We start from the raw sequence: 57,671 nt of genomic DNA, 5'->3' as shown, positions 1-57,671 counted from the left end.
TGGATCATCTACAAAGAGTAATGGTACACCTTGAGGTGGATTCGGTTCATCTTTCTGCCAAAGAGAAGCTCCTGCTCCTTTTTCAATAGCCTGCAGAACGAATTTATGACCATTGGCCTTTTCACCACGAAATGGAACAAACAAGTCCCCTTGTTGAATTGTTCTAGTATCAATGGAAATTCCTGATACGACCGTGTCACCAAAAGCTGGTACTTCTTCATTTAACCATGTAGCTAACTGCTTTAATGTTTTTTTCACAATAATCCCACTCAGTCTATTTTATAGTGAAGCTGTTGTTTTTCTTCAAAACGCTCAATTGCTAGAGTAATCAGACGATCAATAAGCTCTGGATAACTTACATTTGTATGTTGCCAAAGAAGCGGATACATACTTACAGGTGTAAAACCTGGCATTGTATTTACTTCGTTAATATAAATGCTGTTATCGGCCGTCACAAAAAAGTCCGCACGAACTAAACCGCTTCCATCAATAGCTTTGAACGCACGTTTAGCTAGCTCCTGTAAATTAGATACTGTATCCTCAGTAAGCTCTGCTGGAATAATAAGGACCGTTGAGCCATCTTTATATTTAGAGTCATAATCATAAAATTCAGTGACTGGTTTAATTTCACCAGGTACAGAAACTTCCGGGAAGTCATTTCCTAGCACAGCAAGTTCAATTTCACGAGCGATTATACCTTGCTCAATTACAATTTTACGATCATACTGTAAGGCTATTTCGATAGCCTTCACTAATTCATCGCGATTTGTTGCCTTGCTAATTCCAACACTTGACCCTAAGTTTGCAGGTTTAACAAACATCGGCCAATCCAGTTTTTCTTCGCAACGAGCAAGGATAGCCTCCTGTTCATTAGCCCATTCACTACGAATGAAATACGTATATGGAACTTGTGGTAAGCCGGCAATTTCAAATAATTGTTTCATAACTACTTTATCCATGCCAGTTGCTGATGCTAACACACCATTTCCTACATACGGTAGATTTAGAACTTCAAGTAAACCTTGGACAGTACCATCTTCACCATTAGTACCATGAAGCAATGGGAAAATTGCGTCAAATTGTACGGATTTACCATCTTTATCAATTAAGAAATCTGTAATATTATTTTCTAAAATAGTGGCATTATCACCAAATTGTAATTCTTCAATTGTACTTGCAGGTTTTTTTAGACGCTCACCGCGGCGCCACTCCCCTTCAAGGGTAATGAAAATCGGATATACTTCATACTCCTCGAAATTCAAAGCTCCCGTGACTGCACATGCTGTCGATAATGACACCTCATGCTCGGCTGACTTTCCACCGTATAATAAACCGATTCTTTTTTTCATTTTTGTGCCCTCCACATACTTCTTGAGTACTATTAGTTTATCATGAAACGTCTTTATAAATGACATCAATTTCGCCTTGCCGTAATTGTAGCTGACGCTTTGCTTTCGCTACATAAAACATTTGTAGCTGTCGCTACGTAAAACATCAAAACAATTACTGAATGACGTTAAAAATCTCACCGTAATTTTGACGGTGAGATTTAGTGTATATTCATTCTACGTACAAATGAATAGATCAATTATGCCTAGGCATAATTGCGTCAGGAATCAGCTTTGTGCTTCGGCCTGCGTGACGCAGGTCAGTTAGTCGCTGAAAGAAGTTAAATAATATAAATCAATTCATCGTGCTCATTTTTCAAAATTGTACTTTTTAAATCATCCCATACCTCATCTGGATAGGAATACTCTGACAGATTGCGAATTTCGATACCATAAGCTACTTTAGGCTTTTCAATTCTATACAATGATAACAGTGCCCCATCTTTAGTAAAAGAACGATAAGCACGCAAAAATTCCGGTGAAATAGCAGGAATACTCGATTTCACCTTCCGTCGCCAAAAACCAGTGCTACGTTCCTTTTCACGAATCAAACTGTTCAAAACATTAGCAATGAGTAAATCGAAATCACTTAAATGGCGAAAATAAATTTTAGTCATTTTCTCTAAATCTGAAGAATAATAGACAAATCGATTTTGTAATTTATTAAAAAATGGCGAAGTAATCGGTTCCTTTTTATGACTTATGTAAAGCAGCTCTCCTTGTTCCATCGGTGTTAGTTGGTCTAGCCTCTTCTCATCCATAAAGTCTATCCAACATAATTCTTTGGATTCTGTAGCTTTTTTTACAAACTGAGGTACTTCCTCTTCTGATATATAATCGAACTGTGTATGCATATTAAAGGAACCATCTTCATAGGAATGTTTCAATAACAGTAAGTGATGCAGTGGTTCAAGTGCAGCCACAAATTGCGGGAATTTAAGCCCGCTAAAAACAACAAATTTATCGACCTCATTCATATGAACATAAATATGATACATAAAATCGTCAGCTGACTTCAATTTTTTAGCCACAACCATCACCCCATTCTTCACTATATTATAAAACTAAACTTGAATTTTTTGAAACATTTTATGTTAATAATCGTCATAACAATATTCACAGGCGTAAAAGTGTTTTTTACGTTATAATATGAATGTTAAAGATGCTATTGCATATGTTTTTTAACTACTCGGAATGAGCACATTTAGAACGAATATAATTCTATTCATTTCTTACAAATATTTGAGAGGATTCATCATATATATATTTGGTAGTATATTGAATCGGAATTAATTTAAATCAAATTTACTCATTAAGAGATACTATTTTGATATAGGTGGCTTGTATGGAAAATAAACGAAATTTCGCGAATCGTTTTGACTGGACGCTCGCTTTTATACTACTTTGCTTTCTAGTCATAAGTTTGTTAGCCATTTCGTCGGCGCAAACATCAGGTCAGTACGGCATTAACTATGTTCCTTTACAATTGCGATGGTACGTCATTTGCTCAGTAATTATTGGAATAGTTATGTTTTTTGAACCTGACCAATATAAAAAATTGTCTTGGTATATGTACGGTGGAGGTATCTTCTTATTAGTACTGCTTATTTTCATGCCAGAAGGGCCAGGACAAATCGGTGAAAAAATTAATGGTGCAAAAAGCTGGTTTAAAACACCTCTAGGAAATATTCAACCTTCTGAGTTTATGAAAACCTTTTACATTTTAGCACTTGCTCGACTTATTAGTAAGCATCACGAAGTTTATTCTTTTAAATCCTTAAAAACGGATTTCATATTGCTAGGTAAAATCATTGCTACACTATTACTACCTTTAGCTCTTATTCTGAAGCAGCCTGACCTTGGTTCAGCCTTAGTATTCTTCGCCATTACGGCTGCTGTTGTCATTGTAGCAGGTGTATCATGGAAAATTATTTTACCAACTTTTTTAGGTGGCGCTATAGTAGGTGGTTCTTTTTTATGGATGGCACTCTATATGCAAAGTTTTTTAGAGAACACATTCGGCTTAAGACCATATCAGTTTGCTCGAATCTATTCTTGGTTAGATCCGTATTCATATTCTTCTAGTGATGGATACCATTTAATTACTTCCTTGAATGCCATTGGTTCAGGTGAGATTTTCGGTAAAGGTTACCGCGGTCGTGAAGTTTACGTTGCCGAAAATCATACCGATTTTATTTTTACAGTTATCGGAGAAGAATGGGGTTTTATTGGTGCTAGTATCGTTATTTGTTTATTCTTTTTATTAATCTATCATTTAACAAAAACTACACTATTATTGAAAGATCCATTCTCAACATATGTATGTGCTGGTATTATTGCAATGATTACATTCCACGTACTTGAAAATATCGGTATGACTGTTCAGTTATTACCTATTACAGGTATTCCCCTACCGTTTATCAGTTATGGGGGAAGTTCATTGATGGGGAACGCTCTAGCCATCGGTCTTGTTTTCAGTATGCGTTTCCACTATCGTACTTACATGTTTACCACTCACGATGATGACGATTAATTGTGAATAAAAAAATGGGTAGCCTCATTAAGAGACTACCCATTTTTATTTGTAAAACGAGTTAAGCTTGAACTTGCGGTGTTTGCGTTGGTGGTGTGAGCACTTTTAAAAGTTCAAGTCGAGACTTTGTTACAGTGGCTGTTACACCCAACTTAGATAAATTCGAAACAATCTTTTTCAAATCTACTTCTTTTGTCATACATTCCACCTCAATCTTTCCTCGAATTTATATAACGTTTTATTTCCAAAAAAGTTTCATTTTTGCAAAGCGTATGATGTCTGACGAGTTAATCTCTTTCTATCATACCATTTAAATTTGCTTTAAAATTTTTCATTTTTGTTACAATGTAAATTTTTCCTCTTTTCAAACCATTTACCACTAAATAACAAAATTCAAACGCAATAAAATAAAATACCGATATACCCTCTAGTAGTATACCCTAGAAATAATTTAATACTCTATGCGACATTCGATACAAAAAATTAAAAATGGAATGAGTCCATTTAGTTACTTACGTTAGCTCGTCATTCTTTTTTTGTGTCAATATAATTCCATTGTTAACAGTTTGTCATTTTTTATACAGTGTTCAGCCTCTTTTCTCTACTGCACTCGCTCCTATTTTACAGCTGCCCTTAAGAAGTTGCCCAGCCTTCGCTATATAAAACCTTAGTATACACGTTAACAAAATATCCCCCCCCTACTTTAGTAATGATCAAAGAAGTATTTAAGCTGTTTTATTCTTCCGCCTTCTTGTAATAACAATAATAAGAGAGGTAGAATATACATACTAAAATATTGTATGAAAGCAGGGGACTGTATGAAAAAGGCAATTTTATTATTAATGTCTGTCCAATTCCTCGTCTACCTTGGGTTTGGAATTATTATACCTGTCTTACCTGAGGTTATAGTTCAGCAAAGTTGGGATAATATACATGTAGGTGGCTTACTTACAGTGTATTCGCTCGCCAGTTTTTTCACTGCTCCTCTTTGGGGTATGCTGTCCGATAAGGTAGGTCGTAAGCAACTTATATTAATAGGTCTTGTAGGTTTTAGCTTAAGCTTTGTTATTTTTTCATTATTTATTAATAATTTAGTAATGTTATACATCTCACGCGTTGTTGGTGGTTTGTTCTCAGGAGCACTATATACAGCTGTAACAGGCTTTGTAGGAGATATGTCGAGTGAGGAGGATCGCAATAAATATATGGGTCTCATGGGCATGTCCATCGGGCTCGGTTTTATTTTTGGTCCAGCAATAGGTGGTATGCTCGGACACTATAGCTTGCAACTACCCTTTATCGCTTCAGCAACACTAATCGCACTATTATTTATTTATGCAAGTTTCGTTTTAAAAGAACCTATAAAACGAAAAGATACAAATAAACGTGCCATTGTGCCAAAGGGTGCTACAAAAATGTTGCAGTACCGTGTACGTTATTTATTTATGTTCTCATTTTTAGTGACTTTTATGCTGGCAGGAGTGGAAGCGACTTTCCAGTTGTTCCAAATTGATCGAATTCAAATTACACCATTACAAATTGGTTATTTGTTCATGTTTAGTGGCTTTGTAGATGCAGCTATTCAAGGCGGTGTGGTTAGACGAATTAAAAACGGAAGCGAGACAAATTGGCTAATAGGTGCACAAATTGTCACAGCAATGGGTATGCTTTTATTCACTTTAACAGCTAACTTATTTATGGCCGGTTTAGCCCTCTGTGTTTTCACAGCAGGAAATGCACTCGCAAGAACATGCGTTGTATCTCTTTCAACTAAAGAATCTGGTGGTCAATACGGCACTGCCGCAGGTCTTTCCTATTCGATGGATAACCTAGGGCGCATTCTAGGTCCACTATTCTTCACTTGGCTATTTACTATGCATTCTAGTTTAGGCTATTATACTTCAGCAGCAATAGCCGTCGTTTCAATAAGTTTAATATTTATTTTTAAAGCATCAAATAAATCTTTACGACTTGAATAATTTGTTGATAAAAAGCCGTAACTTACTAGTAATTCAAAGCGTGTAAAACACATCAAGGAATATTGGAGCGGACTATCGGAGGGCTCTGCATGAACAAAACAACAAATTTTTTTCTTCCAAAAGAGCTGGAATCGTTTCGTTTTGAAATTGAAGAAACACTGATTTCAGCAATGATTATCACACCCTATAAGCGATCAACTACATTAACGGAAAGTAAATTTGCTGGAGAACCTTATTTACCATATTACCAGACGTATCCGAAAGATATTGCAGGTGAGCCTATGCGACTATTAGCTCAAATTAACTTTGCAGAAATGCCACCTCTAAAGGATTTCCCATCTCAGGGTATTCTGCAATTTTTTATTTCATCTAATATTTTCGTGAATGCTGATCATTATCACGAAGATATTTTTCAGCAATTTTATAAAATACGTTTTTATCCTACCGTAAATTTTGAAGCAATACCCCCTAGTCAGGAGTTTTTAGCACAAGCAGCAGACGATCAGTTCCCTATTCGTCAGGAATTAGCATTACAATTTCAACCGATTCAAGAACCTGTTTCTGCTTTAGATTATCGAGCTTTACATTATTTACCTGACTTAATTCCTTCATCAGAAGATGTTGATTTACGGGAAATTTATTTACAACACTTCTTAGGGGCTGGAGCTAAAATTGGCGGTTACGCCTATTTTATAGAGGAAGATATCCGTCACGAATCACAGCTTCTTAAACGATATGATGTATTGTTACTCCAAATCGACTCTAATGATGAAATCGGTATTATGTGGGCAGATAGTGGTGTTGGAAAATTCTTCATTAACCAAGAAAAGCTCCTCCAAAAGGATTTCTCTGATATTTTATTTCAATGGGAGCATTACTAATCAGTTATCTTCATGCAGCAACAATTGTTTTTCTGTGCGAAAGCAACGATACAAAACTATTTCAATACAATAAGGCAAAATGGATTTTGGATTACCTCGTTCTTGTTTGGAGGTAATCCTTTTCCATGCTTACTAACCAAATTTCATCTCTTCTTTCCACTTATAAAGTAAGTTATACTAAGTGTATTGCACAAATATAGTAAAGGCAGGTGTAGGAATGAGTATTTTTACCGATGTTGGATATCTAGTACCTTTAATTATGTTTGTTAATATTTTGGCAGCAATGGTCATAATTTTTTTAGAGCGTAAAGATGCCACTTCTACATGGGCATGGATTCTCGTACTGTTTTTCATTCCATTAGGTGGGTTTATTTTATACTTGATGTTCGGGCGACAACTACGAAAAAAACATTTATTCCGTTGGGAAGGACGCAAGGATATCGGTATCGATAACCTCATTAGCTATCAGACAGAAGCGATTCGAGATAATACGTTCGAGTTTCGGATCGAAAATGCGGAAAATTATAAAGAAATGATTTACATGCATCTTAAAACAAATAATGCTGTATTAACGCAGGATAACCACATTGATATTTTTGAGGATGGCGCAAACAAATTTGAGCAGTTGCTTGCAGATATTGATGCAGCAAAAGATCATATTCACATTCAATATTATATTTTCCGTTTAGATGACCTAGGTACACGCATTGTTAATGCACTTATTAAAAAGGCAAAGCAAGGAGTTAAGGTAAGAATCTTATATGATGAAATGGGCTCACGCAATGTTAAAAAACGTCATTTCAAAGAATTGCTTGCTGCAGGTGGAGAAGTCGAAGTATTTTTCCCATCCATTTTGCCACTTATAAACCCTCGTTTAAATTTTAGAAATCACCGAAAAATTGTTGTGATTGATGGTCGTATTGGTTATATTGGTGGTTTTAATGTTGGAGATGAGTACCTCGGTCTACAAAAAAAGTTTGGCTATTGGAGAGATACACATTTACGTATCGAAGGTAGTTCCGTCCATCCATTACAAACTCGCTTTTTACTTGATTGGAACCAAGCTTCCGCACAACAGAAAATGGGCTATTCAGATCGTTACTTCCCTGCTATTCCGAAAAAAGGCAATGTGGGCTTACAAATCGTGTCTAGTGGACCTGACTCTGACTGGGAACATATTAAAATAGGCTACTTAAAGCTTATTAATATGGCGAAAAAGTATATATATATCCAAACGCCATATTTCATCCCTGATGTTAGTTTTTTAGAGGCTATTAAAATTGCGACACTTTCAGGCATTGATGTAAGGATCATGATTCCAAATAAGCCTGATCATATGTTTGTTTATTGGGCTACATATTCATACGTAGGACAATTATTGCGTGCAGGAGCAAAAGTTTATATTTATGAAAAGGGCTTTATTCATGCTAAAGCAATTATTATTGACGATGAAGCATCTACTATCGGTACTGCAAACCTTGATGTACGCAGTTTCAGTTTGAATTTCGAAGTAAATGCCTTCATTTATGACTCAACGATTTCACATCAGCTTGCTGAGCTGTTTGAAAAGGATATTTTTGATTGCACTGAATTAACTTGGGAAATGTACCAAAATCGTTCCGCGTTAATTAAATTTAAAGAATCCATTTCACGCTTATTAACACCGATCTTGTAGAATATAGAAAAGGAAGAGAGCTAGTTCGTATCATTACGAACAACTCTCTTCCCTTTTTTATTTCACACCTAGATATTCTTCTAGCGTTATATTTTGTTTTTTTATGTCTTTTGCTATGTCTACACCCACATAACGGTAGTGCCATGACTCATACATATAACCTGTGATGCCCTCTTTATTTTGGGGGAATCGTAAAATAAAACCATAGTCTTGAGCATGTGTAAATAACCATTGGCCTGCTGGTGTTTCACCGAATTCTTCAGTTAACCATAATTTATCTTTACCTACTTCCCCTATATCAAAAGCCAAACCGGTCTGATGTTCTGAATAACCAGGGCGAGCACTATAGCGATCAGCGGCAGCTTGCCCATCACGGTTTACATAGTTATTATATAATGTTGTTTGATATTCAAAAGATCGATAGCCACTAAAAGCTACTAAATCAAAACCTTGTTGTTTTGCAGCAGCAAGCATTTTATTTAGAGCTTGACGAGCCTCTGGACTTTCTTCAGGCGCAAAGGTAGATGGTAGCGGATATATTTTATTCGCTAATAAAATACCTTTAATATATGTCGGCTCAGTTGGTAATGTTTGATTTGGTATATAGCCATTTTCATCTACCTTCTGCTCAGGCTTCACCGGATTATCCGCTGTATTTTTCGGCTCTTCTTTTACAGGTGAATCTTTTTTAGTTGGTTCTGCTGCTTGTTGTTCATTTTCATCTGATGCATTACTTATCTGTTTATTTTTATAGTTATAAACTACGAAAATAGATGCGATAAGCGCCACCGAGATTAAAGCACCCAGGATGAGTGGAAAACGTTTCTTTTTCACTATTTTTTTACCCCTTTTAAAGTTATCCAGTACCACATGGTAGTATTCTCTTTCAAAGAATTTAGAAAGAACAGTCCTAGTAAGTACCGATACTATTTTGTACTATATTGGTATAGTCTTATTTTAGCACTGTTCACAATTTAGGGTGTAGATTTTCACCAATGATTTTCAAACTTCTTTCAGAGGGTGCCAAAACACCTGTACCTGTCGCTACTCTTTCGATACAAAAAACATTTGCTGAAAGAAGTTTAAGCCTCCGGCCGATCCCAGACACATTTATGCCGAGGCATAATTGATAAATTAGTCAGTGAGAATAATAATAAACACTACTATAGAAGCAATTGAGAAAAAGATTGCCATGTACTTCATCCATTTTGCTTCTTTTATATAACCTTGCTCTTTAAAACTTTTTGCTCTAAATCCATTCGATACGGCAAACATAATAGTCATTGCACATACCGCAAAGTTAAAATTACCTATGATAATAAATACGATAGCCGCGATACTAAAAATCGCGACTAGAATAGATGATAGCCACTTTGTATTCATCTTACTGTCCTCCTAAAAAAATCGAGGCTACATAGGCGCCTCGACAAATAATTTTATGAGTTTACTTTTTCCGGATGTTCCGAATAAAATTTTCGACCGATATATGTTTGAATAATCAATAATGCACCGCTGACCGACCAGTAAAGTGGTAGGGCTGCCATAGATGACATTGAGATAAAGACAATCATAATTGGTGAAATATAAATAAACATTTTCATTTGTGCTTTTTGTTGCTCTGGTACTGTCCATAATGATACACGTGCTTGAACTAAATAAACAATACCTGCGACAATTGTCATAGCGATATCAGGTGAACCTAAGCTAAACCATAAAAATTCATGTGTTTTCACATCTGTAGAATATAAGATAGAGAAATAAAGACCCATGATAATAGGCATTTGAATTAACATTGGTAAACAGCCCATGTTAAGTGGATTGATGCCATGTTTTTGATATAATGCCATCATTTCTTGCTGATGCTGCATTTGCTCTTCTTTTGTCTTAGCTTCCTTCATCTTTTTCTGAACAACTTCCATTTCAGGCTTAAACGCATCCATTTTCGTTTTCATCTTTTGTTGCTGACGGTAATTCTTTAACATAATCGGCATTAAAACTAAACGAATAAGAACCGTAATAGCGATAATTGCTAAACCATAGCTACCTGAAAAAATAGTGTTACCGAAAAATTCCAATAAAAATTCCATAGGTTTTACAAAGATACTATAGAAAAAACCTTCTTTGTTTTGCACAGCTTGACAGCCACTAAGAACAAAAACGGCAAGTCCAAGCATTGTAAACAGCTTCAAATTCCTCATTTTTTTCCACCTACTATTATTTATCAACTAAAATGAAGTATACATTATTGGGTCCATTATTATCAAATAGCAAGCATAAAAAAGATGCGAGCTTTAGCATCGCTAATACGTCCGCATCTATTTATTAATCTTTTTATGACTTTAAACGTTTTGAAGCTCTGATTCCGCCATCTCAAAACGATAAAACTCATGGTGTAGCTCGTCTCGGAAATGTTTAGGCGTTACCCCAGTATATTTTTTAAAGATGCGGGTAAAATAGCTTTGATTACAGAAATGGAATTGATCCGAAATAGAAGTTATACTTTTATTAGTGTGTCTAAGGTAGTACTGTGATTCCTCTACTCGACGAACATTTAGATATTCAACAAGTGTAATACCAACATGTTCTCTAAATATACGTGATAAGTGACTCGTACTTATATGAAAATTATTTGCGATGCTTTCCACTGTTAAGTCATTTTCCAATTCATCATTTATATACATTATTACTTTATTAACGGTCTGGTGACGAAAAGTCGGTTGCTTGCGATCTGCGATGAAGTAGACAAAAAAAATCAATTAAATCATCAGCGAATTGTAAAAATTCTGCGTCTTTCATTTGATTTTCAATCATATCATTACAAGCAATGTTAAAAGCAAAAGCTTTTTTCGAAGGAACTTGATTGTCTAGCAATTTACGTGCAACAATTGACGACAAAACAGAAAAATAACTTCGAACAATTTTAATGACTTGTTTGCCAAAACGTATGGAAAGAATATCAATTAATTTATGCAAAGATTTCTTAGCCTTCGCAGATTCTAAATGGTAAATTTCAAATACTAATTTCGACTCAATATTAAAAAATTCTTCTACACCGATGTATTGGTTAATACTATCGATTTCCTGAAAGTATCTTTTGGATATCGTTTCTGACATAGAATGTTGATGTAATTGCATAATCTTCCCCATCTTTCCTCAGATTGCACGAATTGCTGTTACAATTCTTGACACCAATCTACTTATTTCAAAATAAGAAAATAGTATTTCCTTATCAATTGTACGAATTGAGTCATATTTCATATATTATATAATAAAAATAACCCAACTATACCATCAGTCACAAAAAAAAATAGACTATACAGTGAATTTTACCATATTCTGCGATTTCCTTTCAACCACATTTTGTCTTTCACTCTAGTTCTAATTTATCATATATGCATAGTAGAAACCTCGTAAACTTATGTCGCACAATTAAATTTTACCATATATATATCAAGCTGAATTAGTAATTTTTTAAAATTTGTTACAAATTATGTAATGTTGTTTTACACCTAAATTTTTCATCAATCGACATTTCTCTTTTTTATTCCGAAATCTTCTCTATATAATTTATATGAATATGTAGTAAAATAGATGATAATACTATTTTTAAAAGTTTAGACGAGGTGTTAATAGTGGATCCAAAACAAATAGAAGAAATTATGGAGATTATTAAAGAGTTCTTTCCCGAGAATACTTCTATCGCAATCTCCGATACAAACGAATACTTGTACTACCAAGCAAGCAAAAAAGTGGATTTAAAGATCAAGCCTGGCGACCCAATTAAAGAAGGTTCAGCAGCTCATAAAGCGCTAAACTACGGACAAAAGATTAGCTCTTACATTGAGCCTGATGTATTTGGAGTAGCATATTACGGCATGAGTATTCCTTTAATGGAGGAAGGCGAAACTAAGGGTGCTATCACTGCAATCTTCCCACAAAAGCCATCAGCATTTTTAACGAACTACATTACTATTAAAATTGATGACTGCTGGTACCCAATCAAACATGATCAAGTTATTTATCTTGAAACACAGCTTCGAAAAACATTTGTTAAGACGATGAGTCGTGAAGGCTACCACCGCTTGAACCTAAGTGATCTTGAGCTATTTTTAGCACCTGACTCATTTATACGTTGTCACCGCTCTTATATCGTTAACATTGACTACATTGATGAAATTCAACCAGATTCTCATTCAACGTTTTTATTAATTATGAAAGACGGTACTCGTATTCCAGTTAGCCAACGCTACGCAAGTTACTTCCGTCGTTCTTTAGGCTTCTAATTTTTTATAAGTACAGCGAGCATTTTAATTGTTCGCTGTACTTTTTTTCTTACTGAAATTAAATGCTCTTCACCAACCAGTCGGAACGGAAATCAACCCCACATTATATTACTGAATTTTCAAAAGTAAAATCATCTAAAAACAATACACCTCTACATTAAAACGTTTTCTCTGTCGAAAATTCGTTTTTATGCTCATTTTTCCTGTTTTTACTCAATTTAATGCTATTTCTAAAGTAATTGTGACAATTTGGTGATAGTATTATTCAAATGGTTGGTGTCATACTACAACTAAATAAACAGAAAATTCTTACACGTTTTTTCTAGTTTTGTAATCGGTTTCCATAAAACTTTTTAGGGGAGGACTTTTTAATGGATGCAATTATTCAAAAACGCATAGGCTTAAAAGAACTTGAAAGTAAAATCGTTACTGCTGATGAAGCTGCAGCACTTATCTCAAACGGTGATGTAGTTGGTATGAGTGGATTCACTCGTGCGGGGGACGCAAAAGTTGTTCCTATGGCTTTAGTAGAGCGCGCTAAAAACGAAAAATTCAAAATTGATGTATATACAGGGGCTTCTTTAGGACCTGAAGTTGATAAATACTTAGCTGAAGCTGGTGTTATCCGCAAACGTGGACCATTCCAAGGAGATGCAGGTATTCGTAACTTAATTAACTCTGGGGATGTACTATATGTAGATGCTCACCTTTCACATAATGCTGAATTAGTTCGCCAAGGAATTATCGGACCAATTAAACATTTAATCCTTGAAGCTGTTGCTATTACAGAAGATGGCTTCATCATCCCAACAAATTCAGTTGGTAACTCACCTATCTTTGCTGAATACGCTGAGAATATTATTATCGAGTTAAATATCTCTCACCCAGAGGCTTTAGTAGGTATCCACGATATCTATGTACCAGCTGAGCAAGGTAAACGTGAAGCGATTCCAATGACTGATGCTATGCAACGCATTGGTGATATCGGTATCAAAGTTGATCCAGCTAAAATTAAAGCGATTGTTATTTCTGAAGAGCCTGATGCTCCTTCATTAATCGTACCACCAGATGAAGAAACACAAACAATGGCTAACATTTTATTAGACTTCTTCCGTGATGAAATTAAAGCGGGTCGCTTAACAAAACAATTAATGCCATTACAATCTGGTGTTGGTTCTGTTGCAAACGCTGTACTTGACGGCTTCGCTGATTCAGAATTTGAAGATTTAGTTGTTGCTTCTGAAGTACTTCAAGATGCTGTATTCAACTTAATTGATGCTGGTAAAGTTAAATTTGCTGCAGCTACTTCAATTACGCTGACTGAAGAATTACAGAAAAAAGTATACGGCAATTTAGAAAAATACGCTGATAAAATTTGCCTACGTACACAAGAAATTTCTAACCACCCAGAGCTTATCCGTCGTTTGGGTCTAATTTCAATCAACACTGCTCTAGAATTAGATATCTACGGTAACGTAAACTCAACTCACGTATCAGGTACTCGTATGATGAATGGTATCGGTGGTTCAGGTGACTTTGCACGTAACGCACGTCTAGGTATTTTTGTTACTAAATCATACGCAAAAGGCGGCGCTATCTCTTCAATCGTGCCAATGGTTTCTCACGTAGACCACACTGAACATGATGTTGATGTAATCGTAACTGAGCAAGGTATTGCTGACTTACGTGGTCTTGCACCACAAGAGCGTGTACCTTTAATTATCGAAAACTGTGCACACCCAGATTACAAAGAACAACTTTGGGATTACTATAACCGTGCTCTAGAAGCAACTGGCGGCCATCAAACACCTCATATTTTAGAGGAAGCACTTTCTTGGCACGTAAACCTTGCTAAAAACAAGACAATGAAAAAAGAAGTTTCTAAAGCTTAATTTTCATAATTCAGGAACGCCTCATTAAGTCAAAAAACTTATGAGGCGTTCTTTTTTTGTCGAAAATGGTATAATAAGAGTGATATTCATTCTCATTAACATATAATTTTGTATCGGAGGAGCTATGAAGAAACTTATTTATTTGATTATATTCTTTTCGTTTTTCGACCTATTTACTCAACTTCCTGTCATGAGTACATATGCAGAATCCTTAGGGGCATCAGCCTTCATTACCGGCCTAGCAGTAGGTATGTATTCCCTTTCCAATACATTTGGTAATGTTATCTCTGGTTTTTTAACAGATCGTAAAGGACCATTCGTTATTTTAATCCTAGGTCTCTTAACGACAGGCCTTTCACTATTCCTTTATAATTTTGTAGAAGATCCTATTATTCTATTAGTAGTCCGCTTTGTACATGGATTAGTTGCGGGCTTTATCGTTCCTGCTGCTTTCACATTTTTAGCGAATGCTACTGAGCAAGAAAAGAGAGGTAAGGGCAGTGCTATCTCTGGAGCATTTGTTGGTATCGCTGCAATAATCGGTCCTGCATTTAGCGGAATTTTAGCGAGCCGTACTAGCGTACCATTCGTTTTTAATATAACTGCATGCTTTATGCTCTTATTAGGGATACTTGCCTTCTTTTTACTAAAATCAAATCAAGTAAAAAAAGAAAAGTCTGCTCCAACTGCAAACATTCCCTTTTATGTACTTTTTAATAATCCAGGGACATTGAAAGCCTTCACCAGTGCATTCTTTTTAATGTTTTCTCAAGGAGTTATTGCCTATCTCCTTCCACTAAAAGTCCACTCTTTAGGCTTTGATTCACGTTTAAGTGGGACTTTGATGAGTACATTTGGCATTATTGCTGTTCTCATATTTATTTTGCCTACTAACCGTATTTTCGATAAGGTTGCTCCCATCAAAACATTATCACTTGGTATAGGTTTAATGGGGATCAGTCAATTATTAATTAGTCAGGCAGATTCAAGTACGTTACTTTATATTGCAATGGCTTGCTATGGAATCGGGTTTGGCTTCTTATTCCCATCAGTCAATTCACTTTTAATCGACTCTACGACGGCAGAAGTCCGCGGAAAAGCCTATGGTTATTTTTATGCCTTCTTCTCACTAGGAGTTGTCCTAGGTTCCTCATTACTCGGATGGCTCTCACTAGGTATTGTCAGTGGCTTTATATTTACCGGAATTGTATTATTAGTATTTGCAACGATCATCATATGTACACAAAAAAGACCTTCTCACGTAAAATGAGAAGGTTTTGTTGTTATTTCTCTTGTTCCTGAATTTCTCCATTAAAGTAATGGATACCTGTATGCCCTCCACCTTCAGCAACCATTTCATTTGAAGCTATTTTTGTTGGAGACGTTCCGGCTTCTGTCGCTACTTCAGTAGATATACGCTCTGTAATGTGTTCAGGCATCTCCATATTCGTTGTATTCAAATAAGATGCTACTTTAGATTTTGCATTATTAAACATACTCAATGCTTTATCTCGGTTTTCTTTTTTACTTAAATAAGATGCTGCTAATGTTAACCCTACTAGCATAACACCTGATCCTTTACGTTTCGCCATTATAAATCCCTCCCAAAAAAATAAAAACTAGCTCTGTAATATATCTTTTCCCTATTTTTTGAGGACTAAACATAATTTTTATATACGTTACAGCATATATAAAGAGAGAGTCATCTATTCCCCTTCGCTTCCATAATATAAACACATTTCTTAGTACATCTATATTTTTTCGCAAATAGTTAATTATTCTTCTACAAAATTTCATGGTAAGCATTTTTTTCATAATTACAATATTTTTGTGATTTTTTATGATTACAAAGGACAAGTAAAGGGAATTAATGAATTTATACTAATAACAGGAGAGTGATTATCATGAAAGATTTAGATTCAGTATATGATTGGGTAGACATGGCTTCCTTAGTAGGTGGAGCAGGCATCTTAACAATACTAATTTATAGTATTTTACTGTAAGGAGCTGCATGAATGGTCTATAAAAAATCAATTATGCCTTGGCGTAATTGCGGTCCAGAATCGGCTTTGTGCAAGCACAAAGAACTCCTTTCCGATTCTGTGACATCCTCCGGAGGATTTAACTTCTTTCAGTAAATGTTTTACAAAAACATTTACTGAAAGAAGTTAAAAGGCAATCCGCTTATTAATAAGCAGATTGCCTTATCTTTATTGTTTTACATCATTGTAAGCATCGGATTTTTCAAATGCTGCAACTACATAAGAACAAACCGCTTCCATTTTATTGCCCTGTTCACGTGCATACGCTGCGGCATGATCCAACAATTTTTTGGCCACCCCTTGGCCACGGAGCTTATCTGATACATATGTGTGATCCATGACCATTACTTGACCCTTTTGCTGCCATGTAATTTCCGCTAATCTTTCCCCTTCTTGCTCATAAACAAAAGCATGCTTTTTATCCGCTTGCTGTTGTAATTGAAATTCCATTTCTCACCACTCCTTTTTATCATAGTACCATAGCTTTTTATACTTTTACAAAGCTAGTGGGTGGCACTTTTAAAAAATATAAACCTTATAGAAAAATAAAAGAATCCGCTCACTTTCTCTAGCAATCAGGAGAAAATGTTGCAGATTCTTTTCTATCAATTTTGCCTTGGCATAATTGCGTCCAGATTAATTAAACCATGATGCGATTGTATCCTTTAAATTAGCAAAGAAATTTTTCACACTTTCCCAGAATCCTTTATCTTCCATTAGCGATCCGAATTTTTCTTTAATCGTACTGCTAATATCATCTAATTGTTCAGACCATTTACCAAAATCAATATCTAGTTTACTAATCTTGTTCATCAAATCAACTAGCAATTGACGGTCCTTATCACTTAAATTAATTTCAAGCTTGTTTAATTGCTCTTGCACAATCTTTTCAACTTCTTCTTTGGTCGCTGGCTTTGATTCTGCAATTTCTTTTTTGATTTCTGTTAGTAACTCTGCAACCTTGGCATCTTCCACTCCTGCCGATTGCGTAAGAGTAGTTGCTACTGATAGCTCGTCATTTGCAACATCTGTACGCTCAGTATCAAGCTTTTCACCTGTTGTTACTTCGTAAGCTTTATATATTCCCACAAGCGCTGAATGACCTGTTACTGCTTTAGGTGCAGCCACCTGTACTGTTGCATCTTCAATACCTGCAGTTAGCATGGCATTTGCATACATTTCAGATGTAACCTGTGTAATGTTTGATGGTGTAACAATTTCAATAACTAACCCTTCTCCTGCATTTTTACGCGTGATTTTGGCAGAAGAATACATACGAGAACTTGAATTACTATCTTTAATATATTTAGCTAAGTCTTGACCTGATACTGTTATTTCTTCAACTTCAGGCTCTTCGTTCACTTTTAATGACTTTTTAACAGACTCTTTTTCAGCCTCAGATAAGTTTGCACCATATACGACAATCGGTACTCCTAATTTTTCATCAATTGCTTTAGGTGGCGTATTATCAGCCGCAAAACCTGTTGCGGGTGCCATCACGCCAAAAACTAACATTGTCGCTGTTAGTATTTTTATCCACGTTTTTTTCAAATTGTGTGACCCCTTTCGTCCAAAAACTCATTTGGCCTGTAAAATACATGCCAATCAATTACTAAACAATTATTAGTACGAAAAAAAGACGAGAAGGTTTCAAAAGGCTCTCGTCTTTTTCTTTAATTTCATTTAGTAGTCGTTCATACTCTTAGTGTAGAAGAATGTCCTCTACACTAAATTTCCTCTGTCCAACCATCCTGCTGTTTCACTTTACCAGCTTTCATAAGTGTACCTAACGCTCGTTTAAATGCACCTTTACTCATGTTAAACATTTCTTGAACTTCATCTGGTGAGGACTTATCGCCAAATGGCATTCTTCCTCCTACCTCTTGTAGGTAATTTAAAATTCTTTGCGCATCACCTGAAATACGCTCATGTTTACGTGGTAAAAGTGAACCATTCATCGTACCCTCATCTTTTACATCAATAATACGAACAACAACATCTTGTCCCAGACGAGGTTCTTCATTACGCTCTGATTCATGGACAAAGATACGGTACGGAATGTCTACACCTAATAAAAACGAGCCAACTGGTAATAAACGATATGGACGTGCCTTAATGTTTTTATTGTGCATGTCTTCAAATGCACCTTCATATAATTCCGAAATTTTTTCTTCAGTTGCCAAACGCCCAAATAAATCACCATTGCGATCTGTGCGCAATGTCATAAATAAATGGTCGCCTGGTGCTGGCCAAAGTTCGCTTATTGCAGGTAAATCTTCAGCTTTTACTAGCACCTCGCGTGAAGTACCGATATCTACAAAAGCCCCTTCACGCTCGACTACTTTTAGAACACGAGCCCAGCCATATTCCCCTTGTACGAAAGATGGGATAGCTGTTGTAGCTGCTAAATCACCACGACGATCTGCAAATAAAAATACTTCAAGGCGGTCACCTACTGCAAGTGGCTCTGTTACCTCTGAAGCATTTAAGGGCAGTTCGTCAACTCCATTTGTTAAGATCCATTTCGATGCTTGTTGCTCTAACACAGTTAATGTAACAACTTCACCTGATTTTAATTCGTTCATATTGTCTTCCTTTCCTTCTTACCATCATTTTCGCAAAAAAACTTATCCGCCGAAGGCTTTAACATCTGTAGCTGTCGCTTTGCTTTCGCTACAAAAGACATCTGTAGCTGTCGCTTTGCTTTCGCTACACAATCATTCGCTGATAGAAATTAAAAGTTATGATGGGTTTTAGATGCCTCTAGTTTTTTCGCGATGTCCGGATTTTCTTCCATTACCTGTACAAGATCCGCAATTCGATCGATTGAATTCCAACTTAAATGATGTTCGATACCTTCTACATCATTGTATATTCGCTCTTCATCTACACCAATGATTCGCAAAAATTGCTCTAGAAGCTCATGGCGCTGTACAAGACGTTTTCCAAGCTTTTCTCCTTTAGGTGTCAATGTAAGGCCACGGTATTTTTCATAAACTAAATAACCATCTTTATCTAATTTTTGAACCATTTTTGTAACAGAAGAAGGAAGAACAGATAATGCTTCAGCAATGTCAGACACACGAGCATACCCTTTATTAGTGATTAATAAATATATTTGTTCGATATGGTCCTCCATACTAGGTGTTGGCATATCCTATTCCCTCTCTTTCCTTTTCTTACTCTCTAGTTTACTACAAGCTTGCCTTAAAAGTTAACTGAAAATACATATGCCCGAAAAACAATACATGCGTAACATAAATTGCGCCTGGCAAAATTATTTGTTGCTGTCGCTTCGCTTTCGCACAAAAAACATTTGTGGCTGATTTTGCTTTTTATCATTCTAAATTTGTGTGAAATACTCGTTAAGTGAAGAAGTTGATTGGAGTGGAGGCTGGGCGACTCCTCGGGGATTAGCGATATAGAGGAACGAAGGCTAAAAGCATCACGTCCTGTGATAATGCCTTCGTGACCAATATCGGTGCTACAAAGCGCCCAGTCGGAACGGAATCAACCCTCGCTTTGCAAAAAACATACTCTATTGACATCTTCGTTGACCCAATAGTTTTTCAAAAACGTGAAGAACCAACTTCATATAGAAGTTGGTTCTTCCTTATGTCGAGGATACTTATTTACCACATGTAATGCATGAATAATCTCTTTATTGATCCGTTCGATATTTTCAGGAGTATTCATCACTTTGAATGCTTCATCTCGGGATTCCATAGATGTAACATACTTGCTTGGCAATACATTCAGTGTAAGTGCCACTGCGTCAAGTTCACAGATTTCACATTTACAAAATGTTTGATATTCCGGTCCTCGTAGTAGAAAACTTACTAAACCACGCACAATTTCCTCTGTAACATTTACTAAAATAGGATCTGACATATTCAAACCTTCGCCTCATTTATATTTAATTGTTACAATATTCCTGAAACCATAATAGCGTTAACAAAGTTTTTTTTTAAGAATCGCTAGTAATATCTATACCATTAATATCACTAGCTCCTCAGAATGACTTTTTTTCTATACACCTCCACCGGATTATATCTTATTTACCATTTCTTAGATTTGATTAATCGTAATGAATTCAACACAACTAGTAATGTAGCACCCATATCTGCAAAGATTGCAATCCATAATGTTAGCCATCCTGGGATAACAAGTAACAGGGCAACTAATTTTAGGGCTAGTGCAAATATAATGTTCTCTTTAATGATACGTAATGTTTTTCTACTTAAGCCAATTGTATACGGTAGCTTCGTTAAATCGTCGCTCATTAAAGCGATATCCGCAGTTTCCAGTGCTGCATCGGTGCCAGCGCCTCCCATTGCAATACCAACATCCGCTGCGGCAAGTGCAGGTGCATCATTGACACCATCTCCTACCATCGCCACTGCACCAAACTGTGCACGTAAATCTTTAATGGCCATTAATTTTTCTGCTGGTAATAAACTTGCTCTAACATCTGTCATATTTAAAGAAGTGGCAATTGCCTGTGCTGTTGGCTCTGCATCACCTGTTAGCATAACTTTATGCTTCACTTTTAAACCATTTAATTTATTTAAGACATCTTTACTTTCTTGACGTAATTGGTCAGCAATACCAATCATCCCAATAAACTGATCATTACTAACCGCTGCTACAACTGTTTTCCCCTGTTGTTGAAGTTTATGCACCTGTTCTTGTATCATTTCATCAACAGTTGTTAATGTAGCAATCCATTTTAAGCTTCCTACATAGATTATTTGACCGTCGACCGTCGCATAGGCACCCTTGCCTGTTACGGATTGAAAGTCTGTTGGTATAAACTCTGTCAAATCTTTCTCATGCAATGCCTGTAAAATAGCTTTAGCTAATGGGTGCTGGGATTGTTTTTCAACAGCTGCTACTAGCTGTAAAACATAATCTTCAGACATTTCCTGCGATGTTAAAATATCTGTTACAGCAGGTTGACCTTTTGTAAGTGTACCTGTTTTATCAAATGCAATTGCTTCAATATGACCAAGCTGCTCTAAATGAATACCACCTTTAATAAGAACACCTTGCCTAGCTGCGTTCCCGATTGCAGTAACAATAGCAACTGGTGTAGAAACGACTAATGCACATGGACACCCTACAACAAGGACCGCCAACCCTTGGTAAATCCAATGCTGCCAATCACCTATAAATAAAGGTGGTAGAACCGCTACAAGTAAAGCAACAAGCATAATTGCAGGCGTGTAATATTTCGCAAAGCGATCAACGAACTGCTGTGAAGGTGCTTTTTCTGCCTGTGCTTCTTCAACAAGATGAATGATTTTGGCAATTGTTGTGTCCTCTACTCGCTTTGTCACACGAACCTCTAAGGCTCCTTCTTCATTTAGTGTTCCTGCAAATACTTCGTCGTCGACTGTTTTACTGACTGGAATAGATTCACCAGTAATCGCTGCCTGATTCACCGCTGACAACCCACTCACTACAATTCCGTCCATAGCAATCTTCTGACCAGGTTTAACGATTAAAATGTCACCAATTTCAATCTCCTCAGTCGGTAGCTCCATCTCATGAAAATGCTCGCCATGTGCACGTTTTATCGTCGCTGTAGGAGGAGCTATATCCATGAGCTGACGAATCGATTGACGCGCTTTATCCATTGAATACGCCTCAAGCGCTTCACTTACTGCGAATAAAAAGACAACAACAGCCGCTTCTTCCCACTCCCCAATAATGGCTGCACCTATTACAGCAATAGTCATCAGCGTCTTCATATCAAATTCAAAGCGCGCTAGATTGCGGAAGCCCGTTTTAAAAATTCCAATTCCCCCAACTAGAATTGCGATAATAAACATCCCAATAGTTAGCGGGTCCGTTTCACCACGCATTGTTCCAAACATATATCCAAGCACTACGAATAACAAAGAGATTCCAGCTAATATATTTTCAGTTTTTCGATAAAAAGGTGTTGATTTTTCAATTGTTCTTGCCGTTGATTGGGATACTTTTATGCCATCGAAAGCACCTGCTTCTTCAAGTTGATCAGCGTTAATATCACCAATAACTGTTATTTTAGAAGCGCCGAAATTCACTTGTGCATCCTGAACCTCTGGAATAGCCTTCACGTTTTTTTCGAACTTTGCTGCACAGCTAGCACAGGATAAGTTTTGTAGCCTATATTCTTGTTTAGTTGGTGTCGCTGCCATTTCCAATCCCCTCTTTCACATGTTCGTAAGCAACTGTTACAATTTGATACACATGTTCATCAGCTAAAGAGTAGTACATTTGCTTTCCTTTTCGATATGACTTCGCTAAGTTATTATCTTTTAAATATCGTAAATGATGCGATGCTGTTGCTACTGACGAACCGATAATGGAGGCAACATCGCAAACACATAATTCATCTTCGACCGTTAAAGCATACGCAATTTTAAGTCTTGTTTCATCAGATAATGCCTTTAAAAACTTTGCTACTCTCGATAAATCTGGCATTTGCTGTTGTACTTTAATGACTGCTTCTTCATGGACACATGTTATTTCACATATTTCTTTTGGCATTTCTTCACCTCATTCAAATGTTTGTTTGATTGTTTTCACCATAACATAATATTCCATCATATTCAAACGAATATTTGAATGTAAATGATTTATATCACAAGTTGAAAAAATGTCTTTATATAAATTGCTAACTAATAAATATAAAAGTAAAAAAGCTATCACTCCAATGTGATAGCTTTGCATGTTATTGCGATAATGAAATTATGGTGACATATTAAACAAAGTTGAGATGAATAAGGCATGCTAAGCGGTTGATCTTCGTTCCGACTGAGCGACTCTTTGGGGATCAGCGATTTAGAGGAACGGAAATCACCCCCTCGCTTTGCCGAGAAACCATGTTGTCTTAATATAAAACCCTATAGATACTTATAGCCTCTTATCCTATTTTGCTTTTAATCGTAACGTTTTACCTTTAATATCATCTTTCCTCACATACGTTTGATGATAATCTCCATTAGCCCAATCCATTACTTGATCTTGATACCAAGCAGATTTTACATGTCCACTCTGTCCTGGACCCACGATATGATAAGCTGCGCTTAAATCACCGACATCTACTACAAAGCGCCATGATGCTCCGTGAGTAACATTTCCAGCTAAATCATTATCAGCAGCTTGAACAGTAACCTTCGAGCCTCCAATAGGAACCTTTTTAGCATTAAAATATGCCGCAAGAATTGGTGAAGCTTTACCTAATGTATGGTCAAAGGTAAGCTGATGGAAATCGCCCCACTTCCATTTCGAAGCATTTTTTCCGAATTGATCTTCTATTTGTGTGACAGTGAGCTCTAATGCCTTGTAAACAGTTGCATCTACTCCGCCCTGTTCCTCAATCCATATACTTTTCTTACCTGCATAAGCTGTACGTAAAAGCTGGTCTGTAATATTAAATTTCCCATACATTAATTCAAACATATCTTCTGGCATCTGATCTTTAAATAACACTTCTTGTAACTTCTCCATTAACGTATGGAACACTAATGGTGCACCAGAATCCTTTGCATCTACCATATCCCAATTCTCTAATAATTTTATAACATCTTTATATTTCCCATCTTTATCTTGTGCTTTTATCGATGGTAATAAATATGGTAGAAACTCACGAGCATATAGGTTGTGCTGATCCATTTGTAAATTCATCATATCTTCCACTGTTAACGAATCATTCGCCTCTAAAACTTCCTTAATGCGCTCAAAACGATAAGGCTGTGCCCAGAAATCTGTTATGTGATAAGGATATTCTTCCCCAATGACTTCATTATTTGCTGTCGCAATAAATCCTTCATCAGGATTTACTACAGTTGGGAGCTCATCCCACGGGATAAAGCCTTCCCATCCATAGTCACTAGAATCACCTGGTACTGGTAATTGCCCGTCTCCTTGTTTTCGAATTGGAATTTGACCATTCGCTTTATAAGCAATCGTACCGTCTTTTGATGCAAAGACAAAGTTTTGAGCCGGTGCCTTAAAATCCTCTAAAGCTTTTTCAAATCCATTCCAGGATTTCGCTTTATTGAAGCCTAGTATTGCACGTAGCTCTGTCGTTGGTTGCAGTGCCGTCCACTGCATCGAAAATTGTGCTGTAGGCTCAGTATCTTTAAAGGCTAAATCTGTCATGATTGGGCCGTGACGTGTGACTACAACTTCATAATCTACCGTTTCCCCGTCCTTTACCTTAATCGGTTCATCACGTACCTCCGCTTGCTCCCACTTGCCGTCATAGCGGAACTGTGTTGGATTATTCGGATTAGGCATTTCTATATATAAATCCTGTACATCAGGTCCAACATTCGTAACACCCCACGCAATGTTATCGTTGTGTCCTAAAATAATACCTGGAATACCCGCAAAGATTACGCCACTAACATTTTGCTCAGGAGATTGTAAATGCATTTGATACCAAATAGACGGTGTACTTAATCCTAAATGTGGATCATCCGCTAAAATCGGCGTACCATTTTTTGTTTTCTGCCCAGATACAACCCAGTTATTACTACCGTTAAATTCATTTGGCAACAGAACTGCATTAAAACGCCCTGCCACAGCTACTGGATTTTCTTTATTCGCCTCGATAATAGATGAAGCGTTTTTAGGATACTTTATAAATAATTCTTTAGCTTTTTCTTCATCAAAGTTTTGTAAAGCCCAATGTCGGAACGCAAGCGTATTCCAATTACCACCTAAGTCATAGGCCATATATTTACCAATAGTAAGAGAGTCTATAACGGACCAGTCCTCAGGTTCGTAACCTAGTAATGAGAATTCATAGCTTAATGTTTTATTTTTCTTTGCCTGTGCAATAAAAGCATTGACGCCATCTGTATACCACTCAAGTACCTGCCTGCTTTCTGGATCATAGGTACCTAATGATTTTTCAGCTGCATCCCGCAAGCTAAATGTTCGGAAAAATTTATCCGTATCAACAGTTGCCTCACCGATTATTTCCGACAAGCGACCGCTAGCTTGTCTTCGCGCTAAATCCATTTGAAACAGCCGATCCTGCGCTTGCACATAGCCTTGCGCACGATACAAGTCTGCATCTGTCTTAGCAAAAACATGGGGGATCCCCTTGTCATCCCTTGTGACAGTTACATCTTCATCTAGCACACTCAATGAAAGTTCTCCATCAATTACTGGTTTTGATTTATTCATAAACCAGGTAAATCCGATAAATGCGACAATAACTACTATAGCTAAACATCCCGCTATAGCCAGAAGCCATTTTTTCCATGTCAACTTTCTCACATCTCCCCCCCTTTTTGCAATATATTCTTTTACCTTTTAAAGATTCGAAGTTTAATGTTAATTGCTTTGCAGTATAAAAAAAATCGTATTTCCTTTTAGAAAATACGATTTTTTATGTTGTTGAAAAACTATTGTATCAGTGAAATTAAGTTGTCATTTTTTCTGCAAAATAAGGGGTTGATCTCCGTTCCGGCTGGGCGCTTTGTTGTTGCTGTCGCTTCGCTTTCGCACAGTTAAACCATTTGTAGCTGCCGCTACGCTTTCACAAAGATTCCTTGACCATTTTATTTTTCATAGATACTAGTTATTAAGCTGTAATTCGATTGGACAATGATCACTGCCCATAATATGTGAATGAATACTCGCCACATTAATGTTGTTTTTTAGTCTCTCCGAAACAATAAAGTAGTCAATACGCCATCCGATATTGCGCTCGCGTACTTTATTCATATAGGACCACCATGTATAGTGATCTGTTGTATCTGGATACATATAGCGGAATGAATCTACAAAACCACTTGCCAATAGCTCCGTCATTTTTGCACGTTCTTCAAATGTAAAACCTGAATTACCATTATTCGATTTTGCATTTTTTAAGTCAATTTCCATATGTGCGACATTTAAATCACCACAGTAAACTATAGGTTTCTTGGAATCTAGTTCTTTTAAATAAAGCGCTAATCGATCCTCCCATTCTAAACGAAAAGGTAATCTAGCTAAATCACGTTGTGAATTTGGGGTATAAACATTCACTAAGTAAAAATCTTCATACTCAAGTGTAATAATTCTCCCCTCTTCCTGTGATTCATCCTCACCAACGCCATAACGTACTGAAATTGGTGTATGCTTTGTAAAAATAGCTGTACCTGAATAACCTTTCTTCTGTGCATAATTCCAATACTGCCCATATCCCTCAAGTGAGATTTCCACTTGTTCAGCCTGACACTTTGTTTCTTGAATACAGAAAAAATCTGCATCTACATGATTAAAAAAATCTAAAAACCCTTTACCTAAGCAGGCTCGAATTCCATTAACATTCCAAGATATAAACTTCATTTTCTGTTTTCACTCCTCAAAAAACGCCCTCCACCATTAGCGAAGGGCGTAGTATTCTATAAGTCGTCACCAACGATTTTTACTTCTGTTTCTAAATCGATGCCAAACTTTTCTTTAACTTCTCGTTGTACCATTTGAATTGTTGCAATATATTCAGTAGCCGTTGCATTACCTTTATTAACAATAAAGCCTGCATGCTTCGTTGATACCTCTGCATCACCAACGCCTTTTCCTTGTAAGCCACTATCTTGAATAAGCTTACCAGCAAAGTGACCAGGTGGGCGCTTAAAAACGCTCCCTGCAGATGGGTATTCTAACGGCTGCTTAGATTCTCGCTGAAACGTTAAATCAGCAATTTTTGCATCAATTTCTTCCTGTACACCTTTTGCTAATTGAAATTCGGATGATAATACATAGTATCCTTTCTTGGCAATGATACTTTGACGATAACCAAGTTCAAGATCTTCTTTTGATAGTATTAAAATTTCGCCTTCTTTTGTTAGCACTTTCGATGAAATAATAATATCCTTAATTTCACCGCCATATGCACCGGCATTCATTGCCATAGCCCCACCAACTGAGCCAGGAATACCACAAGCAAATTCAAAACCTGTTAAAGATGCTGCTGCTGCCAGTTTCGATACATCTTTTATAAGTGCACCACTTTGCGCATAAACATGGTCACCATTAATGCGAATTTCATCTAAAAAAGAAAATGTAACAACGATCCCTCGATGACCGCCATCACGAACGACCATATTTGATCCATTACCTAACATTAATAAAGGTATATTATTTTTGTAAGCATAGCGAATAACCGTTGCTGCCTCTTCCTCTGTTTCAGCGAGAACGAAAACATCCGCTTTACCACCTAATTTTGTCATAGTATATTGCTGTAATGATTCATTCAACTTAATATTGGCCGGATTAACGCTCTGTGCTAAATCCGCCGCCCATTGTTCTTTTGTCATAAAAGCTAATTCCTTTCTAACGTCCTTTCTTACTCTACACTAGTATGGATTTAGAACCCTAATTTGACAAGTAAAAATGAAGGGTAATTTTTATCTCGCCTTAATAGGTAACGAGACTCTCCGTGCAGAGCCGATGAATAGGATAAAAAAAATTCATGGTCATTATATTACATATGTCCAATGTTTATCTACCCATCAGAAATTTCGAGATAGACTTCACACTTTTACAGCCAACTCGTTGCCCACAATTCGATATTGCGGATTGCTCCTTCTAGTGCCCAACCTTTATCCGTTAAAGAATATTCAACACGCACTGGTACTTCTGAATATACTTTTCTTTCAACAAGCCCTTCTTTTTCTAGCTCTTTTAAACGTTCGGATAATAAACGACCACTTACAGGTAATGCATTTTCAATCTCATTAAAGCGCTGTGGTCCATCTAATAATTGATATAAAATCAGCCCTGTCCAGCGTTTTCCAATTAAATCCATAGCTTTAGCTAAACGAGGACATAAATTTGACTCACTCATTTTTTTCACCTCTTATGTACTCTATTGTAACGATAATTTTTAAAAAAGTAAATTTGAAGTAACTTATTTACTACAAGTAATCTATTTACCTTTTCTTATTTGATTACTAAATGTAACTTGAAATGTTTTTTCATTTTTGGCATTATCTTTTGCTTTAACATCGTATCAAAGCTACTGATGGCATAAAAAATTAGCCACGGCTGCTCAATCAGAGCGTAGTCATGGTAGCTTATTATTTAATAAAAATGGCCACTTATTTCTATATAGATGCACATGATTTTATTATTATGACTATTCCCCTCTGTTAGAAGAAAAGTTACCGTACTGTAATGACTTTTAAGAAGCTTATTTTTTATATTTACAAAAATTTTATTTACGTCTACATATATTGAACAATTAGAAGATAAAAAGTTTGCTTTACATGGAAATTTAACTATTAAGGATCTAACAAAGCCCATTGATTGTTTTTACAACAGTATATACAGGGAACAGTGTAAATCCATGGGCGCAAGAAGAATGGATTCCTGATGAAAGCACAGATTGAATTTTATAATACTCTCCTAGAAACAGGTGGTGAATTGTCGTAGTGGATCTTGAAGTATTTCCTTTAAAACAACTTCAAGCCAATATTTCGTAGAACGGAGGCCTTGTAGGGTTTGATGAATTCTCTTCAGGACATACTTTTATTTCAATGATGTTTTTTATCGTATTCGGTGTTATCGCATTTTCTATTATTAAAAGTACTATACAATGGTCAAAAAACAACAATGAACCATTACTAACAGTACCCGCTAAAGCCGTAACAAAACGGTCTAATACTAGTGGAGGTTCTGGTAACTCTAGTGCACATACATCGTACTACGTCACGTTTGAAGTACAAAGTGGCGATCGTCTAGAGATCAATTATGCCTCGGCATAATTGCGCCCGGAATCGGCTTTGTGCTTGCACAAAGAACTTCCTTCCGATTCTTTGACATCCGCCGGAGGCTTTAACTTATTTCAGCGGATGTTTGGACAACCGCTGAAATAAGTTAAAAATGAATGGTCGTGATTATGGACAGCTCACAGATGGTGACTTTGGCTTACTATCATTTCAAGGAACACGTTATCATGCATTCGAACGACAAAAAAAGGAGAGCAGCGTTTAACAACGCCCTCTCCTTTTTAACATTTCATTATTACTTAATTAAATATTTACCAAAGCCGCCTTCAGTATCGCCTAAATATTCGATACTGCTACCTGCCGGAATGACTTTTTGTGCATCCTTTGCAGAATTGTAAATAACTTTTGTATTTGCTGGGAACGGTACAAATGACCAATTGTTATCCGCAGCAGAATTAATTGTTTTGTTTGTCATAATGTAGTCAATGACAGCTTGGCGATTTTCATAAGCATAGTTTGTTAAGTTAGAGCCATCTGCCTTTTTAAATGTAGCACCATAAGAACCACCAACACGGTAATTGTTCGAAATGATAATAAATTCTTGTTTTAGATCGATTGGTTTACCGTTGTATTGCACGTTTTTAATACGATTTGCTTTTTCATCTAGTAAAATACCTCGACTATCATATTTCGCAGGTGATGTAACATCAATTTGATAAGTTAAGCCATCTAATACATCAAAATTGTAAGAACGTGCCTCTGGGTCAATAATATTTTGTTCTTTAGTTTGTTTTGGATCAATTGTTGCAAAAACACCAGCAGCCATTTCTAACCATTCAATAGCTTGCGCACCTGTTACTTTAATCGTTGCAAGCGTATTATCGTAATAATAAATGTCTGCCATATTTTTAATCGCTAGTGGACCTACAGGAATGTTTGTGTAATCTGCAGGGTTATTTCGAGATCCCGCTTTGAAAGGCGCACCAGCTGAAAGAAGCGGGATGTTTTCATCAGCAGTACCTTTTAATTCTTTTTCAATAAACCATTTTTGAGCTTGTGTCACAATTTGAATAGAAGGATCGTCTTGAACCATTGAGAAGTAGCTATGGATTGGTGCAGTTGTCTCACCAACAGGCTGACGAATATACTTTAACGTACCTTCATGCGCTTCTTTAATTACATTTAAAACTGTTTTAGATGGTTTTAGGCCTTCTTGTTTGATAGAACGGATAGAACCTTGTCCATCCTTCACAACCCATTTAGCGCCTTTTTGTTCTAGTTGTAAATCAATAACTCCAAGATAGCTACCATAGCTTCCTGCCATTACAGTTGGAACACCGTTAATTGTCCCTTTTTCTTGATCGACATTTTTCAGATTTTTATAGTCGCCTGGGAATGTCAAATGAGAGTGACCTGTAATTAAAGCATCGACACCTTTAATCTCAGAGATTTGGTACCCAACGTTTTCGTTACCTTTTTCGTAAGTATCTTCACCAATACCTGAATGTGAAAGTACTACAATTACGTCTGCACCTGCTTTTTGCATTTCTGGTACAACTTCTTTCACCGCTTCAACTGGTTCTTGCATTTCTACTTTGCCTGCTAAATGAATAGCATCCCATTCAACAATTTTCGTAGGTACAATCCCTGTAACACCCACTTTAAGCGTGTGCTTTTTACCTGTATTGTCTACTACCTCTTTATTAAGAATTACGTACGGTGTGTACATACGCTTTTTTGTTTTAGCGTCGTATGTGTTTGCATTTACGACTGGATATTTTGCATCATTTAATACTTCATCTAAAAACTTTAAACCATAGTTGAACTCGTGATTTCCTAAAGTTCCTCCATCATATTTCAGTGCATTTAGTGCTGCTATTGCTGGATGAACCTCACCTGGTTTCAAAGGATTCTCTAACGCTTTATAAGAGCCTAGTGGCGTTCCTTGAATTAAATCACCATTATCAAATAATAATGTATTTGGGTTCTCCTTACGAGCCTGTTCAATTAATGTAGCCGTGTTTGCTAGACCTACATCAGCTGATTCAGCATCTAAGAAATAATTGTAATTAGCAAGATTTGTATGAATATCTGTTGTTCCTAAAATTTGAAGATTTACTGTAGATGTTGATAATTTGTATTCGGCTACAAAGCGTTTAATAATACTTTGCATTTGCTCAGTTGTTACATAGGCACGCGGACGAATTGTGTTATCCCCAAAGCCTTGTAATAAGTTTGCTGCAACAGCATTTGCTAAATCTTGCTTATGTGCTTTAGCAATTTGATCCGCATCTTTAAACTTATCTAATACAGAAAGTGGTGCGTTATCTTTGGCTAATCCACGAGCAGAAATAACGAATGCTTGTTGTCGTGTCAATTTATCATTTGGACCAAACAACGTCGCCGTTTTACCTTTAATAAGATTCAGTTCCACTGCCTTTTCTACATACGGAGCTAACTCCTTAGAGATGTCAGTAAAGGCAGTTTTGGAACCATCCCCTAGCCCTACATTTAAGCTTTCTACTAATTCTTTCACGTAATCCCCGCGTGTCACATCGTTTGATGCAGCATTCGCAGATAGTCCAAATGGTAATACCGCGAATAGAACGAGTAACATCGCTAAGAATTTAGTAATAAACTTTTTACCCATGGTAACAACCTCCTTATAAATCTAATATTTTCCTACGGTTTTTATTATATTATACTAATTAATAATTTAATTGAATAAATAGTCCCAATTGTATGTATTTTTAAACGAATAGCAAAACTCTTCTTCTGAAAATAATAGATTAATATCATTTATACAACCACATGTTAGTAAATGTAAATTCGAAGTACATGCAGAGTACCAATGGGTTAGACCTCCTTACCACTACCGTACCTCTATGAATAAAAAAAAGTTCTCTCAAATTAGAGAGAACTTTTTTTAAAAGAATTACTATATTTCCCTAATCAATACGCTAGAGAATAGTATTTATTATGCAGTTACAGTTTGTAAAGATTGAGCTACTTTTTTAACCGCTTCTAGGCCATTTGCAATAATTTCTTGCGCTTTATCTTGTGAAGCGTTATGACCCTCAATGATAACCTCTTCGATAATTTCCATACCGAACATGCCAACAACATTTTTGATGTAGTTAACTGACATTTCCATTGGTTGTGCTTCAGGTGCAGAGTAGTAACCACCGCGAGCATTTAAAATAACTACTTTTTTGTCAGTCATTAAGCCTTCTAATTGACCGTTTTCATTATATTTAAATGTATAACCAGCCTGGAATACATAGTCAATGAAAGTTTGTAATTTCGCTGGGATTGTTAAGTTCCAAAGTGGGAAAGCAAATACGACAACATCAGCTGCAGTTAAAACATCCATAGCTTTTTGTTTTGCAGCTAAAAGACGTGATTCAATGTCAGTTAACGTTTCACCGTTTTGAACTTTACCAAAAGCATTGAAAAGATCTTGACCGAAATAAGGCATATCTTCTGCGAATACGTCAAAAGTCGTTACGTTGACACCTTGTACATTTTCCATAAATGTGTCGTACATTTTTGTTGAAATACCGTCTGGACGGTTGTTTGCTTTTACTACTAATACATTCATTATATAAATTCTCCCTTAAATTTCAAAGTTTAATATCTCGAATTCAAGATATATGAATATATTAAAAAACTTTGTGTAAAAAGTCAACGTTAGTATACTAAGACTTTTGACCGAAATGCGGATATTTCATAATATTCACACCATAACGAAGGGTTGATTTCCGTTCCGACTGGGTGCTTTGTAGCAGGATGTTGGTCACGAAGGCGTTATCACAGGACGTGATGCTCTTAGCATTCGTTCCTCTAAATCGCTAATCCCAAGGAGTCACCCAGTCGTAACGAAGATCAATTTTTCCACATGATATGCGTTTTTGCACAGGTCATCCCTTTTTATAATTAGCTATTAAAGTATATATATTAGATATGAATAGACTTACTAATCTTATAGCTCTTGATTTGCTCCAACAAAGTTAAAATTTACAGCTATCGTCCGTACAAACTCCACCGTCTCCTGAGCCTGCCATCTTTAATTCTGGTTGTAAGCCTTCTTCTTCGGCAACTTTACGTAAAGTTTCTTCAAATACTTCTTGAGGTTGTGCTCCAGAAATACCGTACTTACGATTTAATACAAAGAACGGTACCCCTCGCACGCCCAGTTGTAGCCCTTCTTGTATATCAGTCTCTACCTCTGTTTTAAAATCGTCGTTAGCAAGAACCTTTGCAACTTCTTCACGATTTAAACCTACTTGCTCGGCAATATCGATTAATACATCATCCTGACCAATTCGCTTTGCTTCAATAAAATAATTGTATAATAGTGCTTCAACAAGCGCTGAAACATCCCCTTGTTGTTCTGCCCATTTCACTAGCCGATGTGCTTTTAAAGTATTTTCTTCCATTGAATGATCAAAGTTATAATCTAGGCCAACTTCTTTTGCACGAGCCGCAACACCTTGCGTCATTTCTTTCGCTTTTTCTAGCGACATCCCATACTTTTTCGCCAATGCTTCATACGTAGACACATTTGTATCCACAGGTGTTGTTGGGTCAAGCTGATAGCTTTTATAAACGAGCTCTACCTGCCCTGCAAAACCAGTTTCCTCAATCGCTTGCTCTAATTGCTTTTTGCCAATATAACAAAACGGACATACATAATCTGACCAGATTTCAATTTTCATAGTTAGTCACGCTCCTTTTGCTACATTGTATCGATAGTAATGATTACAAGGCAATTTTTATGCTTCATTGCATAATTTCTCAAATCAATCTACATACTGAACGTAAAAACAATGTGAGGGTTATGTATGACACAATCTCTTTGGCTCGGAACAATTGATCCCGTCTCCTTACCATCCCTTCCTGCATCAACAACTTGTGATGTATGTATTATTGGCGGAGGCTTGACGGGACTATATACAGCATATGTCTTAGCAAAATCAGGTGTAGATGTAGTCTTACTTGAGGCAAATTCCCATATCGGTCATGGTACGACTGGTCATTCAACAGGAAAACTAACTGCACAGCATAGCTTAGTTTATGCCAACCTTATTGAAAAACTTTCTGTAGATGAAGCGCGGCTTTATTATCAGCTCAATCAAATAGCTGTAGAAAAAGCATTACAGCTACTCCCTAAAGAAAGTATTCAACAAGTAGATTCATTGCTTTATTGCCAAACAAAAGAAGGCTACGCCCAATTATTAAAAGAATGGAATGCCTATAAAGTATTAAATATTAAGGCGAAAATCACTACTGACACAGAGCTTCCCTTTCCAATTACAAAAGCACTCAGCATGTCCCAGCAAGCACAAATTCATCCTGTAGAAGTGTGTAATTTCCTTGTAAAAGAAGCATTATCAATGGGCGCAAAAATCTATACAAATACCCGTGTTCAGCAATTAAACATACCACAAAATAGCTTACATACCGCAAATGACATGTCGGTTCAATACAACAAGCTTATTTTATGCTCACACTATCCAATCGAAGCCTTTAGAGGACTACATCTTTTCAAACTTTCTAACAGTCGCTCCTATATGGTTGCTGGTAAAATTACTGATACACTACAAGGTCAATACTTATGTGTAGATAATCCTACACGCTCTATTCGAACAGCTACCATTAACGATGAGCATTATTTAGTATTAGGTGGCGCTAATCATATTGCAGGTGAAACAACCAATACCCAGCCCTATTATGATGCTATTCAAAATGAAATGAAGGCTCACTTCGATCAGGATTCTATCTATCGCTGGTCTGCGCAGGACATCGAAACACCTGATATGGTCCCGTATGTTGGCAGGATTACACCGTCCTTGCCTAATGTTTTCATTGCAACTGGCTATCGAAAATGGGGCATTTCCAATTCTTTTGTAGCCGGAGATCTATTATCCTCCTTAATAACAGGTGCTGGGAATGAAGATGGCGCCATTCCTCTTTATTCACCAACACGTACGAAATTTGGTGCTCAATTTATGCAGATGCTAAAGGTAGGAGGTTTTGTAGCCAAAGAATTCGTAACAGGTTATGTGAAACGTGCAAATACACCAACTTGCACGCATTTAGGTTGTAAAACAAAATGGAATGAAGCCGATGAAACTTGGGATTGCCCTTGTCACGGCTCTCGCTTTAATGCCAAAGGGGAAGTTCTTGAAGGTCCTGCTGTGCACCCTTTAAAGCTAGATTAATAAATGCGTTAAAACGCTCGTTTACATCAGCAAGCGTTGGAGAGCCCACAGCAAAAGTATTTCTATAATTTCCTTAACAATAAAAAAAGAGGTTGCCTATTCCGAGGCAACCTCTTTTTCATTATTTCAATGCATCAGTTAAAACTGGGACGATTTGTTTTTTACGAGATACAACACCCGGTAAAAGAACGCGATTATTCACAAGCTCTGCGCCAAATCCTTTTGCTGCAGCCTCTGCTACTTGTCCAATTGCAACAGCAGTTGAATCATTGTTTAAAATATCCGTTACAACAAAGAAGAATAAATCTAAACCATTTTCCGCTACATTTTTATTTAATAAATTTTCTAATTCCTCTTGGCGGCCAAGTACATCGTTAATGTCGACAGCATTTACTTGGGCCACTACAGATTTATATTCACCGAATTGGAATTCTTTCGCATCTAATGATAAAAGATCTTCTAATGATTTATCTGAAAGATCAGCACCTGCTTTAAGCATTGCTAATCCATATTCCGCGGCATCAACACCTGCAATTTTCGCTAGCTCTTCACCAGCTTGTACATCTTGCTCAGTGCAAGTTGGAGATTTGAATAATAATGTATCAGAAACGATGGCTGAAAACATTAAACCAGCAATGTTTGCAGGAACTGCTACGCCATGTTCTTTGAAGATTTTATTTAAAATCGTAGCCGTACAACCTACAGGTTCAGCTCGGTAGTATAGTGGGTCAGCTGTTTGGAAGTTTGCAATACGGTGATGATCAATCACTTCTGTAATTTGTACTTCTTCGATTCCGTCAGCAGATTGTTGGAATTCATTGTGGTCTACAAGGATTACTTTCTCCGCTTCTCCAGCTACTGATGAAATTAATCGAGGTGCCTCAAAGCCAAATTTATCTAAAGCAAATTGTGTTTCATTATTTACTTCACCAAGGCGTACCGCTTCAGCATCAACACCAATTTGCTGTTTTAAATATGCATATACAATAGCAGATGTAATTGTGTCTGTATCTGGATTTTTATGACCAAAAACTAAAACTTTACTCATTAAATTAATTCCTCCTAAATGGCAATAACATTTATAGTTTATTTTATCATACCTTATGAACAAACATGTTATAAAGTGAAAGTTTATCTATAAAGGATCTACTGCCAATATACATCCAAAATCCCCCGTTTTAGGATAACCATACTATCATGTATTACTTACTTTTCCTATACATGCTAGAGGTAGGCTTTTTTAGTTCAGGAAAGAAGACTGAACGCATGATGAAAAATCCCTTTTTATAACATTTATAGATTATTATTAAATATAATATATTTATCTGTTAATAACACCCTATTTATAACATTTAATAATAAAAATACATAGTTTATAAAAAATATTTACTATAAATAGATATATAGTTGTGTTTTCGTATTTATGAAAACGTAATTTTATGCTATCATCAGGTAGTCTATATTTTTTAGGATATACAGGAAATGGGGATTACAATGACAAAGAAGATGGAAAAAAAGTATATTCCTTTAGCAAATTATTTTGAAGTAGCTTTACAACAAGAAATTACTTTATCATTTAGCGAACTCGAAAATATTATGGGACAAGCCTTGCCAAATGCAGCTTACTTAAATAGGAGCTGGTGGAAAAAAACAAAGCCCCCTCTCTCTCACTATTTGTCATGGACAAATGCAGGCTATTATGTCATGGATGTTAAGCTCGGTACCAGTGTAACTTTCTCGCGTACACAAATGAAGACTACGAGTAATGTTTCTACAAATGACGATAACCCACCTGCATACATAATTCGAGCAATTGAAGCATCTGACGCCCGATCATTTATTCATTTGCAAGAAGAAATTTTCCAACAAACTGACTTCATGTATAATATGGAAAACGAATTAGACCTTACAGTTCAACAACTTCGAAAAGATTTGGTCTATTGGAAACAATTGAAGAACCGTACGATTTTATGTTGTATAGTAAACGGCATTTTTGCTGGCTATGCCGTTATTCATGGATATAAACATTCTAAAGCTAAACATGTTGCATCAGTTCATCTAGCTGTTAAGGAGGAGCATCAGCGACAAGGTATCGGCTCAGCGCTGATGGAAGCAGTAGAACGTTGGTCTATACAGCGAGATATTTCACGCTTAGAAGTATCTGTCATGGAGCATAATGATTGTGCTTTAAATTTGTTCAAAAAATTAGGCTTTCAGCAAGAAGGCATCCGACAAAATGCCATTAAATTAAATGATACCTTTATTAACGAATATAGTTTAAGCAAAATTTTATAAGCTTCTTTTTCAAGGATGTCTAAAACTTATTTGGACATCTTTTTTTATGTGTAGCGTTGTAAAATGATTAGAAAACTTGCTTTTCTCTTACTGCATCTAAAAATAACAAATTATTTTCTACTTGTTCATAGGATTGTTGATATTTCTCATATTGTGCCTTGTCCTGGCTGACCATTTCTTCAATTAGCGCATGTAAAAAAGAGAACAATACTGGAATAACGTCCAATGTAGATTGCTTTTTTAGACCAAGTGTAAATAATGCACTTGCAAATTCCCGAATAGAAGAAAACGCAGAACCAGTAATGGCAATAATTCTTGCCTTTTTCTTCTTAGCAATTTCTACAATCGTTTGAATGTCATTTGAATGCTTGTCCCATGAAAAAACAATTAATGTCGTTTGTTCACTCATACTGTTAATTTGCTGTACAAGATCATCGGATTCTGAGCGAAGCTGTTTCACGTTTGGACGTAACGTTTTCATTGTATACGCTAACCAGTTTGCAATGGACGCAGCTTGACGAGTACCTAAAATATAAACGTTCTCTGCTTCGTGCATCCATTTAGAACTTTTTTGGAGCATATGATCATTTATCAAATGAATCGTATCTTGAATATTTTGTATATCACGTTGCATAACCTTACCAAAACTCGAAATATTAATCTTATTTGATGGATATGTAAGTTGAAGACTCTCATGACCATTTTGAGTCATTAAATAGCTTCTAATTTTGTCTTGTAGTTCTACATAGCCCGATAAATCCATCGCATAACAAAAACGAATCACTGTCGATTCACTAACATTTGCCTGTCTCCCTACTTCTGCTGCTCCATTACTAATTACAACTGTATGGTTATTCATTACAAACTGTGCAACTTTACGCTGTCCCTTCGACAGCCTAACAAATTTACTTTCTATTTCTTCATTAATACTCATTTCTAACAACCTTTCTTTCAATGAAATTATCACGAATGGAGATTGTTCCTACTGACTCTAAATTCGGTTAAAAATACAGTATCACGATTACAATCTGAATACAATGACTTTTCTGAAAAATCTTTAACACTTTAACTTGCTAATGTGGCAGTTTCATAAAATTGTTCTACCCTTAAGGTTTTTGATGAATTGATTCTAACAGATTTTTAAAAATATTTGAATAAAAATTAATATTCTCTAATTTTTATGTAATAAAATTATAAAAAATGTCTTGGACTAGACAATCGCCCATCCAAGACATGATTATTTTTTAATCTAATTCCATTTGTTTTGTTTCTTGTCCTAAGAAAATTACCCCAACAACTCCGATAATAATCGCTCCGCAGAAAATCGCGAAGATGAAGCCGATATCATAGCCTGCCGTTAATAAAATTCCTACTAACAAAGGGCCAAAAATACCACCGATACGGCCAACCGCTGCTGCCATTCCTGCACCTGTTCCACGAATAATTGCTGGATACTGCTCTGGTGTATAAGCATAGAGTGCACCCCATGCTCCTAAGTTAAAGAACGATAAAAACATTCCTGATGTTAATAGTACTACCATCGTTTCGGCATTACCAAAAATGAAAGCACTTACAGCTGTACCAATTAAATAGGAAATAAGTACAAACTTCCGTCCAAATTTTTCTATAAACCATGCAGCTGTAAAATAACCTGGTAGCTGTGCAAGCGTCATAATGAGAACATATTTAAAGCTCGTAATCATATCAAACCCTTTACTAACCATGACACTTGGTAGCCATAAAAACATACCGTAATACGAGAAAACAACCGTAAACCATAACACCCATAACATAAGTGTCGAGCGTACATATTTTTTCGACCATACTTCTTGAATATTTTGCACAACACTACGTTTTTTAGACTCTGCCTTTACTACAAATTGAGGTGAATCTGGTAAGTGCCAACGAAGATAAATTGCATATACTGCTGGAATTGCCGTTAACAATAAAGCAATACGCCATCCCCAGGTTGGAATAACAAAATACGAAATCAGTGCAGCGATTAACCACCCCGCTGCCCAGAAGCTTTCCAGTAAAACAACCACTCGCCCACGTTCTTTTGCTTCTACACTCTCAGAAACTAGCGTCGATGCGACTGGCAATTCGCCCCCTAGTCCCATGCCTACTAAAAAGCGTAGTGCCATAAAAGCAAATAATGTAGTTGTAAATGCCGATAAGCCACTTGCAATCGAAAATAAAACGAGCGTCCACATAAAAATTTGCTTACGTCCTACTTTATCGGCAAGCACACCGAATATAAGAGCTCCTACAGCCATCCCGATTGAATTGATGCTACCTATCCAACCGGCTTGACTTGGTGTTAATCCCCAATCAACTGCTAACGCAGCAATAACGAATGATAATATCCCTACATCCATAGCATCGAAAAGCCAGCCAACGCCTGCTACCCTTAAAAGCTTATTTCGAGAAATAGATTGTTGAACCTTATTTGTTGTAACAGTATTTGTCGTCATTTCAACCACCTGTCTTTACACTTGACTTTACATTGCTAGTTTACTATACAGTTATTTCAAGAAAGTGACAAGCAAAAATTCAAATTACCGAATTGTTTCGACAATTTCTCAAATTCTATTGAAAACATAGGGCCATTTGCGTTAAAATGTCTTTTATACAAAAACAACTGTTCTTCCTATAAGAACAAAAGGAGATCGTAACGTTATGTGGAAAGGCCTAATCGAGGAATATAAACAATTTTTACCCGTAACAGAAAGTACACCTGCTCTAACTTTAAACGAAGGCAATACGCCTCTTATACATTTAGTAAATTTATCTAAGAAACTTGGCATTGAACTTTACGGAAAGATCGAAGGTGCAAATCCAACAGGTTCATTTAAAGACCGTGGCATGGTGTTTGCCGTTGCTAAAGCAATTGAAGAAGGTAGCAAATGTGTTATTTGTGCTTCAACAGGTAACACTTCAGCTGCAGCGGCAGCTTATGCAACACGTGCTGGAATCCAATCCATAGTCGTGATCCCTAAAGGGAAAGTTGCCCTAGGTAAGCTAGCACAAGCGACAATGTATGGTGCAAAGATTATCGAAATCGACGGTAACTTTGATGATGCTTTAAACATCGTTCGTCAAGTAAGTGAAACAACTCCAGTGGCACTTGTAAACTCTGTAAATCCATACCGCATCGAGGGGCAAAAAACAGCATCATTTGAAATTGTAGATGCTTTAGGAGCCGCTCCAGATTATCTTTGTATCCCTGTTGGTAACGCAGGTAACATTACTGCGTATTGGAAGGGCTTTAAAGAATATGATGCAGCAAAGGGCTCTGGCTTACCTAAGATGTTTGGCTTTGAAGCTGAAGGTGCAGCAGCAATTGTAAACGGTGAACCTATTGCTAATCCTGAGACAGTGGCAACAGCTATTCGTATCGGTAATCCCGCAAGCTGGAAATTTGCAGAAGCAGCTCGCGATGAATCAGGTGGAATTATTGACTCGGTGACAGACGAAGAAATTTTAGCTGCTTACAAATTAATTGCAGGCACTGAAGGAATTTTTGTTGAGCCAGGTTCAGCTGCATCATTAGCAGGCGTTATTAAATCAGTTGAAAATGGCAAAATTGCGAAGGGCTCTAAAGTTGTTACGATTTTCACTGGTAATGGCTTAAAAGATCCTGATACTGCTATGAATATCTCGACTGTAGATGTTGTCTCACTTAAAAATGATGAGGAAGAAATTCGAAAATACATCGAGGGCGTACTATGAGTAACATGTGGCAAATCTCAGTTCCTGGGAGCACTGCCAATCTAGGCTCCGGCTTTGATTCAATAGGGCTTGGCTTGTCTCTTTACTTAAAGTTAACCGTGTCTTTACAGGATAGTTGGGAAATTATCCACCTCGATGATAATGGTCCTAAAGAGTTTGAGCTAGAAGAGCACTTACTATACGTGATTGCCAAAAAAATTGCAGACCAATACGGTAAGCAGCTACCCGCTTGCCGTGTTGAAATGGCAAGTGAACTCCCATTAGCCCGCGGTTTGGGGAGCAGTGCAGCTGTCATCGTTGCAGGAATTGAACTAGTTAACCAAGTATGTGATCTAGGCTTAACTGTTCAGGATAAACTCGATTTATCCTCACAAATCGAAGGGCATCCAGACAATGCAACAGCCTCGGTATTAGGAGGATTAACAATTTCCTCAATGGATGAAAATGGCGTTGTTGATACATTTCATGTTAATGATATAGAAGCTTCCTTTGTTGTGTATGTACCAGATGTCGAACTAAAAACAAGTGAGGCTCGTTCTGTGTTACCAGAGCAATTTGACCGTGCATACGCAGTGAGAGCCTCTGCAAATGCAAATATGCTAGCAGCTTCATTAATGGTTCGTAATTATGAGCATGCAGGTCGTTATATGGAAGCTGATTTATTTCATGAACCTTTCCGTGCCCAATTAATCCCACAATATAAAGAAATCCGTGCATCCGCCAAGGCTAATGGGGCATTTGGAACAGCTTTAAGTGGGGCGGGACCAACAATGATTTCTATCATTCCTACAGCTATTGCGCATAATTTTGTAAATGCGATGAAAAATCAATTTCCAGAGCATCAAATTATCTTAACAAAAGCCGATGAACATGGTGTACAAGTGAAATTTAAACGTCTACTGCAAAAGTAGACGTTTTTTCTTGGAAGGGGGAAGTAGCTTGAAACCAATTATTTTCTGTGATTTTGATGGTACTATTACAGAAACAGATAATATCGTCTCACTAATGACTCAATTCGTTCCAGAGGAATCTGAAAAAATTGCTTCGGCAATGATGGAACAAACTATTACCTTTAAAGATGGCATTTCAGCAATGTTCGAGCTATTATCGACTAAACAAAAGAATGATGTTATCCACTATTTATTGGATAAAGCCATTATACGTAAGGGCTTTGGTGATTTCGTTCGTTTTGCACAAGAGAAGCATATTCCGTTTTATATTGTTAGTGGAGGTGTAGACTTTTTCATTGAGCCACTGTTAGAAAAGTACGGTCCATTTTCTGGAATATATTGTAATAGTGCTGATTTTTCCGGACAGCAAATTGAACTCGTCTTTCCAAACGGCTGTGATGAAGAATGTACGAAATTTGAGACACAGGGCTGCGGTTGTTGCAAGCCAAGCGTTATGCGACAGGTTGCACAGGGCAATCATTTTAAAATCGTGATTGGAGATTCACTCTCTGATTTTGAGGCTGCCAAACAGGCAGATTTAGTACTTGCTAGGGATCATCTTATTAAACGCTGTAAAGACCTTCATCTTCCTTATGAGCCATTTGAAACATTCTATGATTGCTTAGAAATTGTAAAAAAGCTTATGGAAGCAGACAAGGCTGTTTCTTTATAAAAGGTTAAAGAAATAAGGGCGGTATGTTCAAAGATACCCCCCTTATTTCTATATAACAATAGGAGCCTTCTTAATTAGACGGCTCCCATTTCAATTTTATAATTTATTTTTTGCTTTAAAAATTCTCTTTCGACGTTCGTACCAAAAAACACAAATGACAAACCACGTATACCCCATACTCCATCCGGCCAATACATCAGAAGCAAAATGACGGGCTCCGGCAACTCGAGACAAACCAATAAGCACAGTTAAAACAACTGCCCCAAGCCAAAGTAATGCCTTACGTCCCCTGCTATTGTTCTCCGAAAAAACATAAGCAATTGTAAATAAATACAAGATACCGGTCATAGAATGTCCAGATGGAAAGCTAAAGGATGTTAATTGTTCTTCAATCTCCGGTCTTGGTCGTTGTACCCATTTTTTCAATAATTGATTAAGTACATTCCCACCTGCGATTGTTAACAAAACAAATAGTATGCCTCGGTTATTTTTCACCTTCCATGCTAAATACACTATTAAGACGATAGCGACAGATACTACAAATACCGGTTCTCCTATATAGTGAAAAAATTCTACAAAACGGTTACCGAAAAATAAATCAGCCATTTTTGTATCAAAAGTACTGATTATTTCACTTTGAAAAGTACCTCGTAACACAAAAAAGATAATGAGCGTTAATACCGCTAAAGGATAAGCCCATTTTTTCATTTATTACTTCACCTCAAAACTATATGCTACTATCATATTTTTCACATCATATCATATTTAAGCTTGCTTGAGGTAATTTGCTCTTTATCCCGCATTAAGGGGCAGTATAATTTACAAAATCAACTGCCCCTTAATGCCCGGTTTCTAACCTACCTTATTCCCTCTTTCTTGTGGTATGACAAAGGATCTTCCTTCTGCTTTATTAAAATAATTTGAGAGAGCTAATGCAACGACAAATAAGATTGCAACGATAGGTATTATTTTTCTAAACAAAATATGCACTTCCTCATTTTCGATTTGAATTATTTTAATAACACTGGATCGAATAACCAATCCTTCGGTCCAAAGTTTTTATCCTTCTCTCCTCTTACCTCACGGGATATATTATTTTTAATAATTAGTTCTCTAAACTTTCTACTGAACAAAGTTTTTCGGTATAAATATCTTCCGTCATGGCTCCATTCAGCCGAGAGGAATATATCGTTTTTTATATTGGTTAAGTCTTCGCGATGATAAATATCAGGACCATTGATTACCCCACTTAATCCGCAACGACATGGTGGCTGCTCTGTTGCAAAATACAATTTAACTCTTTCAGTGCTAGATTCAGGCAATACTTGTGTCGGTATAATTTGAAAAGCTTTCCGCTTCCCTTCTTTCGGTCCTTGATGGATAACCTCTAAAAGTTCAAAACCTTTAATATCTTCTTGTTTCATTAATGTCGCTAATTCCTGTGAAGCTACCCAATATCCGCTCACATGAACTAGATGACGATCTTTCATTTCCGTTGTATCTATCACTAATGGTGAAAGTTGTTCTTTTTCCATAAGTCCACAATGCTGGCAATGGGTGCTTATAGAAAATAAAGTTCCTTTATCATCTATAAACATATCAGGGGAGTTACCTGCCGAATTTAAGGTAAACAGTGAAGCTTGCTCATATTCGCTATCTGAAAAGTCAAAGTAAAAGCGTTCCCCAATAGAAACAATTCCTAATTCATGTTCCAATGATTTATATAGTGCCGCGACATGTTCGTATGTTACATCATCATTTAATGTAAAAATAGGATTAAATGATGCCTTTAAATTTCTCTTTCTTATTTCAGGCGCACCGACGAAAATACCATAGCGATTATAAACTTTAATGACTTGATCTTGACTAGATTCATCTATAGAAAATAAATTTTCAAGTTCTACTTTCAAAATACACGCCTACCTTTATATAAAGTTTTATGGTGAAGTATGTTGACTGGCTAGTAACTTTTAAAAAATCTACAATCTCTACTTTATTCTTAGATAACTAGGCTTTTATCGAAATCTTATATTATCGTATTACTTACTATAACAAATCTACTTAACCACGATTAACTTAAGCGTACCAGTACTTAGACCGATATTTCAACGTTGGATTTACGCCAATTTTTTGGCGGTCTTTGCCCCTATTTTTGGCGTGATTTGGCGGACATACAAAAACACCGCCAAAATTTGGCGGTGTTGCATAAAAAATATAGATAATCAGACTTATAGTTTAGGTATAATTAACTAAGTTAAATTACGGTATTTTAATACCACCTAAACTCTCCCTTTTTATTGAAAAATCTACCAGAAGGAATGATTATAACATACAGACAATCTATAGTAAATTCATTCTTTCTGCAAGATTCACAGCGTCTGTCCGTGAATCTACATTCAATAAAGAAAATAGCTGCGTTAAATATCTTTCAGTTGTTCGCTGAGGGATATTTAATTCTATGGCAATCGCTTTATTCGTATGTCCTTCTGCAATCAATCTTAAAATTTTCTTTTCTTTTTCATTTAAGTGTATATCAAGTTTTGCATCCTGCAATTTAAATTTATTATCGAGAAAATCCAAGAAATTTTGAGGTAACACAATTTCACCATTTGCAATGGCTCGAACAGTTCGTAAAATTTGCTCCTTAGACGCTGTTTTAGCTAAAATCCCTTCTATTTTCCGCTCTAAAATAAGTGGATAATAATCAGTAATATCATCACCAGTATAAAGGATAATTGAAGCATTTGACTGGATAGCTTTAATGTTACGTGCTAAATGTATGCCATTCTCTAATGGCATATTTATATCAATTAAGTAGATATCATACGGTTTGTTTTTAATTCTCTGTATGACATGAGTCGCATCGCTTTCTGTATCAACTATAATATCTTCGTTTTCTTGAAATAAATTTTTCGTTCCCTCTAACACAATAGGGTGATCATCCACTATAAGCATCGTAATCAAGTGTATCACTTCCTTCTTTTACTGTAATTCTAATAAACATTCCTTCATTAACCTGTGAATCGATGTAAAACTGTCCGTTAAAGGCCTTTACACGCTCTTGCATACCTTGAATTCCCATTGACTCTCCGACAGTAATATCATCAACATTACAGCCTAACCCATCATCCTTATAGATGATTTCAAAACCATCGTCCATTTCCTGTAAACGTATTTCAACTGTTGTTGCATAGGAATGTTTTAAAGCATTGTTGAGTAATTCTTGAAATAGTCGATAAATCATTAAATTCATACGCTCATCCTCTAAATAAAGGCGATCTATCGTATAAATTAATTCAAAACTAGCTCTTTCTATTACTTTACGAATTAACTTTTCTAACGCAGCGTTTAGCCCTAATGTATCTAATAATGGAGGTTTTAAATTTTCGCAATAAGCTCTTAAATCATGTAAAGATGTAATCATCTGCTGATGAATTTTATCAAGTTTTTGCTGGATATCAGTTGTATCTTTCGCATTGACTAGGACATCAACCTCTCGGGCAATATGGAGCTGCTCTTGCAAATTGGTATCATGTAATTCTTGAGCTAATTGATATTTTTCCTCTTCAAATCTTAACCATAATAATTTGCTTAACCAAGGTAATTGACTATCATCTGCTTGCCTCATATGCCTTAGTTCCTCTAACAGCTCTTCTACCATCTTTGTATTTTCAATAAAATTATTTACATATAATAAAAGCAATTCAAGCCATAGAAGCTCTTCATCTTTTAAATGAATCGAATTTTTATGTTCCAATACTAAGGCTCTTTTATAATGAGCATCTTGATGGAGGAAGGCTAAGTAGACTTTGTCGATTCTCCGTATTCCTCCTAATTTCAAATCCTCTATTAGCGCTGGATTAATTGAAAGCCTTCCCTCAACCGTTGAAGTAAATTGACTTGTGTCATAGTTATAAGTTAATACAAATACATTCTCTAACTCAAGATGTAATGAAACCTCTTGTGCAAACTTCTTTAGAAGCTCATCTATTTTAATCGTTTTACCAATCCTATCGACAGCCGTGTATAGCTGATGTATATAATCCCCTTTTGTCGAAAATAAAATTTTTCGTTTTCGATAATCTACCTTCTCTTTTATGTAAAAAAGGACAACTAACGATGTAAAAGTAAAGAGAGAAACACCTGATATTACGGGTATAGTTAAATATTTTCCTGCAATGCAATACAAACCAACTATAAACCATAAAGTAAATATTAATGCAAAGATTCCATAATAACGAAGTCTTGTAATATGGTATTCAATATCAAATAATCGTTCTGCTACCTGTGTAAAGATAAAGCTAAATGGAATAAGTAATAAAAATAAAGAGCTGACTTCACCTGAAAGAATATACGTATCAAAAAAAATGCTAGGGAGTGCATATAAAAAAAGGAATGGCAAAAACGGTATCATTATACTACTTAACAATACTTTCAACTGAGGTGATTTGTATTTGAAATAGCTTAGTAATAAAATACTAAGAATAATAATAAGGAGAATGAAGAAAAGGACTAACACTACGTCAGAAAGTAAAATGTAATAAGCAGGATAGAAAGTGCAAATGCAGCCCAGTGAAAAAGCGATTACAGGGAATACATAAAAGTATTTGATATTGTTTGTAAACAGCCAATTTATTTTTACAAATGAATAATAATCTCTTAAAAAATGTAATAATATAGCTAAACACAATACCATACTACTACGATTTACTATTATCCCAATTCCATTCACTCTACTAGATACTCCGCTGCTTACATAAGCCAATGAAACAGTTAACATAAAAAAAATAAGTAAGTTAGTAAGCTTTATACTTTTTTGATTGAAATATATATATATGGTAATGAATAGAGTTAGTAAATAATAACAAAACGGAAATAGTAATAAATAGTAAAATTGGTGAGGGATATCTGAATGGTTAATATGTATATCTTTTATTTCTCCATTGGGCTTCATTATGGTTATTTTATCAGCAGTTACTATCATAGATTTATATTTCAATTGATGTAGATGATCCATAGGCACATCATCTACTCTTAAAATAACATCAGATGGTGAAATATTTCTCCATCCCGTCCAGTCTTTGTAATAAGGTTGCGTTACTCCCCACTCGCCATTCTCTTTTTCTATCTCAATTTCTAATAATGGCCCGCTATAACCCACATATATCAGATAAGAACCAATCATTAAATAGAGCATTATAGCAGGCCAAACTAACTTGCTACTCAACGATTTTATTTCCACGATCCACTTTCCAACTCTACTTCACTATTAAACGCATCTAAAATTGCTTTTTGCTCTATAGGCGAAACTCCAATTAATGAGACTTTTTGTGCTTTTAATAGAGAAACTAGTTCTGGGTTATTTTCTAGATATTGAATTACATTTATCATGCATATAACTCCTCATTTCAATAGTTTTTTTAAGTAGTCTTTACCTAAATCGTTTATTGCCATGTTTTCAAGATTATCTAATGCTTTAAACTTGTAAACATTTTTAATAGTAATTGCATAACGTATCGCACCACCATTTGTCAACTCGTTTTCCATAGCATTATTATCTAAAAATACATCTATATCGTCATTATAATAGCTTATCACAGACTTTGAAACATCATTTTTCTGTGATAAAAGATAAATAATAGGCAATGAGTATCTTTTATTAAGCAAATCATTTTTAGATCCCCAAGTTTTTAAACTTTGAATATCGTTTTTAATTTGTTGGATAATACCTATGTATTTCCCATACTCTTTAACATCAGAAGATGTCTCACCTTTTGCAAGTACTTCACCAATTAAGCAACCCATTGCTGTTAAAGAACCTGACTTTTGTTCAATCATTTGTAAATATGATTGCTCATTCCTACAAGTATTAAGTAAATCTAGTTGCTGACCATTTATACTTCGTAATGCATAATCATCAAGTATTTGAATAGCTGCACTTTTGTGTTCAAAGGAAGTCTCACGTATTGTTTTAGAAGCCATCACTAGCATAGCTAACGCAACATTTAATGATAATTCAGGTGTTTTAGTCCAACTGTAGTCTGAATCCTTGTCCTGCAAGTCATCGATGATATCAAACGATAAAATTAAAAGTTCAATAGCTGCGGCAACTTTATAGATGTCCTCGTTCAAACAATCTGCAAATGCTTCGTAATGCCAATAACATAGCTTACCAAATGAATAGCCAACTGCCTTTTTTTCTTCCTTAAAAATCTTTAGCATCGACCGTAGTTCATGACCTATCAATAACTCGTTTTCAATTAGAATATCCAACGCTTCATTAATTTTTCCGTCAAGCTCCTGCAATAGTCCTCTCCCCCCACAAGTATGTTATTAAATAGTATACAGATTAATGGGAAATAATACTAGATATTAAACCCATAAGGGAATATTTTACATAAAATCATGACAGAAATACCGCCAAAAAGTGGCGGTATTATATTATTGACCGCCATTTTTTGGCGTAAACCCACCATTGAAATGGCGTCCTTATCGATGATACGCTTAAATAGGGTAAGATTTTAAGATCATTTGCATCTGTTCGATTTAATCAAGTTAAATAGTTTATTTCCAAATATCAGAAAGAGAATTGAGACCATTTGCCATGTACTGAAGAGAAGGCTAGGCAACTCCATCATGATGAACAGCTAGGAATCATTTAAATCTATTAACAGGAAATACTCGAAACACAGGGAGTGATTGAAATGAAAAATGACGTAAATGAAAATGTTTTAATACTTACAGCTAATTTCTCCTGTACAATTTCAGTGACCGAAGAGGAAATCACGATTAAAAAACCTTCGAAAGAACAGCAATGTATAGAGCAAATAATTGTTGATGCCGAGCAACAAGCTTATAAAGAAACATTAGCAGAGTATAAAAGCAAATCTACATTTTCAAATTTTATTTGCAATATTCCTGGATTTGAGGATACTTTTCAGCAAAAGCTAGACGCTTTTATTGAACAATATGGAATTAAAAGAGTATCTGAAGAAAATCAGTCTATACCGCCTTTAGTAAGTCCATTTACCTCTGGATTAAACATACATACACCTATAATCTATACGTTACCAAGCTTTTATATTATAAATGCTAGAGGCAATTGCTCTAGCACTTCTATTAGAAATGCTACTGTCGGCTTGCCTGTTTATCGCTATAATTCAGAAATAGAAATGTCCTCTTTAGGGAAATATAATACTGCTGTAAAGGAAGCTAATTGTGCACCCAAACATTTTACCGAGGTCTCCATTAGTGATACTGATATTTCTTTTAATATTACGACAGCATTTAATGCATGGAATAAAGCGTCCATTAAGCATTAAGAAATGGGTATGGCACAGTTATAAATTTGTGCCTCCCTTCTTCCTTATGCGTCATTTCAATGCTTCTATTCATCGCTTAATTTTTTTATCCGCCACCCCGACTTCTTTTAGTCTAGTTAGCCATTCTTTCCTTCGCTCTCTGTCACTTTGCCTACCTATTGTTTTTTCTACGAGACCTTACATATTCATATAAAAAAAGGTGCCTCAAATGACTTTGAGACACCTCTAAAATATTAACCTTTTACATAATAAACTTCTTGTCCGCTTTCGATGATGTGATCAGGCTTCGGTTTACCAGCATTTGCTTTATGACCAGCAATATGCTCCGGACTTTTCTCCCAATTTTTCCATGCTTCTTCTGATTCCCAACGAACCACAATTAACACTTCTTCATCACCACGTCGTACTTTTTTCAAAAGTACTTGCTTATCAATAAAGCCTGGCTGTTGTTCAAGTAATGTTGGACCATCTTTTTTAGCACCAAAACGTTCAACTACTTTATCGGAATTCCCTTCCGTAACGACAATACGTTTAATTTGTACAAACATATTATTTAAACGCCTTTAGAACATCTTCAATTTTTTGAGTTTCAGAAGTTAAACCGCCATTAGCAAGATACCAAGTTTCTGGATTTAAGTAGAACACTTTTCCGTTTTTCACAGCTTTTGTTGCTCCAACGATTTCGTTTTCAATTGCAGCTTTTGTACCAGATTCACCGTTTGGATTTCTAACTGCATCGCTATCAACTACGAATAAAACATCTGGGTTTGTGTCACGTACATATTCAAAGCTTACATTATCACCATGTGTAGCTGCTTTAATAGTTTCATCAGCAGCTTTCACACCGTAAATATCATGAATTACACCAAAACGCGAACCTGTACCATAAGCAGATAGTGCACCTTCGCCACCTAATACGATTAAAGCTTTATCTTCCGATTTAGCAGTCTTTGCTTTAATTTCTTCTACTTTTGCTTCATATGCAGTAATTGCATCAGCGACTTCCTTTTCTTTACCGAAAATCTTACCAGCTAATTCTGTGTTTGTTTTGAATGATTCTAAGAAATTAGTATAGTCAGTCCCAACATATACTGTCGGTGCAATTTTAGATAATTCATCGTAAGCTGCTGCTTGACGACCAGAAATGAAAATAACGTCTGGATTCATTTCAGAGATTGCTTCAAAATCAGGCTCTTTTAAAGCACCAACATTTACGTATGATTTATCAGCATATTTGCTTAAGTATTTTGGAAGTGATTTTTGTGAAACACCTGCAACTTTAACACCTAAAACATCTAAAGTATCAAGGAAACCATAATCAAATACAACAACTTTTTCTGGCACTTTATCAAGAGTTACCTCTTTAAAAGTATCTTCGCCACTTGTACTACCTGGAATTGTAATTGGATAAGCTGTAGCTTCTTCCTTTTGCGTCTCAGAAGGTTTGTTATCAGTTGAAGAATCTTTCTCTTCTTTTTTTGCTTCGTCTTTAGAACCGCAAGCTGCTAATACTAATAGCATCATCGCCATTAATACAGTTAGTAATTTCCAATTTTTCATTGTAAAATTGCTCCTTTAAATTTAATTTATAGATAATAGATGGTTATCCCATCTTTACTATTTCTAAGAGTTGAAATACACACAAATGCGACAGCCATTCTGTTCTTGGACAGGAATATCCATATCGTAGATTTCCTTAAGAGCATCAGGACTGATGATGTCATTTGTTGGACCGTCTTTGACAACACGTCCATTTTTTAATGCAACAATATGATCAGAGTAGACGGAAGCAAAGTTAATATCGTGTAAAACGATGACAACTGTTTTCCCTAGCTCATCAACGAGCTTACGCAAAATCTTCATAATTTGCACAGAGTGCTTCATGTCTAAATTATTGAGTGGCTCATCAAGTAAAATATAGTCTGTGTCCTGTGCAATAACCATAGCGATAAATGCACGTTGACGTTGACCACCGGATAATTCATCCAAATAATTGTGCTGAATATCCTCTAAATTCATATATTGAATTGCTTCATCTACTTTTAGCTCATCCTCATGCTTTAAATTTCCTTTTGAATAAGGGAAGCGACCAAATGAAACAAGCTCACGAATTGTTAGGCGTACATTCATATAGTTTGACTGTTTTAAAATGGATACACGCTTCGCAAAATCATCCGATTTCCAACGACTTACATCTGATTCATCGAGTAATACTTCTCCAGTATCTGCATTAAGTAAACGGCTTACCATTGAAAGCAATGTTGATTTACCTGCACCATTTGGTCCAATAAAAGACGTAATTTTCCCTGGTACAACGTTAACACTGACATCTTGAATGACCGGTTTTTTTCCAAAAAACTTAGAGATTTCTTTTACTTGGATCATCCTGCAGACCTACTTTCCTTCAATAATATGTAGATGAAGTATACGCCACCTACGAAGTTTATAATAACGCTTAGTGTTGTATCGAAATTAAAAATACGTTCGACCATCCACTGTCCACCGACTAAAGCTACAATACTCATTACACATGAACCTGCTATTACCACAGAGTGCTTGTACGTCTTGAAAAATTGATACGATAAATTTGCTACGATTAAGCCAAAAAACGTAATAGGCCCAACAAGAGCTGTAGACACGGCTATTAACACCGAAGACAATATGAGCATACGCTGCACAAGCTTGTCATATGGTACCCCTAGGTTAATGGCTGTATCCCGACCAAGAGACATTACGTCTAATTGGTTCATATGACGCCAGCCATAAATAAAGGTAATGATGATGACAACAGCTGCAAGCCATACTAAATCCGAATTGACATTGTTGAAGCTTGCAAACATTTTACTTTGTAAGCTTAAAAATTCATTCGGGTCTATTAATACTTGGAAAAACGTAGTTACGCTTCCTAAAAATGTTCCGACAATCATACCGACAAGCAGTAAGAAATAAATCGGGCGCTTTCCTTCCTTGAACAATACACGATAAAAAATTAACGCAAAGATAACCATAGCTGAAACAGCTAATAAGAAATTATATTTAGCATTAATGACGAATACCGACATAGAGCCGAAGAAGTAAAAGATAAACGTTTGAACCAACATATATAATGCATCAAGCCCCATTACACTTGGCGTTAAAATACGGTTATGTGTAATCGTTTGGAAGACCACTGTTGAATAAGCAATCGCAATTCCCGTTAACGACATAGCAAACACTTTAATGAGGCGGCGCGGGAGTGCATAATGATAATTACCATTAAGTCCATAAAGTACATACAGTAAAATAGATGCTACGGCCAAACCTAGTAAAATCAACATTTTTGTACGGTTACGCATATGCTTTCCCCCTAAACAACATAATTAGGAAGATTGCACTTCCGATGACACCGACAGTCATACTAATCGGAATTTCATAAGGGAAAATCAGTACACGCCCTATAATGTCGCAGAATAATAAGAAAGACATTCCTAGTAGTGCGGTATGAGGCAATGTCTTAGCAAGATTATCCCCTTTGAACAGCGAAATTATATTTGGAATGATTAAACCAAGGAACGGAATCACACCAACTGTTAGGACCACCGTCGTTGCAATAAGTGCTACTAACACTAAACCTAAATTCACAATGAATTTATAGGAAAGACCAAGATTTTTTGCAAAATCCTCACCCATTCCTGCCACTGTAAAGCGGTTCGCATAAATGTAAGCTAATATAAGCACGGGTACACTTATGTATAAAAGCTCATAACGACCTTTCATCATTAATGAGAAATCTCCTTGTAACCATGCAGAAATGTTTTGGATAATATCCGCCTTATACGCAAAGAACGTTGTAATTGAAGAAAGGATATTCCCAAACATTAAGCCAATAAGTGGTATAAAAATCGCATCTTTAAACTTGATTCGATTTAATATTTGCATAAACAATAATGTGCCGGCTAAAGCAAATAGGAAAGCGAAGGAAATTTTTTGAAAATACGTGACGTTTGTGAAAAACATCATCGAAATTAGAACCCCCAACTTCGTAGCATCTAATGTACCTGCTGTCGTTGGTGACACGAACTTATTCCTACTTAAGCTTTGCATAATTAAACCAGCAATACTCATACCTGCACCTGCTAACAAAATTGCTACAAGTCTCGGTATACGACTAATAATAAATAGTCTAGTTTCTTCTGATTCGAAGTCTAATAGATCACTCGGTTTAATATCAACTACTCCGATAAATAGCGAAACTATAGACAGCACAACAGTTGCTGTTAAAAGATATCTTTTTTTCATTGTAATCCCCGGTAGATTCATTTTTGCTCGTATTAATCATTGAAAATGATTATCATTACTCACGATTCTCATTATAAGCTCGTTTCCATTCTCAGTCAACCTTCCATTGAGAATTATTCTCGTTTTATTTGAGAATCTTTAATAGAACGAGCATTCTTAACGGAATTCCTACTTTTTTTGGTTCCTCAAAGTTAAATATTTCTACTTTTTTGACACAATAAAAAGGTAATTGAGAATAAAATACTAATTTTTTCTCAATCACCTTTTAAATCAATTAATAATTACGTCCGGAGGCTTTTGGCCAACAAATGTCTTTTGTGCGGAAGCGCAGCGGGAGCAACAACACCAACAACATGATGTTGGTCACTCAGTCGTGCGTTGTTATTGCTTTCGCTACATAAAACATTCGCTGAAAGAAATTATGCTATTCGTCGAACGCCTTTGAGCCACGCAAAAACAATTAAAATGATTAATATAAAACCGACATACCCCATCACTGCATAAAGCTTGGCTACAAGCGTCGTAAAGCCAGCGAGACTTGCTAAAAAGCCCAATGCGCCGATAACAAAGGCAGTAACCTTAAAACTAACCTTATTAGGTTTTAAAAACCTTACCATAAATGAATAGAACATCCCTACCGCTGTATTATAAATCATCCCTAATAAGGAAAAAGACATCAACAGACCAACTAGAGGATGAATTTCATTTGCTAAAGCTAGCATCGGTATATCTATGCCAACGATTACATTCATTTTGGCAAGAAGGGATAGGTTAATAAGAAGAATTAAAGCTCCAAGCAAAACCCCACCAATAATGCCTCCCATCCCCGCCACCTTCTCATTGCGAATAGATCCACACATAACAGTTAAAAGAGAAAAACACACACCGATATTAAAAGACGTGTACAGTAAAGCTGTAGTCCACCAGCTTTTAGTACTCACTTGTGCTTGTTGTGCGATAACAGCTTGTTCGACAAAGGTCAAATCCATCGTAGCTATTGAATAGACAGCTATGATCGAGACAATGGCTAGCAGATAGGGTGTAGCAAAAGCAATAATGTTTATAATACTCTTCACATTCATCATAACCGTTGCTATAGTCAGTACAATCATACAAATGCTCCCTAGCCAAACCGGCAGTCCAAACATTTGATGAAACGTAGCACCTGCTCCAGCAAACATGATTACTGCTACACCAAATAAGAAAAGGGACAGTAAATAATCCATCACAAAGCCTACAGTATTACCTGAAATTTGATAAATTAAATCCTTGTGCGATGTCGTACGTAACCTTGAGCTAATTTGTGCAATGCACATTCCTACTAAAGCAAATCCAAATGTCGCAATAAGAGCACCATATATCCCATGAAAGCCATAGCTCGTAAAATAAAGTACGATTTCCTGTCCTGATGCAAATCCCGCACCGACGATAATTCCTACATAGGCACCACCGATTTGCAAACTTTTTTTCAATCAGTTCTCTCCCTGTTTATCCTATTATCGGAATCATCACCAAAGCGTGTGGTGATGAACCTATTATTGATAGACCTTTCTGCTGATTGTTAGCTTATCGATTACCTTTATATTAGGTGTATATCCAATACCAATTGACTGTGGCACACGAATATAACCATCCTCTACAATTACTTCAGGTGTAATGATATCCTCATACCAATAATGACTTGAGCCCGCAGTATCCCCTGGTAGCACAAAATTAGCGAGCGATGTTAATGCAATATTATGCGCTCGTCCGATTCCTGCCTCTAACATGCCACCACACCAAACAGGAATTTTATTTTCCTTACATAAATCATGAATTCTTCTTGCTTCTGTTAAACCGCCTACACGTCCTATTTTAATATTGATAACACCACAGCTACCTAGCTCTATCGCTTTTCGAGCATCTTCATAGGAAGTGATGCTTTCATCTAAACAAATAGGCGTTTTTATCTTTCGCTGTAGCTTAGCATGATCGACAATATCATCTACAGCTAAAGGTTGCTCAATCATTAATAAATTAAATGCATCAAGTTGCTGTAATACATCCATATCGTTCAATGTATAGGCTGAATTAGCATCTACCATTAATGGCAGACCCGGCATTTCAGCTCGTATAGCACGAATAACTTCTACATCGTGACCAGGCTTAATTTTCATTTTTACTCGTTTATAGCCTTTATTTACATGGCTTTTTAACAGCTCTATTAATGCTTCGGTGGAAGATTGAATACCTACGCTAACGCCTACCTCTATTTGTTCCTTATGTCCACCTAATGCTTTTGCAAGTGATTGTTTCGTTTGTTGAGCATAAATATCCCATATAGCCCCTTCAATAGAGGACTTCGCCATGCAGTTACGACGAATAGAGGAAAACAAAGCACTAACTTCATCTGGATGCCCAACCTCTTTATGTAACAAGATAGGTATCAAGAAGTCTTCAAGCATATGCCATGTTGTTTTTAATGTCTCCTCTGTATACCAAGGCGCTACAAAGGCAACAGCTTCTCCCCATCCTACAGTTCCTGATTGATCTTTCGCTTCTATAAGTAAGAATTCCTTTTCATCAATTGTGCCAAAACTCGTTGTAAACGGTGATTTCATTGGCATTTTTATATGTCTAACTGTAATCTGTTCTAATTTCACAAAATTTCACTCCTTATCCTTATTATAAAGCTAATAAGGAGCGTCTGACTAATAGATAGCTATGGACATATTCTTTGTGTTTTTTCATTCGAACGATTGCATAATCTTGTTCAAATAATGTCGTTAAAATAGTACGAACTTTATAACGCCAATCTTCTGC

Annotated in this window: 53 protein-coding genes and 1 pseudogene (2 of these 54 cut by a window edge); 14 read left to right on the top strand and 40 right to left on the bottom strand. The window is 36.1% G+C overall.

Going from position 1 to position 57,671, the window contains the following annotated elements:
• The 3 genes from AC3WSK_RS16190 to AC3WSK_RS16180 all read right to left on the bottom strand — a co-directional run.
• On the bottom strand, positions 1-258 hold the start of the coding sequence (locus AC3WSK_RS16190) for a UDP-N-acetylmuramoyl-tripeptide--D-alanyl-D-alanine ligase (RefSeq protein WP_492414602.1). It extends 1,110 nt beyond the left edge of the window; 258 of the gene's 1,368 nt are visible here — the first part of the coding sequence; the start codon lies at positions 256-258; the stop codon falls past the left edge of the window.
• 11 nt (positions 259-269) lie between these two features.
• Positions 270-1,349 (bottom strand): D-alanine--D-alanine ligase, encoded by a 1,080-nt coding sequence (locus tag AC3WSK_RS16185; protein ID WP_492414601.1) that lies wholly within the window; start codon positions 1,347-1,349, stop codon positions 270-272.
• Positions 1,350-1,669: 320 nt separating this feature from the next.
• Complete coding sequence (locus AC3WSK_RS16180) at positions 1,670-2,425, bottom strand: hypothetical protein (RefSeq protein ID WP_079562531.1); 756 nt, start codon at positions 2,423-2,425, stop codon at positions 1,670-1,672.
• A 308-nt stretch (positions 2,426-2,733) separates the two neighbouring features.
• On the opposite strand from AC3WSK_RS16180, the gene AC3WSK_RS16175 reads away from it, so the two are divergent.
• The gene (locus AC3WSK_RS16175; RefSeq protein ID WP_079562530.1) at positions 2,734-3,921 is read left to right on the top strand and encodes an FtsW/RodA/SpoVE family cell cycle protein; all 1,188 of its coding nucleotides are present in this window, start codon (positions 2,734-2,736) and stop codon (positions 3,919-3,921) included.
• A 61-nt stretch (positions 3,922-3,982) separates the two neighbouring features.
• Here the strand turns inward: AC3WSK_RS16175 and AC3WSK_RS16170 are convergent, their stop codons facing one another.
• A complete protein-coding gene (locus AC3WSK_RS16170; RefSeq protein WP_004232019.1) occupies positions 3,983-4,120 on the bottom strand; it encodes an Lmo0850 family protein in 138 nt (45 codons plus the stop codon).
• Positions 4,121-4,739: 619 nt separating this feature from the next.
• Here AC3WSK_RS16170 and AC3WSK_RS16165 point away from each other — a divergent pair.
• The 3 genes from AC3WSK_RS16165 (at position 4,740) to cls (ending at position 8,456) form a co-directional block, all read left to right on the top strand.
• Complete coding sequence (locus tag AC3WSK_RS16165) at positions 4,740-5,900, top strand: MFS transporter (protein ID WP_492414600.1); 1,161 nt, start codon at positions 4,740-4,742, stop codon at positions 5,898-5,900.
• Positions 5,901-5,989: 89 nt separating this feature from the next.
• The gene (locus tag AC3WSK_RS16160; RefSeq protein ID WP_492414599.1) at positions 5,990-6,781 is read left to right on the top strand and encodes a YwqG family protein; all 792 of its coding nucleotides are present in this window, start codon (positions 5,990-5,992) and stop codon (positions 6,779-6,781) included.
• Between the two features lie 217 nt (positions 6,782-6,998).
• Positions 6,999-8,456, top strand: a complete 1,458-nt coding sequence (gene cls, locus AC3WSK_RS16155) for a cardiolipin synthase (protein ID WP_427483483.1) — start codon at positions 6,999-7,001, stop codon at positions 8,454-8,456.
• A 57-nt stretch (positions 8,457-8,513) separates the two neighbouring features.
• Here cls and AC3WSK_RS16150 read toward each other — a convergent pair whose 3' ends face one another.
• The 4 genes and pseudogenes from AC3WSK_RS16150 to AC3WSK_RS16135 form a co-directional block, all read right to left on the bottom strand.
• Complete coding sequence (locus AC3WSK_RS16150; RefSeq protein WP_492414598.1) at positions 8,514-9,290, bottom strand: M15 family metallopeptidase; 777 nt, start codon at positions 9,288-9,290, stop codon at positions 8,514-8,516.
• Positions 9,291-9,590: 300 nt separating this feature from the next.
• The gene (locus tag AC3WSK_RS16145; RefSeq protein ID WP_492414597.1) at positions 9,591-9,839 is read right to left on the bottom strand and encodes a hypothetical protein; all 249 of its coding nucleotides are present in this window, start codon (positions 9,837-9,839) and stop codon (positions 9,591-9,593) included.
• Positions 9,840-9,892: 53 nt separating this feature from the next.
• Positions 9,893-10,654 (bottom strand): membrane protein insertase YidC, encoded by a 762-nt coding sequence (gene yidC, locus AC3WSK_RS16140; protein WP_079562524.1) that lies wholly within the window; start codon positions 10,652-10,654, stop codon positions 9,893-9,895.
• Between the two features lie 141 nt (positions 10,655-10,795).
• Positions 10,796-11,591 (bottom strand): annotated as a pseudogene (locus tag AC3WSK_RS16135) (helix-turn-helix transcriptional regulator).
• A gap of 497 nt (positions 11,592-12,088) precedes the next feature.
• Between AC3WSK_RS16135 and AC3WSK_RS16130 the strand changes: the two are divergent.
• From AC3WSK_RS16130 to AC3WSK_RS16120, 3 genes are all read left to right on the top strand, one after another.
• Complete coding sequence (locus tag AC3WSK_RS16130) at positions 12,089-12,739, top strand: LytTR family DNA-binding domain-containing protein (RefSeq protein WP_049663393.1); 651 nt, start codon at positions 12,089-12,091, stop codon at positions 12,737-12,739.
• Between the two features lie 371 nt (positions 12,740-13,110).
• On the top strand, positions 13,111-14,631 hold the full coding sequence (gene scpC, locus AC3WSK_RS16125; RefSeq protein ID WP_079562522.1) for a succinyl-CoA:acetate CoA-transferase ScpC: 1,521 nt from the start codon (positions 13,111-13,113) through the stop codon (positions 14,629-14,631).
• A gap of 124 nt (positions 14,632-14,755) precedes the next feature.
• Positions 14,756-15,901 (top strand): MFS transporter, encoded by a 1,146-nt coding sequence (locus AC3WSK_RS16120; protein WP_492414596.1) that lies wholly within the window; start codon positions 14,756-14,758, stop codon positions 15,899-15,901.
• A gap of 13 nt (positions 15,902-15,914) precedes the next feature.
• Here the strand turns inward: AC3WSK_RS16120 and AC3WSK_RS16115 are convergent, their stop codons facing one another.
• The 12 genes from AC3WSK_RS16115 to AC3WSK_RS16060 form a co-directional block, all read right to left on the bottom strand.
• Entirely contained in the window at positions 15,915-16,223 is a 309-nt protein-coding gene (locus AC3WSK_RS16115; RefSeq protein WP_079562520.1) for a YbyB family protein, read from the bottom strand.
• Between the two features lie 618 nt (positions 16,224-16,841).
• Positions 16,842-17,123: a GNAT family N-acetyltransferase gene (locus tag AC3WSK_RS16110; RefSeq protein WP_079562519.1), complete on the bottom strand. Its 282-nt coding sequence runs from the start codon at positions 17,121-17,123 to the stop codon at positions 16,842-16,844.
• Positions 17,124-17,309: 186 nt separating this feature from the next.
• Positions 17,310-18,224, bottom strand: a complete 915-nt coding sequence (locus tag AC3WSK_RS16105; protein WP_492414595.1) for a DUF1002 domain-containing protein — start codon at positions 18,222-18,224, stop codon at positions 17,310-17,312.
• A gap of 176 nt (positions 18,225-18,400) precedes the next feature.
• Entirely contained in the window at positions 18,401-19,258 is an 858-nt protein-coding gene (locus AC3WSK_RS16100; protein WP_079562517.1) for a CvfB family protein, read from the bottom strand.
• 149 nt (positions 19,259-19,407) lie between these two features.
• The gene (mntR, locus tag AC3WSK_RS16095; RefSeq protein ID WP_079562516.1) at positions 19,408-19,827 is read right to left on the bottom strand and encodes a transcriptional regulator MntR; all 420 of its coding nucleotides are present in this window, start codon (positions 19,825-19,827) and stop codon (positions 19,408-19,410) included.
• Between the two features lie 437 nt (positions 19,828-20,264).
• Positions 20,265-20,564 carry a late competence development ComFB family protein gene (locus AC3WSK_RS16090; protein ID WP_368483752.1) on the bottom strand — a complete coding sequence of 100 codons (300 nt, stop codon included), beginning with the start codon at positions 20,562-20,564 and terminating at the stop codon, positions 20,265-20,267.
• Positions 20,565-20,731: 167 nt separating this feature from the next.
• A complete protein-coding gene (locus AC3WSK_RS16085; RefSeq protein ID WP_079562514.1) occupies positions 20,732-22,858 on the bottom strand; it encodes a heavy metal translocating P-type ATPase in 2,127 nt (708 codons plus the stop codon).
• Positions 22,839-23,210, bottom strand: a complete 372-nt coding sequence (locus AC3WSK_RS16080; RefSeq protein WP_079562513.1) for an ArsR/SmtB family transcription factor — start codon at positions 23,208-23,210, stop codon at positions 22,839-22,841. The genes AC3WSK_RS16085 and AC3WSK_RS16080 overlap by 20 nt, the downstream gene beginning before the upstream one ends.
• Positions 23,211-23,591: 381 nt before the next feature.
• A complete protein-coding gene (locus AC3WSK_RS16075; RefSeq protein WP_492414594.1) occupies positions 23,592-25,955 on the bottom strand; it encodes a penicillin acylase family protein in 2,364 nt (787 codons plus the stop codon).
• Between the two features lie 300 nt (positions 25,956-26,255).
• The gene (locus tag AC3WSK_RS16070) at positions 26,256-27,011 is read right to left on the bottom strand and encodes an exodeoxyribonuclease III (RefSeq protein WP_079562511.1); all 756 of its coding nucleotides are present in this window, start codon (positions 27,009-27,011) and stop codon (positions 26,256-26,258) included.
• Between the two features lie 56 nt (positions 27,012-27,067).
• Entirely contained in the window at positions 27,068-27,982 is a 915-nt protein-coding gene (gene murB, locus AC3WSK_RS16065; RefSeq protein ID WP_079562510.1) for a UDP-N-acetylmuramate dehydrogenase, read from the bottom strand.
• A 224-nt stretch (positions 27,983-28,206) separates the two neighbouring features.
• Positions 28,207-28,512: a winged helix-turn-helix transcriptional regulator gene (locus AC3WSK_RS16060; RefSeq protein ID WP_079562509.1), complete on the bottom strand. Its 306-nt coding sequence runs from the start codon at positions 28,510-28,512 to the stop codon at positions 28,207-28,209.
• A 691-nt stretch (positions 28,513-29,203) separates the two neighbouring features.
• Here AC3WSK_RS16060 and AC3WSK_RS16055 point away from each other — a divergent pair.
• Positions 29,204-29,431 (top strand): DUF2500 domain-containing protein, encoded by a 228-nt coding sequence (locus AC3WSK_RS16055; protein ID WP_492414593.1) that lies wholly within the window; start codon positions 29,204-29,206, stop codon positions 29,429-29,431.
• A 259-nt stretch (positions 29,432-29,690) separates the two neighbouring features.
• On the opposite strand, the gene AC3WSK_RS16050 is transcribed toward AC3WSK_RS16055, so the two are convergent.
• The 3 genes from AC3WSK_RS16050 to AC3WSK_RS16040 form a co-directional block, all read right to left on the bottom strand.
• Entirely contained in the window at positions 29,691-32,045 is a 2,355-nt protein-coding gene (locus tag AC3WSK_RS16050; RefSeq protein WP_492414592.1) for a bifunctional 2',3'-cyclic-nucleotide 2'-phosphodiesterase/3'-nucleotidase, read from the bottom strand.
• A gap of 327 nt (positions 32,046-32,372) precedes the next feature.
• Complete coding sequence (locus AC3WSK_RS16045) at positions 32,373-32,996, bottom strand: FMN-dependent NADH-azoreductase (protein ID WP_079562506.1); 624 nt, start codon at positions 32,994-32,996, stop codon at positions 32,373-32,375.
• A gap of 409 nt (positions 32,997-33,405) precedes the next feature.
• A complete protein-coding gene (locus AC3WSK_RS16040) occupies positions 33,406-34,113 on the bottom strand; it encodes a DsbA family oxidoreductase (RefSeq protein WP_427483469.1) in 708 nt (235 codons plus the stop codon).
• 126 nt (positions 34,114-34,239) lie between these two features.
• Here AC3WSK_RS16040 and AC3WSK_RS16035 point away from each other — a divergent pair, with 126 nt between their 5' ends.
• A complete protein-coding gene (locus AC3WSK_RS16035; protein ID WP_492414591.1) occupies positions 34,240-35,619 on the top strand; it encodes an FAD-dependent oxidoreductase in 1,380 nt (459 codons plus the stop codon).
• 121 nt (positions 35,620-35,740) lie between these two features.
• On the opposite strand, the gene AC3WSK_RS16030 is transcribed toward AC3WSK_RS16035, so the two are convergent.
• Positions 35,741-36,667: a manganese-dependent inorganic pyrophosphatase gene (locus AC3WSK_RS16030; protein WP_492414590.1), complete on the bottom strand. Its 927-nt coding sequence runs from the start codon at positions 36,665-36,667 to the stop codon at positions 35,741-35,743.
• 446 nt (positions 36,668-37,113) lie between these two features.
• Between AC3WSK_RS16030 and AC3WSK_RS16025 the strand changes: the two genes are divergently transcribed.
• Positions 37,114-37,914 (top strand): GNAT family N-acetyltransferase, encoded by an 801-nt coding sequence (locus AC3WSK_RS16025; RefSeq protein WP_240518317.1) that lies wholly within the window; start codon positions 37,114-37,116, stop codon positions 37,912-37,914.
• 67 nt (positions 37,915-37,981) lie between these two features.
• Here the strand turns inward: AC3WSK_RS16025 and AC3WSK_RS16020 are convergent, their stop codons facing one another.
• Positions 37,982-38,848: a MurR/RpiR family transcriptional regulator gene (locus AC3WSK_RS16020; RefSeq protein WP_427483463.1), complete on the bottom strand. Its 867-nt coding sequence runs from the start codon at positions 38,846-38,848 to the stop codon at positions 37,982-37,984.
• Positions 38,849-39,158: 310 nt separating this feature from the next.
• Positions 39,159-40,388 carry an MFS transporter gene (locus AC3WSK_RS16015; RefSeq protein ID WP_079562500.1) on the bottom strand — a complete coding sequence of 410 codons (1,230 nt, stop codon included), beginning with the start codon at positions 40,386-40,388 and terminating at the stop codon, positions 39,159-39,161.
• Between the two features lie 205 nt (positions 40,389-40,593).
• Here AC3WSK_RS16015 and thrC point away from each other — a divergent pair, with 205 nt between their 5' ends.
• From thrC to AC3WSK_RS16000, 3 genes are read left to right on the top strand one after another with little or no spacing between them, the layout of a single operon-like run.
• Positions 40,594-41,646: a threonine synthase gene (gene thrC / locus AC3WSK_RS16010; RefSeq protein WP_079562499.1), complete on the top strand. Its 1,053-nt coding sequence runs from the start codon at positions 40,594-40,596 to the stop codon at positions 41,644-41,646.
• On the top strand, positions 41,643-42,557 hold the full coding sequence (gene thrB / locus AC3WSK_RS16005) for a homoserine kinase (protein ID WP_079562498.1): 915 nt from the start codon (positions 41,643-41,645) through the stop codon (positions 42,555-42,557). The genes thrC and thrB overlap by 4 nt, the downstream gene beginning before the upstream one ends.
• Before the next feature lie 28 nt (positions 42,558-42,585).
• A complete protein-coding gene (locus AC3WSK_RS16000; protein ID WP_492414589.1) occupies positions 42,586-43,269 on the top strand; it encodes an MtnX-like HAD-IB family phosphatase in 684 nt (227 codons plus the stop codon).
• A gap of 96 nt (positions 43,270-43,365) precedes the next feature.
• On the opposite strand, the gene AC3WSK_RS15995 is transcribed toward AC3WSK_RS16000, so the two are convergent.
• The 6 genes from AC3WSK_RS15995 to AC3WSK_RS15970 form a co-directional block, all read right to left on the bottom strand.
• Positions 43,366-43,977 carry a phosphatase PAP2 family protein gene (locus tag AC3WSK_RS15995; protein WP_079562496.1) on the bottom strand — a complete coding sequence of 204 codons (612 nt, stop codon included), beginning with the start codon at positions 43,975-43,977 and terminating at the stop codon, positions 43,366-43,368.
• 302 nt (positions 43,978-44,279) lie between these two features.
• The gene (locus AC3WSK_RS15990) at positions 44,280-45,179 is read right to left on the bottom strand and encodes a hypothetical protein (RefSeq protein WP_427483456.1); all 900 of its coding nucleotides are present in this window, start codon (positions 45,177-45,179) and stop codon (positions 44,280-44,282) included.
• A 430-nt stretch (positions 45,180-45,609) separates the two neighbouring features.
• On the bottom strand, positions 45,610-46,224 hold the full coding sequence (locus AC3WSK_RS15985; RefSeq protein WP_240518319.1) for a response regulator transcription factor: 615 nt from the start codon (positions 46,222-46,224) through the stop codon (positions 45,610-45,612).
• The gene (locus tag AC3WSK_RS15980; RefSeq protein ID WP_492535068.1) at positions 46,208-48,454 is read right to left on the bottom strand and encodes a sensor histidine kinase; all 2,247 of its coding nucleotides are present in this window, start codon (positions 48,452-48,454) and stop codon (positions 46,208-46,210) included. The genes AC3WSK_RS15985 and AC3WSK_RS15980 overlap by 17 nt, the downstream gene beginning before the upstream one ends.
• Positions 48,455-48,501: 47 nt before the next feature.
• The gene (gene comX, locus AC3WSK_RS15975; RefSeq protein ID WP_079562492.1) at positions 48,502-48,660 is read right to left on the bottom strand and encodes a competence pheromone ComX; all 159 of its coding nucleotides are present in this window, start codon (positions 48,658-48,660) and stop codon (positions 48,502-48,504) included.
• 12 nt (positions 48,661-48,672) lie between these two features.
• On the bottom strand, positions 48,673-49,575 hold the full coding sequence (locus AC3WSK_RS15970; protein WP_492414554.1) for a polyprenyl synthetase family protein: 903 nt from the start codon (positions 49,573-49,575) through the stop codon (positions 48,673-48,675).
• 398 nt (positions 49,576-49,973) lie between these two features.
• Here AC3WSK_RS15970 and AC3WSK_RS15965 point away from each other — a divergent pair, with 398 nt between their 5' ends.
• Entirely contained in the window at positions 49,974-50,591 is a 618-nt protein-coding gene (locus AC3WSK_RS15965; RefSeq protein WP_079562490.1) for a hypothetical protein, read from the top strand.
• Positions 50,592-50,824: 233 nt separating this feature from the next.
• On the opposite strand, the gene AC3WSK_RS15960 is transcribed toward AC3WSK_RS15965, so the two are convergent.
• The 8 genes from AC3WSK_RS15960 to AC3WSK_RS15925 all read right to left on the bottom strand — a co-directional run.
• Positions 50,825-51,139 (bottom strand): antibiotic biosynthesis monooxygenase family protein, encoded by a 315-nt coding sequence (locus AC3WSK_RS15960; RefSeq protein WP_079562489.1) that lies wholly within the window; start codon positions 51,137-51,139, stop codon positions 50,825-50,827.
• Between the two features lies 1 nt (position 51,140).
• Positions 51,141-52,151, bottom strand: coding sequence for a siderophore ABC transporter substrate-binding protein (locus AC3WSK_RS15955; protein WP_427483451.1), 1,011 nt, complete (start codon positions 52,149-52,151; stop codon positions 51,141-51,143).
• 63 nt (positions 52,152-52,214) lie between these two features.
• Positions 52,215-52,976, bottom strand: coding sequence for an iron ABC transporter ATP-binding protein (locus tag AC3WSK_RS15950; protein ID WP_427483449.1), 762 nt, complete (start codon positions 52,974-52,976; stop codon positions 52,215-52,217).
• Positions 52,973-53,926: an iron chelate uptake ABC transporter family permease subunit gene (locus AC3WSK_RS15945; protein WP_427483448.1), complete on the bottom strand. Its 954-nt coding sequence runs from the start codon at positions 53,924-53,926 to the stop codon at positions 52,973-52,975. The genes AC3WSK_RS15950 and AC3WSK_RS15945 overlap by 4 nt, the downstream gene beginning before the upstream one ends.
• A complete protein-coding gene (locus AC3WSK_RS15940) occupies positions 53,919-54,869 on the bottom strand; it encodes an ABC transporter permease (RefSeq protein ID WP_079562485.1) in 951 nt (316 codons plus the stop codon). The genes AC3WSK_RS15945 and AC3WSK_RS15940 overlap by 8 nt, the downstream gene beginning before the upstream one ends.
• A 419-nt stretch (positions 54,870-55,288) precedes the next feature.
• A complete protein-coding gene (locus tag AC3WSK_RS15935; RefSeq protein ID WP_492414553.1) occupies positions 55,289-56,341 on the bottom strand; it encodes a YkvI family membrane protein in 1,053 nt (350 codons plus the stop codon).
• Positions 56,342-56,404: 63 nt separating this feature from the next.
• Positions 56,405-57,511 (bottom strand): o-succinylbenzoate synthase, encoded by a 1,107-nt coding sequence (gene menC, locus AC3WSK_RS15930; RefSeq protein WP_492414552.1) that lies wholly within the window; start codon positions 57,509-57,511, stop codon positions 56,405-56,407.
• Between the two features lie 22 nt (positions 57,512-57,533).
• Positions 57,534-57,671: the 3' portion of a GNAT family N-acetyltransferase gene (locus AC3WSK_RS15925; protein WP_079562482.1), read on the bottom strand. The gene runs 687 nt beyond the window's last position; only the last 138 of its 825 coding nucleotides appear in the window; the start codon falls outside the window, past its right edge; the stop codon is at positions 57,534-57,536.

It is taken from the genome of Lysinibacillus sp. EB271-A1-10B, from assembly GCF_058791335.1.
The sequence above is the reverse complement of the archived record's forward strand: the minus strand, read 5'-3'. Positions and strand labels throughout refer to the sequence as shown.

Bases quoted from the DNA above. Each gene is read 5' to 3' on its own strand.
- AC3WSK_RS16100 (WP_079562517.1), bottom strand. From the start codon at position 19,258: ATGAACGAATTAAAATCAGGTGAAGTTGTTACATTAACTGTGTTAGAG.
- AC3WSK_RS16060 (WP_079562509.1), bottom strand. From the start codon at position 28,512: ATGAGTGAGTCAAATTTATGTCCTCGTTTAGCTAAAGCTATGGATTTA.
- AC3WSK_RS15965 (WP_079562490.1), top strand. From the start codon at position 49,974: ATGAAAAATGACGTAAATGAAAATGTTTTAATACTTACAGCTAATTTC.
- comX (WP_079562492.1), bottom strand. From the start codon at position 48,660: ATGATAAATGTAATTCAATATCTAGAAAATAACCCAGAACTAGTTTCT.
- AC3WSK_RS15995 (WP_079562496.1), bottom strand. From the start codon at position 43,977: ATGAAAAAATGGGCTTATCCTTTAGCGGTATTAACGCTCATTATCTTT.
- AC3WSK_RS15955 (WP_427483451.1), bottom strand. From the start codon at position 52,151: ATGAAAAATTGGAAATTACTAACTGTATTAATGGCGATGATGCTATTA.
- AC3WSK_RS16115 (WP_079562520.1), bottom strand. From the start codon at position 16,223: ATGGCGAAACGTAAAGGATCAGGTGTTATGCTAGTAGGGTTAACATTA.
- AC3WSK_RS16040 (WP_427483469.1), bottom strand. From the start codon at position 34,113: ATGAAAATTGAAATCTGGTCAGATTATGTATGTCCGTTTTGTTATATT.
- AC3WSK_RS16045 (WP_079562506.1), bottom strand. From the start codon at position 32,996: ATGAATGTATTAGTAGTAAAAGCAAACAACCGTCCAGACGGTATTTCA.
- AC3WSK_RS16175 (WP_079562530.1), top strand. From the start codon at position 2,734: ATGGAAAATAAACGAAATTTCGCGAATCGTTTTGACTGGACGCTCGCT.
- AC3WSK_RS16185 (WP_492414601.1), bottom strand. From the start codon at position 1,349: ATGAAAAAAAGAATCGGTTTATTATACGGTGGAAAGTCAGCCGAGCAT.
- AC3WSK_RS16020 (WP_427483463.1), bottom strand. From the start codon at position 38,848: ATGAGTATTAATGAAGAAATAGAAAGTAAATTTGTTAGGCTGTCGAAG.
- AC3WSK_RS16070 (WP_079562511.1), bottom strand. From the start codon at position 27,011: ATGAAGTTTATATCTTGGAATGTTAATGGAATTCGAGCCTGCTTAGGT.
- AC3WSK_RS16050 (WP_492414592.1), bottom strand. From the start codon at position 32,045: ATGGGTAAAAAGTTTATTACTAAATTCTTAGCGATGTTACTCGTTCTA.
- AC3WSK_RS16025 (WP_240518317.1), top strand. From the start codon at position 37,114: ATGACAAAGAAGATGGAAAAAAAGTATATTCCTTTAGCAAATTATTTT.
- AC3WSK_RS15940 (WP_079562485.1), bottom strand. From the start codon at position 54,869: ATGAAAAAAAGATATCTTTTAACAGCAACTGTTGTGCTGTCTATAGTT.
- AC3WSK_RS15980 (WP_492535068.1), bottom strand. From the start codon at position 48,454: ATGATTGGTTCTTATCTGATATATGTGGGTTATAGCGGGCCATTATTA.
- AC3WSK_RS16160 (WP_492414599.1), top strand. From the start codon at position 5,990: ATGAACAAAACAACAAATTTTTTTCTTCCAAAAGAGCTGGAATCGTTT.
- AC3WSK_RS15950 (WP_427483449.1), bottom strand. From the start codon at position 52,976: ATGATCCAAGTAAAAGAAATCTCTAAGTTTTTTGGAAAAAAACCGGTC.
- murB (WP_079562510.1), bottom strand. From the start codon at position 27,982: ATGACAAAAGAACAATGGGCGGCGGATTTAGCACAGAGCGTTAATCCG.
- thrB (WP_079562498.1), top strand. From the start codon at position 41,643: ATGAGTAACATGTGGCAAATCTCAGTTCCTGGGAGCACTGCCAATCTA.
- AC3WSK_RS15985 (WP_240518319.1), bottom strand. From the start codon at position 46,224: ATGCTTATAGTGGATGATCACCCTATTGTGTTAGAGGGAACGAAAAAT.
- AC3WSK_RS16180 (WP_079562531.1), bottom strand. From the start codon at position 2,425: ATGGTTGTGGCTAAAAAATTGAAGTCAGCTGACGATTTTATGTATCAT.
- AC3WSK_RS16170 (WP_004232019.1), bottom strand. From the start codon at position 4,120: ATGACAAAAGAAGTAGATTTGAAAAAGATTGTTTCGAATTTATCTAAG.
- AC3WSK_RS16055 (WP_492414593.1), top strand. From the start codon at position 29,204: ATGATGTTTTTTATCGTATTCGGTGTTATCGCATTTTCTATTATTAAA.
- AC3WSK_RS15945 (WP_427483448.1), bottom strand. From the start codon at position 53,926: ATGCGTAACCGTACAAAAATGTTGATTTTACTAGGTTTGGCCGTAGCA.
- cls (WP_427483483.1), top strand. From the start codon at position 6,999: ATGAGTATTTTTACCGATGTTGGATATCTAGTACCTTTAATTATGTTT.
- AC3WSK_RS16165 (WP_492414600.1), top strand. From the start codon at position 4,740: ATGAAAAAGGCAATTTTATTATTAATGTCTGTCCAATTCCTCGTCTAC.
- AC3WSK_RS16080 (WP_079562513.1), bottom strand. From the start codon at position 23,210: ATGCCAAAAGAAATATGTGAAATAACATGTGTCCATGAAGAAGCAGTC.
- AC3WSK_RS16085 (WP_079562514.1), bottom strand. From the start codon at position 22,858: ATGGCAGCGACACCAACTAAACAAGAATATAGGCTACAAAACTTATCC.
- AC3WSK_RS16090 (WP_368483752.1), bottom strand. From the start codon at position 20,564: ATGTCAGATCCTATTTTAGTAAATGTTACAGAGGAAATTGTGCGTGGT.
- mntR (WP_079562516.1), bottom strand. From the start codon at position 19,827: ATGCCAACACCTAGTATGGAGGACCATATCGAACAAATATATTTATTA.
- AC3WSK_RS16145 (WP_492414597.1), bottom strand. From the start codon at position 9,839: ATGAATACAAAGTGGCTATCATCTATTCTAGTCGCGATTTTTAGTATC.
- yidC (WP_079562524.1), bottom strand. From the start codon at position 10,654: ATGAGGAATTTGAAGCTGTTTACAATGCTTGGACTTGCCGTTTTTGTT.
- AC3WSK_RS16035 (WP_492414591.1), top strand. From the start codon at position 34,240: ATGACACAATCTCTTTGGCTCGGAACAATTGATCCCGTCTCCTTACCA.
- thrC (WP_079562499.1), top strand. From the start codon at position 40,594: ATGTGGAAAGGCCTAATCGAGGAATATAAACAATTTTTACCCGTAACA.
- AC3WSK_RS16030 (WP_492414590.1), bottom strand. From the start codon at position 36,667: ATGAGTAAAGTTTTAGTTTTTGGTCATAAAAATCCAGATACAGACACA.
- scpC (WP_079562522.1), top strand. From the start codon at position 13,111: ATGGATGCAATTATTCAAAAACGCATAGGCTTAAAAGAACTTGAAAGT.
- AC3WSK_RS16120 (WP_492414596.1), top strand. From the start codon at position 14,756: ATGAAGAAACTTATTTATTTGATTATATTCTTTTCGTTTTTCGACCTA.
- AC3WSK_RS16110 (WP_079562519.1), bottom strand. From the start codon at position 17,123: ATGGAATTTCAATTACAACAGCAAGCGGATAAAAAGCATGCTTTTGTT.
- AC3WSK_RS15960 (WP_079562489.1), bottom strand. From the start codon at position 51,139: ATGTTTGTACAAATTAAACGTATTGTCGTTACGGAAGGGAATTCCGAT.
- AC3WSK_RS16015 (WP_079562500.1), bottom strand. From the start codon at position 40,388: ATGACGACAAATACTGTTACAACAAATAAGGTTCAACAATCTATTTCT.